The 57,671-nt window shown below is 39.6% G+C and carries 65 protein-coding genes, 1 pseudogene and 1 riboswitch (2 of these 67 cut by a window edge); of the genes and pseudogenes, 29 read left to right on the top strand and 37 right to left on the bottom strand.

All coding sequences use genetic code 11. The features are described 5' to 3' along the window. From trpB to FC85_RS05030, 3 genes are all read left to right on the top strand, one after another. Window positions 1-778, top strand: the 3' portion of a protein-coding gene (gene trpB, locus FC85_RS05040) for a tryptophan synthase subunit beta (protein WP_057864458.1). Its footprint begins 443 nt before the window's first position; 778 of the gene's 1,221 nt are visible here — the last part of the coding sequence; the start codon falls outside the window, past its left edge; the stop codon is at window positions 776-778. Further along, window positions 771-1,559, top strand: coding sequence for a tryptophan synthase subunit alpha (trpA, locus tag FC85_RS05035; protein WP_057864457.1), 789 nt, complete (start codon window positions 771-773; stop codon window positions 1,557-1,559). The genes trpB and trpA overlap by 8 nt, the downstream gene beginning before the upstream one ends. Window positions 1,560-2,203: 644 nt before the next feature. Continuing rightward, the gene (locus tag FC85_RS05030; protein WP_057864456.1) at window positions 2,204-2,485 is read left to right on the top strand and encodes a hypothetical protein; all 282 of its coding nucleotides are present in this window, start codon (window positions 2,204-2,206) and stop codon (window positions 2,483-2,485) included. Window positions 2,486-2,685: 200 nt separating this feature from the next. Here FC85_RS05030 and FC85_RS05025 read toward each other — a convergent pair whose 3' ends face one another. Then, a complete protein-coding gene (locus FC85_RS05025) occupies window positions 2,686-4,290 on the bottom strand; it encodes a putative polysaccharide biosynthesis protein (protein ID WP_057864455.1) in 1,605 nt (534 codons plus the stop codon). 283 nt (window positions 4,291-4,573) lie between these two features. Between FC85_RS05025 and FC85_RS05020 the strand changes: the two genes are divergently transcribed. The 4 genes from FC85_RS05020 to FC85_RS05005 all read left to right on the top strand — a co-directional run bounded on the left by FC85_RS05020 (window position 4,574) and on the right by FC85_RS05005 (window position 8,874). Next, window positions 4,574-5,143, top strand: coding sequence for a helix-turn-helix domain-containing protein (locus FC85_RS05020; protein ID WP_057864454.1), 570 nt, complete (start codon window positions 4,574-4,576; stop codon window positions 5,141-5,143). A 77-nt stretch (window positions 5,144-5,220) separates the two neighbouring features. Beyond that, entirely contained in the window at window positions 5,221-6,462 is a 1,242-nt protein-coding gene (locus FC85_RS05015) for a CPBP family intramembrane glutamic endopeptidase (protein ID WP_057864453.1), read from the top strand. 235 nt (window positions 6,463-6,697) lie between these two features. After that, window positions 6,698-7,978, top strand: a complete 1,281-nt coding sequence (locus FC85_RS05010; protein WP_057864452.1) for a CPBP family intramembrane glutamic endopeptidase — start codon at window positions 6,698-6,700, stop codon at window positions 7,976-7,978. Further along, window positions 7,975-8,874, top strand: coding sequence for a hypothetical protein (locus FC85_RS05005; protein ID WP_057864451.1), 900 nt, complete (start codon window positions 7,975-7,977; stop codon window positions 8,872-8,874). The genes FC85_RS05010 and FC85_RS05005 overlap by 4 nt, the downstream gene beginning before the upstream one ends. A 292-nt stretch (window positions 8,875-9,166) precedes the next feature. On the opposite strand, the gene FC85_RS05000 is transcribed toward FC85_RS05005, so the two are convergent. The 6 genes from FC85_RS05000 to FC85_RS04975 form a co-directional block, all read right to left on the bottom strand. Next, window positions 9,167-10,369 (bottom strand): PTS transporter subunit EIIC, encoded by a 1,203-nt coding sequence (locus FC85_RS05000; protein WP_057864450.1) that lies wholly within the window; start codon window positions 10,367-10,369, stop codon window positions 9,167-9,169. Between the two features lie 314 nt (window positions 10,370-10,683). Further along, complete coding sequence (locus tag FC85_RS04995; RefSeq protein WP_157051274.1) at window positions 10,684-11,472, bottom strand: alpha/beta fold hydrolase; 789 nt, start codon at window positions 11,470-11,472, stop codon at window positions 10,684-10,686. A gap of 76 nt (window positions 11,473-11,548) precedes the next feature. Further along, on the bottom strand, window positions 11,549-12,517 hold the full coding sequence (locus FC85_RS04990) for a S66 family peptidase (protein WP_057864448.1): 969 nt from the start codon (window positions 12,515-12,517) through the stop codon (window positions 11,549-11,551). A gap of 424 nt (window positions 12,518-12,941) precedes the next feature. Then, a complete protein-coding gene (locus FC85_RS04985; protein WP_057864447.1) occupies window positions 12,942-13,802 on the bottom strand; it encodes a hypothetical protein in 861 nt (286 codons plus the stop codon). 144 nt (window positions 13,803-13,946) lie between these two features. Continuing rightward, complete coding sequence (locus FC85_RS04980) at window positions 13,947-14,156, bottom strand: hypothetical protein (RefSeq protein ID WP_057864446.1); 210 nt, start codon at window positions 14,154-14,156, stop codon at window positions 13,947-13,949. A gap of 529 nt (window positions 14,157-14,685) precedes the next feature. Continuing rightward, complete coding sequence (locus FC85_RS04975; protein WP_057864445.1) at window positions 14,686-15,483, bottom strand: hypothetical protein; 798 nt, start codon at window positions 15,481-15,483, stop codon at window positions 14,686-14,688. 290 nt (window positions 15,484-15,773) lie between these two features. On the opposite strand from FC85_RS04975, the gene FC85_RS04970 reads away from it, so the two are divergent. From FC85_RS04970 to FC85_RS04960, 3 genes are all read left to right on the top strand, one after another. Next, window positions 15,774-16,037 carry a hypothetical protein gene (locus FC85_RS04970; RefSeq protein WP_057864444.1) on the top strand — a complete coding sequence of 88 codons (264 nt, stop codon included), beginning with the start codon at window positions 15,774-15,776 and terminating at the stop codon, window positions 16,035-16,037. Window positions 16,038-16,227: 190 nt separating this feature from the next. Continuing rightward, complete coding sequence (locus tag FC85_RS04965) at window positions 16,228-17,178, top strand: quinone oxidoreductase family protein (protein WP_057864443.1); 951 nt, start codon at window positions 16,228-16,230, stop codon at window positions 17,176-17,178. 99 nt (window positions 17,179-17,277) lie between these two features. After that, on the top strand, window positions 17,278-17,634 hold the full coding sequence (locus FC85_RS04960) for a DUF1516 family protein (RefSeq protein WP_057864442.1): 357 nt from the start codon (window positions 17,278-17,280) through the stop codon (window positions 17,632-17,634). A 239-nt stretch (window positions 17,635-17,873) separates the two neighbouring features. On the opposite strand, the gene FC85_RS04955 is transcribed toward FC85_RS04960, so the two are convergent. The 3 genes from FC85_RS04955 to FC85_RS04940 form a co-directional block, all read right to left on the bottom strand. Further along, window positions 17,874-18,647 (bottom strand): (S)-acetoin forming diacetyl reductase, encoded by a 774-nt coding sequence (locus FC85_RS04955; RefSeq protein WP_057864441.1) that lies wholly within the window; start codon window positions 18,645-18,647, stop codon window positions 17,874-17,876. A gap of 614 nt (window positions 18,648-19,261) precedes the next feature. Continuing rightward, on the bottom strand, window positions 19,262-19,621 hold the full coding sequence (locus tag FC85_RS04945) for a DUF1648 domain-containing protein (RefSeq protein WP_057864439.1): 360 nt from the start codon (window positions 19,619-19,621) through the stop codon (window positions 19,262-19,264). A gap of 200 nt (window positions 19,622-19,821) precedes the next feature. Next, window positions 19,822-20,178, bottom strand: coding sequence for a winged helix-turn-helix transcriptional regulator (locus FC85_RS04940; RefSeq protein ID WP_057864438.1), 357 nt, complete (start codon window positions 20,176-20,178; stop codon window positions 19,822-19,824). Window positions 20,179-20,326: 148 nt separating this feature from the next. On the opposite strand from FC85_RS04940, the gene FC85_RS04935 reads away from it, so the two are divergent. From FC85_RS04935 to folP, 6 genes and pseudogenes are all read left to right on the top strand, one after another. Beyond that, window positions 20,327-21,520, top strand: a complete 1,194-nt coding sequence (locus FC85_RS04935) for an MFS transporter (RefSeq protein WP_225427559.1) — start codon at window positions 20,327-20,329, stop codon at window positions 21,518-21,520. A gap of 485 nt (window positions 21,521-22,005) precedes the next feature. Beyond that, window positions 22,006-22,368 (top strand): dihydroneopterin aldolase, encoded by a 363-nt coding sequence (folB, locus tag FC85_RS04930; RefSeq protein ID WP_057864437.1) that lies wholly within the window; start codon window positions 22,006-22,008, stop codon window positions 22,366-22,368. Further along, window positions 22,365-23,440, top strand: a pseudogene (gene folE / locus FC85_RS16270) (GTP cyclohydrolase I FolE). The gene folB and the pseudogene folE overlap by 4 nt, the downstream one beginning before the upstream one ends. Window positions 23,441-23,453: 13 nt before the next feature. Next, window positions 23,454-24,791 carry a bifunctional folylpolyglutamate synthase/dihydrofolate synthase gene (locus tag FC85_RS04915; RefSeq protein ID WP_057864434.1) on the top strand — a complete coding sequence of 446 codons (1,338 nt, stop codon included), beginning with the start codon at window positions 23,454-23,456 and terminating at the stop codon, window positions 24,789-24,791. Continuing rightward, window positions 24,784-25,386, top strand: a complete 603-nt coding sequence (locus FC85_RS04910; RefSeq protein ID WP_057864433.1) for a non-canonical purine NTP pyrophosphatase — start codon at window positions 24,784-24,786, stop codon at window positions 25,384-25,386. The genes FC85_RS04915 and FC85_RS04910 overlap by 8 nt, the downstream gene beginning before the upstream one ends. Beyond that, the gene (folP, locus tag FC85_RS04905) at window positions 25,383-26,528 is read left to right on the top strand and encodes a dihydropteroate synthase (protein WP_057864432.1); all 1,146 of its coding nucleotides are present in this window, start codon (window positions 25,383-25,385) and stop codon (window positions 26,526-26,528) included. Before FC85_RS04910 ends, folP begins: the two co-directional genes overlap by 4 nt. Before the next feature lie 248 nt (window positions 26,529-26,776). On the opposite strand, the gene FC85_RS15685 is transcribed toward folP, so the two are convergent. Together FC85_RS15685 and FC85_RS04900 are read right to left on the bottom strand one after the other, a co-directional pair. Next, window positions 26,777-26,926, bottom strand: coding sequence for a hypothetical protein (locus FC85_RS15685; protein ID WP_157051273.1), 150 nt, complete (start codon window positions 26,924-26,926; stop codon window positions 26,777-26,779). Window positions 26,927-26,966: 40 nt separating this feature from the next. Further along, window positions 26,967-27,701, bottom strand: coding sequence for a CPBP family glutamic-type intramembrane protease (locus FC85_RS04900; protein ID WP_057864431.1), 735 nt, complete (start codon window positions 27,699-27,701; stop codon window positions 26,967-26,969). 415 nt (window positions 27,702-28,116) lie between these two features. Between FC85_RS04900 and FC85_RS15680 the strand changes: the two genes are divergently transcribed. From FC85_RS15680 to FC85_RS15880, 6 genes are all read left to right on the top strand, one after another. Further along, window positions 28,117-28,254, top strand: a complete 138-nt coding sequence (locus tag FC85_RS15680; RefSeq protein ID WP_157051272.1) for a hypothetical protein — start codon at window positions 28,117-28,119, stop codon at window positions 28,252-28,254. A 164-nt stretch (window positions 28,255-28,418) separates the two neighbouring features. Beyond that, window positions 28,419-29,174, top strand: coding sequence for a CPBP family intramembrane glutamic endopeptidase (locus tag FC85_RS04895; protein WP_057864430.1), 756 nt, complete (start codon window positions 28,419-28,421; stop codon window positions 29,172-29,174). A 115-nt stretch (window positions 29,175-29,289) separates the two neighbouring features. Then, entirely contained in the window at window positions 29,290-29,520 is a 231-nt protein-coding gene (locus FC85_RS04890) for a hypothetical protein (protein ID WP_057864429.1), read from the top strand. Window positions 29,521-29,683: 163 nt separating this feature from the next. Next, complete coding sequence (locus tag FC85_RS04885) at window positions 29,684-29,986, top strand: helix-turn-helix domain-containing protein (protein ID WP_057864428.1); 303 nt, start codon at window positions 29,684-29,686, stop codon at window positions 29,984-29,986. A gap of 17 nt (window positions 29,987-30,003) precedes the next feature. Next, window positions 30,004-30,435: a helix-turn-helix domain-containing protein gene (locus FC85_RS15885; protein ID WP_225427560.1), complete on the top strand. Its 432-nt coding sequence runs from the start codon at window positions 30,004-30,006 to the stop codon at window positions 30,433-30,435. A 28-nt stretch (window positions 30,436-30,463) separates the two neighbouring features. Continuing rightward, window positions 30,464-30,679: a hypothetical protein gene (locus tag FC85_RS15880; protein WP_057864427.1), complete on the top strand. Its 216-nt coding sequence runs from the start codon at window positions 30,464-30,466 to the stop codon at window positions 30,677-30,679. A gap of 268 nt (window positions 30,680-30,947) precedes the next feature. Here the strand turns inward: FC85_RS15880 and FC85_RS04870 are convergent, their stop codons facing one another. The 3 genes from FC85_RS04870 to FC85_RS04860 form a co-directional block, all read right to left on the bottom strand. Further along, window positions 30,948-31,412 carry a hypothetical protein gene (locus tag FC85_RS04870; protein WP_057864426.1) on the bottom strand — a complete coding sequence of 155 codons (465 nt, stop codon included), beginning with the start codon at window positions 31,410-31,412 and terminating at the stop codon, window positions 30,948-30,950. A gap of 348 nt (window positions 31,413-31,760) precedes the next feature. Further along, window positions 31,761-32,639, bottom strand: a complete 879-nt coding sequence (locus FC85_RS04865) for a hypothetical protein (RefSeq protein WP_057864425.1) — start codon at window positions 32,637-32,639, stop codon at window positions 31,761-31,763. Window positions 32,640-32,936: 297 nt separating this feature from the next. Further along, on the bottom strand, window positions 32,937-33,716 hold the full coding sequence (locus FC85_RS04860; RefSeq protein WP_057864424.1) for a CPBP family intramembrane glutamic endopeptidase: 780 nt from the start codon (window positions 33,714-33,716) through the stop codon (window positions 32,937-32,939). Between the two features lie 246 nt (window positions 33,717-33,962). Between FC85_RS04860 and FC85_RS04855 the strand changes: the two genes are divergently transcribed. Together FC85_RS04855 and FC85_RS04850 are read left to right on the top strand one after the other, a co-directional pair. Continuing rightward, complete coding sequence (locus FC85_RS04855; RefSeq protein WP_057864423.1) at window positions 33,963-34,475, top strand: NUDIX hydrolase; 513 nt, start codon at window positions 33,963-33,965, stop codon at window positions 34,473-34,475. Between the two features lie 470 nt (window positions 34,476-34,945). Further along, a complete protein-coding gene (locus FC85_RS04850; protein WP_057864422.1) occupies window positions 34,946-35,713 on the top strand; it encodes a CPBP family intramembrane glutamic endopeptidase in 768 nt (255 codons plus the stop codon). Between the two features lie 743 nt (window positions 35,714-36,456). Here FC85_RS04850 and FC85_RS04845 read toward each other — a convergent pair. From FC85_RS04845 to FC85_RS04835, 3 genes are read right to left on the bottom strand one after another with little or no spacing between them, the layout of a single operon-like run. Next, entirely contained in the window at window positions 36,457-37,224 is a 768-nt protein-coding gene (locus FC85_RS04845) for an ABC transporter permease (RefSeq protein WP_057864421.1), read from the bottom strand. 35 nt (window positions 37,225-37,259) lie between these two features. Further along, window positions 37,260-38,018: an ABC transporter permease gene (locus tag FC85_RS04840; RefSeq protein WP_057864420.1), complete on the bottom strand. Its 759-nt coding sequence runs from the start codon at window positions 38,016-38,018 to the stop codon at window positions 37,260-37,262. Further along, on the bottom strand, window positions 38,008-38,895 hold the full coding sequence (locus tag FC85_RS04835) for an ABC transporter ATP-binding protein (protein ID WP_057864419.1): 888 nt from the start codon (window positions 38,893-38,895) through the stop codon (window positions 38,008-38,010). The genes FC85_RS04840 and FC85_RS04835 overlap by 11 nt, the downstream gene beginning before the upstream one ends. 228 nt (window positions 38,896-39,123) lie before the next feature. Here FC85_RS04835 and FC85_RS04830 point away from each other — a divergent pair, with 228 nt between their 5' ends. Beyond that, window positions 39,124-39,720 (top strand): helix-turn-helix transcriptional regulator, encoded by a 597-nt coding sequence (locus FC85_RS04830; RefSeq protein ID WP_057864418.1) that lies wholly within the window; start codon window positions 39,124-39,126, stop codon window positions 39,718-39,720. Between the two features lie 143 nt (window positions 39,721-39,863). Here FC85_RS04830 and FC85_RS04825 read toward each other — a convergent pair whose 3' ends face one another. From FC85_RS04825 to FC85_RS04790, 8 genes are all read right to left on the bottom strand, one after another. Next, window positions 39,864-41,288 carry an ABC transporter permease family protein gene (locus FC85_RS04825; RefSeq protein ID WP_057864417.1) on the bottom strand — a complete coding sequence of 475 codons (1,425 nt, stop codon included), beginning with the start codon at window positions 41,286-41,288 and terminating at the stop codon, window positions 39,864-39,866. 4 nt (window positions 41,289-41,292) lie between these two features. Continuing rightward, complete coding sequence (locus FC85_RS04820; RefSeq protein WP_057864416.1) at window positions 41,293-42,021, bottom strand: ABC transporter ATP-binding protein; 729 nt, start codon at window positions 42,019-42,021, stop codon at window positions 41,293-41,295. A 94-nt stretch (window positions 42,022-42,115) separates the two neighbouring features. Then, window positions 42,116-42,820, bottom strand: a complete 705-nt coding sequence (locus tag FC85_RS04815) for a CPBP family intramembrane glutamic endopeptidase (RefSeq protein WP_057864415.1) — start codon at window positions 42,818-42,820, stop codon at window positions 42,116-42,118. 104 nt (window positions 42,821-42,924) lie between these two features. Beyond that, window positions 42,925-43,821: a DUF4097 family beta strand repeat-containing protein gene (locus FC85_RS04810; protein ID WP_057864414.1), complete on the bottom strand. Its 897-nt coding sequence runs from the start codon at window positions 43,819-43,821 to the stop codon at window positions 42,925-42,927. A 2-nt stretch (window positions 43,822-43,823) separates the two neighbouring features. Beyond that, a complete protein-coding gene (locus tag FC85_RS04805) occupies window positions 43,824-44,450 on the bottom strand; it encodes a DUF1700 domain-containing protein (protein WP_057864413.1) in 627 nt (208 codons plus the stop codon). Between the two features lie 326 nt (window positions 44,451-44,776). After that, window positions 44,777-45,469 carry a TenA family protein gene (locus FC85_RS04800; RefSeq protein WP_186825070.1) on the bottom strand — a complete coding sequence of 231 codons (693 nt, stop codon included), beginning with the start codon at window positions 45,467-45,469 and terminating at the stop codon, window positions 44,777-44,779. 13 nt (window positions 45,470-45,482) lie between these two features. Then, a complete protein-coding gene (locus FC85_RS04795) occupies window positions 45,483-46,055 on the bottom strand; it encodes an ECF transporter S component (protein ID WP_057864411.1) in 573 nt (190 codons plus the stop codon). Beyond that, window positions 46,052-46,753, bottom strand: coding sequence for a TenA family protein (locus tag FC85_RS04790; RefSeq protein ID WP_057864410.1), 702 nt, complete (start codon window positions 46,751-46,753; stop codon window positions 46,052-46,054). Before FC85_RS04790 ends, FC85_RS04795 begins: the two co-directional genes overlap by 4 nt. Window positions 46,754-46,878: 125 nt before the next feature. Then, window positions 46,879-46,973: riboswitch (TPP riboswitch) on the bottom strand. A gap of 178 nt (window positions 46,974-47,151) precedes the next feature. Here FC85_RS04790 and FC85_RS04785 point away from each other — a divergent pair. The 3 genes from FC85_RS04785 (at window position 47,152) to FC85_RS04770 (ending at window position 49,124) form a co-directional block, all read left to right on the top strand. Further along, window positions 47,152-47,484, top strand: a complete 333-nt coding sequence (locus FC85_RS04785; RefSeq protein ID WP_157051271.1) for a hypothetical protein — start codon at window positions 47,152-47,154, stop codon at window positions 47,482-47,484. Between the two features lie 238 nt (window positions 47,485-47,722). Then, window positions 47,723-47,962 carry a helix-turn-helix transcriptional regulator gene (locus tag FC85_RS04780; RefSeq protein ID WP_057864408.1) on the top strand — a complete coding sequence of 80 codons (240 nt, stop codon included), beginning with the start codon at window positions 47,723-47,725 and terminating at the stop codon, window positions 47,960-47,962. Window positions 47,963-48,344: 382 nt separating this feature from the next. Further along, window positions 48,345-49,124, top strand: a complete 780-nt coding sequence (locus FC85_RS04770) for an ABC transporter permease subunit (RefSeq protein WP_057864406.1) — start codon at window positions 48,345-48,347, stop codon at window positions 49,122-49,124. A 212-nt stretch (window positions 49,125-49,336) separates the two neighbouring features. Here the strand turns inward: FC85_RS04770 and FC85_RS04765 are convergent, their stop codons facing one another. The 5 genes from FC85_RS04765 to abc-f form a co-directional block, all read right to left on the bottom strand. After that, window positions 49,337-50,077, bottom strand: a complete 741-nt coding sequence (locus tag FC85_RS04765; protein ID WP_083484968.1) for an ABC transporter permease — start codon at window positions 50,075-50,077, stop codon at window positions 49,337-49,339. Continuing rightward, window positions 50,058-50,921, bottom strand: coding sequence for an ABC transporter ATP-binding protein (locus FC85_RS04760; protein WP_057864405.1), 864 nt, complete (start codon window positions 50,919-50,921; stop codon window positions 50,058-50,060). Before FC85_RS04760 ends, FC85_RS04765 begins: the two co-directional genes overlap by 20 nt. Window positions 50,922-50,933: 12 nt before the next feature. After that, on the bottom strand, window positions 50,934-51,125 hold the full coding sequence (locus tag FC85_RS04755; RefSeq protein WP_057864404.1) for a helix-turn-helix transcriptional regulator: 192 nt from the start codon (window positions 51,123-51,125) through the stop codon (window positions 50,934-50,936). A gap of 186 nt (window positions 51,126-51,311) precedes the next feature. Continuing rightward, on the bottom strand, window positions 51,312-51,560 hold the full coding sequence (locus tag FC85_RS04750; RefSeq protein ID WP_225427561.1) for a hypothetical protein: 249 nt from the start codon (window positions 51,558-51,560) through the stop codon (window positions 51,312-51,314). 280 nt (window positions 51,561-51,840) lie between these two features. Beyond that, a complete protein-coding gene (gene abc-f / locus FC85_RS04745; protein WP_057864403.1) occupies window positions 51,841-53,421 on the bottom strand; it encodes a ribosomal protection-like ABC-F family protein in 1,581 nt (526 codons plus the stop codon). 1,384 nt (window positions 53,422-54,805) lie between these two features. Between abc-f and FC85_RS15675 the strand changes: the two genes are divergently transcribed. Beyond that, entirely contained in the window at window positions 54,806-54,976 is a 171-nt protein-coding gene (locus tag FC85_RS15675) for a hypothetical protein (protein WP_157051270.1), read from the top strand. Window positions 54,977-55,112: 136 nt separating this feature from the next. On the opposite strand, the gene FC85_RS04740 is transcribed toward FC85_RS15675, so the two are convergent. From FC85_RS04740 to FC85_RS04715, 6 genes are all read right to left on the bottom strand, one after another. Further along, window positions 55,113-55,490, bottom strand: a complete 378-nt coding sequence (locus tag FC85_RS04740) for a hypothetical protein (protein ID WP_057864402.1) — start codon at window positions 55,488-55,490, stop codon at window positions 55,113-55,115. A gap of 177 nt (window positions 55,491-55,667) precedes the next feature. Beyond that, window positions 55,668-55,946, bottom strand: a complete 279-nt coding sequence (locus tag FC85_RS04735; RefSeq protein WP_057864401.1) for a hypothetical protein — start codon at window positions 55,944-55,946, stop codon at window positions 55,668-55,670. 71 nt (window positions 55,947-56,017) lie between these two features. Continuing rightward, on the bottom strand, window positions 56,018-56,272 hold the full coding sequence (locus FC85_RS04730; protein WP_057864400.1) for a hypothetical protein: 255 nt from the start codon (window positions 56,270-56,272) through the stop codon (window positions 56,018-56,020). Between the two features lie 224 nt (window positions 56,273-56,496). Next, the gene (locus FC85_RS04725; RefSeq protein WP_057864399.1) at window positions 56,497-56,808 is read right to left on the bottom strand and encodes a hypothetical protein; all 312 of its coding nucleotides are present in this window, start codon (window positions 56,806-56,808) and stop codon (window positions 56,497-56,499) included. A gap of 273 nt (window positions 56,809-57,081) precedes the next feature. Continuing rightward, the gene (locus FC85_RS04720; protein ID WP_057864398.1) at window positions 57,082-57,570 is read right to left on the bottom strand and encodes a GNAT family N-acetyltransferase; all 489 of its coding nucleotides are present in this window, start codon (window positions 57,568-57,570) and stop codon (window positions 57,082-57,084) included. Between the two features lie 81 nt (window positions 57,571-57,651). Then, on the bottom strand, window positions 57,652-57,671 hold the final stretch of the coding sequence (locus tag FC85_RS04715) for a DUF2178 domain-containing protein (protein WP_057864397.1). The gene runs 286 nt beyond the window's last position; only the last 20 of its 306 coding nucleotides appear in the window; the start codon falls outside the window, past its right edge — the gene reads right to left on this strand; its stop codon occupies window positions 57,652-57,654.

The following is a 57,671-nucleotide window of genomic DNA, read 5'->3' as shown; positions in this document are numbered from 1 at the left end:
TACCGATCGCCAAAAATTAAATGTTTACCGAATGGAACTTCTTGGTGCCAAAGTTCACCCGGTAACTACTGGGTCAATGGTTCTAAAAGACGCCGTTAACGCAACTTTACAAGAGTGGGCCAGCCGAAGTGAAGACACCTTCTATGTGATGGGATCGGCAGTTGGACCCTATCCATTCCCAGCAATGGTCAAATACTTCCAAAGTGTCATTAGCAAGGAATCCAAAGAACAACTTGCCGCTAAAGAAAACACGCTTCCAGATATGGTCGTTGCCTGTGTCGGCGGCGGCAGTAACGCAATTGGCAGTTTCGCCAACTATATCGATGACCCAAGTGTCAAACTGGTCGGTGTGGAAGCTGCAGGTAAGGGTGTTGACACTGATCGGACGGCCGCAACGATTGAACGCGGCACTACCGGTATTTTCCATGGTATGAAGTCACTATTCCTACAAAACGACGACGGCCAGATCAACCCGGTTTATTCAATCTCCGCCGGCTTGGATTACCCAGGAGTTGGACCAGAACATGCCGCATTGGCTGAAATGCACCGGGCCCAATACGTCGGGATTACCGATGATGAAGCGGTTGAAGCATTTGAATACATTGCACGACAAGAAGGGATTGTCGCCGCAATTGAAAGTTGCCACGCGGTTGCCTACGTTCAAAAAATTGCCCCAACGATGTCAAAGGATCAAATCATTGTCTGCACCCTTTCCGGCCGCGGCGACAAAGACGTAGCCAGCATCGCTAAATACAAAGGAGTCGATATTGATGAGTAATTTGACAAAGATTTTTGAAAACCATAAGGCATTTATTCCATTTGTTGTTGCCGACGACCCGGATTTTGATACGACGGTTGCCAACATCGTTGCTTTAGCCAACAACGGTGCCGACATTGTTGAAGTTGGCATTCCTTTCTCTGACCCGGTTGCCGACGGTCCGGTGATTCAAGCTGGTGATTTACGGGCATTTGCAGCGGGAGTCTCTACCAAAACGGTCTTTCAAATCGTTGAGCAAGCCCGCAAACAAACTGATGTGCCAATTGTTTTTCTAACCTACTTAAATATCGTCTTCAAATATGGCTACAAGGCTTTCTGCCAGAAATGCCAATCATTAAATATTTCTGGGTTGGTGATTCCGGATTTGCCATATGAAAGTAAGGCCGAAATCATGCCAGCAGCCAATCAATACGGCATTGATATTATCCCGTTAATTACCCCAACGTCAGGTCACCGAATTGAAAAAATTGCCAAGGCGGCCACTGGCTTTATCTATGTGGTTTCATCCATGGGAATTACCGGCGAACGGGATGCTTTCTTTGATGGGTTAAAGGACTTGGTTGCCGAGATTAAAAAATACACAGATGTGCCAACTGCAATTGGTTTTGGCGTTCACACGCCTGAGCAAGCTCAAGAAATGGCCACGATTGCGGATGGTGTGATCGTCGGCAGTGCTATCGTTGACATTGTCGCCAAGGAAAAACAACAAGCACCTGCAAAAATCGCTGCATTCACCAAATCAATGCGGACAGCAGTCGATCGAAGTGAAGTTAAAGCTTAATGATTTTAAATCAAATATAATTGTCCAAATGGGGCTGGAACAAAAGTAATTTTGTCCAGTCCCGTTTTGTGTCATCACGATTATTACCGAGTGGAAGTTAACCGCCTTTCGCTCCACTCTCAATTTAATGATAGTGTCTACAAATTTGTTATCGCAGCGAGATATTTTTCATATGTTATCATAAGAAAATCACAGACAACTTATTTAGGAAATACACTTACGGATATGAAAGGATGATAGTGCTTAATGATCAGAAAGATATTATGGTGGTTCCAATTCATCATTAATTGTTGTTTTATGATTTACTTAGCAAGTTTTCCCTCGAATGCATTTTACGCCAAATCAGGCGGGTCATTTCTGATTAGTCTGTTACTGCTGATAGTAGCGGTTATCTTGGCCTATGTTTTAACAATGGTAGTCACCGATAAAAATAACTAGTGTCATAAAAGCAAACAAACGCCCACAATTACTTTCTAAGCTCCTCAAAAGTTCTAATCGATAATGATAATCGTTAAAAAAGCTTTTTAAAATTATAAATGGATCCGCTGATTTTAAAAAATTAAAAATAATCGAAACAATTTTGATTATCTTAAACTATTATTTTCATTTAGCCTTATCATGGACATAGAAGGAGGAATCATAAAATGGACCTACGAGATTTAATGCTCCAACTTCAGATGGCCTTTATCGATTATAATCAAGTTGCCAAGAAACAGGATAAAGACGTGTACTATATCGAAGACCTAAATGGAATTGCGACAATTTATACGTCATCATCAAAGCTTTACTTTGAAGTGCCACATGATCTTCCAAGATTGATGAAACATCTTAAAGCCAATGCCCAGTCAAATGAATGCACGATGGGCACCCTGTCAGATTTGGAAAAACTTGAAAAGAGATTTGTTGCCGGACAATCCAGTCACTAAATATTTATCGGAATACAGCATTTATATATTATATAGAAGAAACGAGTAAAATTTTCGAAAACGGATCGAAAATTTTACTCGTTTCTATTTGTCTATACTTGATTGCATTTTACGGCTTTTTCCTACACCACCGGCTGTTATTTGCAACCGAGCCGGCAAAAGGGCGACGACAATCAGCCATCCAACTAACAATCACCTAATTACTCAAAATGTTTATATCTAAAATACTTATAGCCAATTTTTTTGTTAAAGACCCGTTGAGATAGCCCGGTCTCGTTGACAAAGAATAAATAAAGTACCAGCCCGATTAAGCCGAAGATCATCCCGGCAATCAAAGCTTCAATTTTAGAGGTCGGCAGATAAATCCGATTTAAGCCCGTTGAGGCCAACACCATAACCGCAAAGAACACAATATTGAGACCGAGGGTTAAGCCAAGATTTCGAAGCTTGACGTGAAAATCCCTGCAGATTTGCCAAATACTTAAAAAACTGACCAAACCAAATGCCACCGTGGTTGCTAAGATTGCGCCAAACCCTTGAAGCCAGTAAACAAGCGGTACTTGCAAAACAAGCTTAATTAGGATTCCCGAAATGAGGTAATACATCGCCTTTTTACTGTAATGTAACGCCTGTAACAAGGTTAACCCATTAATTGCCATCCCTAAAGCTAAACTTTGGATGATATTCCAGAATAAATAATCGCCACCGAGTAAATCAAAGTTAAAGATCACCCCATTAATTTCATACGATAAAGCGCTCAAAATTGTAATTGCTGGTAGTAACGCAAACAACAGCAGATTCAGATTTTGAACAACCAGTTCACCGATGTTATTCTTGTGGGCACTTTTACTCTGTGCCAACAATGGCAAAGTCGTTTCAGCTACTGAGATAGCCAGTGAAACAACAACTGTAGTTACTTTAGTTGGATTAGCGGAGAATAATGTATAAATGTACTGAGTGAATTCAGCCGACTTATGCAGCATATTTTGCATGACCTGTTTAAAGAATAATTGGTCAATCAGTTGGGTAATCGTAATTCCCGAGCCAACGATAACAAACGGAATCGATTCATACACAATCGTCAACAAAGTTTTCTTAACTCCGGATAAGTCATCCGGTAAGCTTTTAGCGGCCATTGCTGCATACTGGGAAGATTGTTTTTTATAATACAGCCCAAGATAAATGTAGCTGGCAATGGCACCGACAACCGCACCAAACACGCTATAATAAACAGCAATCACAAAGCTTTTATGAAAAACGTTGATAGTAATGTAGGTAGAAACCAAAATAAAAATCACACGGATAAACTGTTCCCAAAGTTGTGACACCCCGTATGGTTTAAGATCCTGATTACCTTGAAACCAACCACGAGTGATACTCATTGAAGGAATAATCACAATTGCCGGTACTAGTACCCGAATTGAGGTCGTGGCAGCTTTAACTGAAACAACTGGGCTGTTCTTGGCGATAATCGGCGCAATTAAGTAGAGGACAATTCCACTAACGACCCCGGAAGCCAGCATGACCCAGAAGCCCAATTTGGTGAATCGCTTCGCATTTAAAAATTTATTTTGACCATTATACATCGCAATTCGTCGCGCCACGGCGGACGGAAAACCGGCTGTTGCCAATGAAATAAATAACGCATATGGTTGATATGAGGAGTTGTTAAGGGCCTGAGCGCCACTTTGATGATCAACGCCAATCATATACAACCATGGAATCAGGTATAAAACTCCCAACATCCGGGAGAAAATACTACCAAAGGACAGCCAGAACGAACCGGACATGATTTTCTTGTTCATTGGATAATGCACACTTTCTAGATTATGTATTGGGAATATTGTAACCAATTTCAGATCGTTGGTGCAAATCTATTTGAAAAAATTATAAGTAACTTTATTTAAAAGTAATCGGTAACCGCAAACATGGTTACTGGTTTTATTATCCAGAATGATAAAAGAAATGGTATATTAGAAGGTGATTACTAATATCAAACCTTACTGGCATCACATATTTCACAATATGCCAGTATACATAGCTTGATCGAAAAATAATTAGCCATTAACTTTAAGGAGTGAATCAGAAATGAATCCAACCAACTTTGGCGAACAATTAAAAATCCACCGCCAAGCTTTAGGCCTCACTCAAAGTGATGTGGCGGAAAAAATGCATGTCTCTCGGCAAACCATTTCAAGCTGGGAGACCGGCCGGAATACCCCTGACATCATTACCCTTAAACAGCTTGCCCTCCTCTATGGTGTCTCAACGGATAATTTACTACAGGTGCTTGGTGCTAAAAAGCTTAGTCCACTCCCGAAGAGCAGGCAAAACTCAGCCATTTTTTTATTTTGGCTGACGTTAGGTATTTTGATTGCCGGTCGTCTATTGGTCATAACAACTTTTGAAGCGTTGCATTGGATGACCAGTCTAATCTTTATTATGATCGGTATTCATCTGTTATTGCGTCTTAAACCAAGCAAGTGGAAAAAGCCGACTTTGGTATCAACTCACATTATCCTTGGGGTGCTGTCATTTATGAGCGCAATTCTCAAATTATGGGATATGAGCTTCGGCGTCCAAACCGTTTGCGTTATGGCTGGGGTTATTTTAGTCGTTCAGGGTATTCTCTATTTACGCAATGATTTTAGTAGATAGCCAAAAGCACCGATTCATTTCTATGATTCTTACTATTTTTGGAACACCAAAATAATAATGGAGAGGCCAAATTAATCATGGAAATCTCGGCAGCCAACAACGATCACTCGTTGTCACTTATCTTCAAGCTTCAATGCACACTAATTGTAATCGTCTTTGGTGGCTCATTGTTAGTTAATTTTCAAAACACATTAGATCAATTTGGTAGTCTGACAAGTGTCATGATAATCGCGTTAGTTCCTTTAATCGGCATCCTGACACCCAACGTTGGGCAGCCAGCAGTGCAATTACCACTACTTCAAAAAGCCATCAAGAATACGATTCGGTTGGTCATAACCGCACTGTATCCATTTGTGTTATTCTTTGGCATTTGCTTGTTATTTCTACCACTGGTAACGCAAGCTCACATCTCAAAAATGCCAATCATCTATCTCGCATTCTTACTGGGCGCTGGTGGTTTGATCCCATATCTAAAACTATTTCTGATAAACGAGACTGGCTCAATTACGAGAATGATCTTTATTTTTGCTTATTTGTTTTTTTCACCATACATCCTCAATCAGCTTGGCATATTAGGGTTCAATACCTCTTATTCATTTGGCATTTGGATAACTTTCAATAGCACATCTCTACTCACAATTTTGAGTTATCTATTTCTCTTTATTACTACCGGCTATGTCATGCATCGTTGGGGATTTAGTCTACCCAGACTTAAAATTAATTCGACCGTTAATTATGGGTGGTTAAGCCTCATCGTTGCCCTTGTGTTACTGGAATTAAACAGTTCGGCCGGAAGCTGGCATAATGTCTTTTATCACTTTGATTGGCAGCTTGTCAGCGGTCCGCTCGCCTACTTTATTATGACTATTGTCACGGTTTGCTGCTATGAAGAGATCATCTTTCGTTACTCGTTCTTCTGGCAGCTGTTACACTTCAAACATACATCGCCCAGAGCCCAACAATTTTGGGCAATTCTAATCAGTTCATTACTATTCGGTCTGTGGCACGCACAAAACATTTTCGACCAAAGTTTACCGGCCACCCTGCTTCAAATGGTCAGTGCCATTGGAACCGGCTTTATCCTAGCCACCATCAGCCTGTATACCGGCACAATTTGGATTGCCATCATTCTTCACAGTTTAACCGATCTGGCCGGTGCCCCTGAGGTTACCAGTGCTTTTTCCCAAACCCCGAGTGCTTTCGAAATTGAATATATGCTACTGGCTGCCCTCCTTGAAATTGGTGTTTCTCTAATTCTACTTTTGGGAAAGAAACGCCAAGCAGCTTTTAAGCAAACAATGGCCCGTATTCGAATTTAATTATTTAAGATAACCACGTAATAAACAATCGGTAACCGGAAACTTTCCAGGTTACCGATTGTTTTTTCATGACTTTCAAAAACAAACTCCTCAGTTAAACCGCATTCCACTGGCCTAATAGTCACATGCTATGATTCATTGCTTGAACGACCAATTGCCACCGGTTACTTTAGAGACGTTATCCAATTCATAACTAAACTCGGTTTTTAAACCAGACTAAAGGGGAGATCAACTCATGTTTATCAAAGATAAATCACAATTACTGATTTTCAGAATTCAGTGTGCCATTATTTTAGCCGTTACCTGTATCATTTCACTAACCAATCCAGATGCCGCCATCGCCAAGGCTGGTCTACCATCAATCCTAATTACGATTGTCGTAACGCTTTTGGGATTACTAACTCCACATTTGGAAGTCGCCTCGCAGCATCGTTCACTTCTCAAAAGCGCAATTAAAGGGATTATCAAAGCCATTTTGATTTTCGCCTATCCCACCAGTCTAATTTTTGGCTTTTCCCTACTTTCACTATCCTTGATTGATAAGTTACATCTTTCAGCCACCATTTCTGCTTACTTAATTCTATTAGGATTTCTAGTTAGCATCCCACCTTATTTCAAAGGTTTGTTAATTAATGAGACTGGCCCAATTATCAGAATGTTCTTTTCCTTTATTTATCTATATAGTTTTCCAACATCCGTAAATCAGTTACGATTAATCGGTTTCAACGTTGACAACAGTTTCTCGATGATCATTATCTTTTACTTCGTTACATTTGCCGCATTATTCTATGTCATGCACTGTTGGGGATTTGGTCTCCCCAAAATTAAAATCAATTCAAAAGTCAACTATGGTTGGTTATTGGTTGCCATTCTCCCGGCATTAGCCTATTTGTGTACGACTGCTGGGAGCTGGTCAAATTTGTTCCACCACTTTGCGTTGAAACCGGTAAGCGGCCCGATCACGTATTTGATTGTAACGGTTCTTTCGATTTGCTGTTACGAAGAAATCATCTTTCGTTATGCTCTGTTTTGGCAATTACTACACGTTAACCAGCGATCACAAAAGACCCAAATGATCTTTGGCGTGGTGGTCAGCTCTCTTCTGTTTGGCCTGTGGCACGCGCAAAATATGTTCTATCAGAGTGTCCCAGCTACCCTACTTCAAATTTTAAGTGCCATTGGAATCGGTTTTATTTACAGCACGATTTGTTTATACACCGGGACAATCTGGATCAGCATCATCCTGCATAGTTTGGCAGATCTAGTTGGTTTTCCAAACGGCAGCAGTCCATTCTCGCAGGGGCCAACTCCCTTTTTGATTACGTTTTTACTACTCATCAGTGTAATCGCTATTGTGGTTTCTTTATTCCTACTTTTAGGTCACAATCAGCAGGCCGCTTTTGAACAAACGATGGCCCGCATCCAAATCAAACAACCACAATCCCATTACCACTTGAATTTTGACAAAATACTTGGTTCAAGGGATACTAATGTGAGAAAGAAGGAAATCAGATGAAGAAACTTCGCAATCTATTAATCTTTGCCGCAGTCTTATTGGGGCTCGCCGCCTCAGTCCACGTGCAGGCTTCTTTAAACGACGATCCTGATGCGGTTACCGTCCAGCCCGTTTCTAAAAAGCAACTGGCAAGTATCAAAAAACATTATGGCAGTATTTGGTATCATATCAAGTTTTACCGCACTTTGAAACCCGTTAACGTGACAATCAAGTTTGGTGATCGACAAAACACAAAGCTTACCCATCCTAAAGTCTTACAAATCCCTAAAAATACCATTGTCTCCGGGAACAAATTTAATGACTCGGAGAAAGGACTTGTTCGATATAGCTTTAATCTTGATTTTGATTCATTAAGTTATCACCTATTGAAACCCAAAATTACCAAACAATTTGCAGAACCAAATTTTGCGATTAGCGTGACGGCTAAATCTAAGCAATCACTTAATCGCCGGTTTAAACGAATTACACCGCCAAAATACCTGCCAACCTATTCGCGGGGAATCCTCAACAAATATCCATATACCCCCAAAATTGATCCGTTTACTCCGACAACTGATCAGTTAAAAATAACACCGGATGGTAACGTCGAATTCTACCCAATTATTTCCGGACAGACGAAGAACAATCAATTATTTAGTTTGATTCCACAATCATTCGCCAAAATAAACAAAACAATTGTTAAGGGCAATACCCGTTATTTGTACTATTCACACCATATCTCCGGTGTGCATGATCAGCGGGTTGCCAAATCCGGCCGCTACCAATATCGCCTAACAGTGACTAACCTTCACCAACCATTTTCGTTGTTTGACGGTGACCAAGGTGCCGTTATGATGAGTCAGTATAAGATCGGTAGTACAACCTATTACACTCGAAGTGGCTCTTATGGCGCGTAAACTAACGCTTAGTTAATCGGACAAACCCATCAGAATTTAGCTAAAAGCTACTCCAAAAATTACCAATACAAATGAAGCTGGACAAAAGTGATTTTGTCCAGCTCCATTTTTGTAATCACGACTATTACCATGCAAAAACGTGAGACAAAAGGCAACTTTCTGCCGTACAACCGAATTATCCAAATATTCAAGACCAGAATATTCGGATAATCCAATTGTACTCTGGAAGTTAACCGCCTTTTGTCTCACTCTCCATTTTTGTAATAATGATCGTTTTTCTTTTTAAATAAAACTAGTTGGCAGCCACAGCTTCTTTTGGCTGTTCATCAGCCGTCCGCAGAACTTCAGTTACTTCTTGACGCCGACCATAAACATAAGTGGCTGAGAAGCTAACCGCAAAACTAATCACACAACTGATTAGAAAAGCCGGAATGGACTGCGTAGCAATGCTAATAAAACCCAATACACTGTTGGATCCTAGTGAAACGGCCAATACGTGGGTTAGGCCAAGATAAATGCCTGCCGCGCCTGAACCAAGCATGGAAGCCACAAACGGGAACTTCAACTTCAGATTAATACCAAACATCGCTGGTTCGGTTACCCCTAAAAGCGCTGACATACTGGCAGAAGAAGCCAATCCCCGTTGCTTTTTATCCTTAGTCAGGAAAAAGACAGCCAACGCTGCAGCACCCTGAGCGATGTTGGACACCGAAGCAATCGGAAAGATAAAGCTGCCACCGGTTTGTTTCACGTTGGCAATTAATTGCGTTTCGATAGCTGGAAAGCTTTGGTGTAGGCCGGTAATGACCAATGGCGCGTATAACAAGCCCAACACACCGGTACCTACCGCGCCTGACGTCTGATAAAGCCATAGGAGGCCGTTTGTTAACCCATCACTGACATCCCGCATCACGGGACCAACAATCACAAAGGTCAGTAGTCCCGTTACCAGAATCGTAATTAACGGGGTAAAGGTATAATCAAGTGCTTCAGGAATTCGCCGATGACACCATTTTTCAATCTTTGAAAGTAACCAGGCAACCGCCAGCATTGGGATGACGGAACCTTGATAACCGGCTTGGGCAACCGGCATCCCTAAAATATGCCAATAAGCCAATTGATGGCTTGCCAGGGCTGTACTGACATCATAGCCACTGACCAAGGCGGGTGAAACCATCATCATCCCCATCGCTGCTCCCAAAAATGGGTTGCCGCCAAATCGCTTGGTTGCCGAAAAACCGATTAGCACCGGTAAAAATGCAAACGGTGCGTTGGCTAACACATTAATGAAAGCCGCAAATCCTTTCATATTCGGATAGGCGGCGACCAAGGACGAGGCCATAAATAAATGTGGGGCCGTTAACACGTTATGAAGCGCCATTAATAACCCAGCCGCAACAATGGCCGGAATAATCGGCACAAAAATATCCGCCAACATATTCACAAAGCCGACAAATCCCTGTTTACTTTTCTTTAAAATAATTGATTGAAACACAGCATATCCTCCTAAAATTAGTCACTTCGGAATAGTTTACTGATTTTCATTCAATATGCAAGGATCCTTGTCCCACTTTCTATCACATGAATTAATGGTAATCGGTTTCTTTGTTAATCTGGTAGGTATGATATCGATTAATACTTTTTCATGACATTTTCACAAATTTGATGTAAAAAATGTAAAATAAGTCAATTTGACCATTTTTTCGGCTTATCAATTTCAAAAAGATCAAAGAAAATCTTGGCAACTTTAATATTGCCCAAGCTTCTCTCTGACCTTCTCTTAATTAGCAATCCTCATTCTTTTTTACATTATCCAAGACTATCAATGAATTGATCAGTCGTTTTAGCAATCAGTTTAGGGTACTTCCAGTGTAGGTAATGAGTCCCCTCCAAGGCAACCAACCGTGACTTGGGATGTTGGGTTAAATATCCCGACTGCTTGAACTCAGCCTGCCGCTTGGTGGTGGAAAAAAGCAGAGTTGGTAAGTGATTCGGCAACTTTTGCTCGGCAACCGGCTTTAACATCGCATTCCAATTTTGCGTTTGCGCGACCAAGTTCCGATTATACATTTTTCCAGCTAAGATTTTCGTATTGGCGGCTGCGTCTTCAGCACTCAATAACGGGTTGATGTCTCCCTGAATGGCTAAATCTTTTTGCCGAGCGGCTTTTTGATCGGGTGTGAGTTGATTGAACGCATCAGCCGCTTTGGCAAACGATTCGGCTCCCTTGGGATGAGCATGAACGACTTCGTAGGTTGTGGGTTCAATTGAGATAAAAGCAACAACGTGATTTGAAAAATTCAGATAATCATAAAGGCCGAAAACCCCACCGATACTATGGGCAAAGATAACCGTCGGGCCTAATTTCAAACTGTCAAATAGCTGCCGAAATTCGTTAACTGTGTTGGGTAAGGTTTGCGGTTTATCAGTCAGATCACTCAATCCATAGCCAAGGTAATCAAACGTTAAAATCCCATCGTCCTGTGATAAGTTGTCAATTACCGTTTTAAAATTGTAGTAATCCGAATCACCACCAAATGCTTGGAAAAAGAGTATTGTCGCACGATTGTTTTTGGGCGGCCGATAGTAATAGCTCATCGTTCCGCCTGCCGTTTCAAAATTTTGAAATAATTGGTTTTGCTGCAAAATAATCACCTGGTTTTTATTTATCGTGTTAAAACCGTGAAAAAGTTATTGTCCCATCATCTGCATTAATCGTTGTCTGAGCACCTAATGGCGTGGTGATCATCGGCACTGTGTGGCATGAATCATAATCGTAAATAATGGGAATCTGCTGACCATTCAGTACCTCTAATAAGATGTCAATTGGTTTGCGACTGGTTCCCGAATCGTCAAACAAAGCGTGTTTGCCGAGAATAATTCCGGAAACCTGATCAAATGCACCGGCATCCCGCATCATCGCAAAATTCTTCTCAACAGTCGAAGCATCCTTTTCGGCATCTTCAATAAACAGCAGGTCATTCGGCGATAATTTCGGGAAATAGTTAGACCCTAAAATACCATAGATCGTATTGAGGTTACCGCCCATAATTCGACCGGTTAATTTCGAGGCGCCAATTGAATGCCATTGGTTAGGGCGTTGCTGCTTAGGACGCTCAAAGTCATTCCAGTTAATCGCTTCATCATCCCAATACGTTGGCGCCTTAATCGTCACCGAATGCCCATGCCGCGTATTAATGATTTTTTCAAACGCAGTCCAGGTTTCATTCACAAACGGCGGCCATTCGCCAAACGAAGCCACTAGGGCTGGTCCATACAAGGTTCGGCAATTCGGAGCCTGGGTTTGAACCGCCAGCAACAAGGCCGTTGCGTCGGAATAACCCACAACTGTTTTCGGATGCTGATTGAGATAATCATAGTCCAAGTAAGGCAAAATTGAATTCGTATTTGTCCCACCAATGGTTGCCATAATAATCCCAACCTCATCGTTGTAAATCAGCTGGTTCACTTCGGCCGCCCGGTCAAGAATACTCCCCGAACGATAGTGATCTTGCTTGCCGGTTAAAGAACCCGCAATTAATTTAACTCCCTTACCTTCCAAAAATGCTTTTGCCCGTGCAAACCGCTTCGGTGAAATAGCCGTAATCGGTGTCGATGTCGAGCAGAATCCAATGGTTGTCATCCAATCGCCTCAGTCAATATATTTTGATTTAATTGTAGCACGTCACAATGCCGCCGCATGTTATAGAAATAATTAATTCTTAACGCTTTAGTTGAATCAATTAGTTAACTCATAGTTTCTTTCTAAATCAACCAATAGTGGCATAACAAAATCTAAAGGCAAGTAACCGATTCCCCTGATATGCATTCTTTTATCTTTGTGGCTCACCTCCAGCTCCATCTTGGTGCAACAAAAAAGATCCAGTCAGAAGCCAACTTTCGTCAGTTTCTACCTGGATCTAATATTTAAATTGTTTAATGTAAAATTAATCCCGAGAAATTCCAACACACACTTATTAAAAAAATAACTCCAACTTGTCATATCTAACCTAAAGTGAGTTTCTTATCCACATGTGTCAGTCAGCTTCTCTTTTAAACCTTGATTATTAGTCACCGTCACCGCCATCTCCCCAAGGAACTGTGAAGTATCGCGATCCACCAACCGAATAAAAGCTTGCATAAGTGTTAGCACCCTGATTACTGGTATAGCGATAAGGCGTGTGCAGATTATTAATCCTCAATCGGTAACGATACTTGCCGTGATAAAGGCGAGTTGCCCGGACCTCCGGCAATTTTTTTTGATAATATAAGTATTTTTTAGAACCCTTGTTAATTGCATGGGCAATCTTAACGTAAGCTGTCGGTTTTTGAGCATATTGCCAATTAAATAGGGGATCACTCAGTGGCTTACGACCACGTACGTAAAGTTCCAGATAACCGTCCGAAGTAATTCTCAAAGCCTTACTGGTAGATTTAGGGTGAACAAAACTACTATCAGCTTCCCTTTTAAGGGCTGACAGGCCACCGAAATAAAGGACATTATCACTATACGGCAACACGTAAGCCGGCCGCTTTACCCGTGTAAACAAATGTGGATAATATGAGAATAATAAATAAGCTGACCGATAAGCAGGCTTGAACCCCAGCTTTTTTTTAAAGACGTAACTCATCTCAACCAGGTCACTGATAAGGGCTTTGCCTTCTTTTTGATGACTGCCGCTGTCGATCGTATAGTCTAAATTAAGAATCGTTCCTTTGGGCACAGCTGTTTTTTTGCTGAGGTTGGAAGATGCTGGTCGGATATTTTTATTTAGTCGATAGTATTGCATCTTCTTACTAACCTTTTCCATATAGCTACTGCTGACTCGTTGTGGACTGTTAGCCGATGCCGATTTATTCAGCGTCGTGACTGTCATAATAGATAATCCCATGACGAATAATCCAATAAAACTACTTAACCTTCTCATAATAATATCTCCTCAATTAATCTTCAGGATATGGTGTATCCCTTTATTGTTAAACTAAATCAGCAACCGCACTGATCAACCAATTGTTAATTTTCCTAAACCTCAATCAAATCAACGATGCATCTGCATCCAAAAATATTACAGCTAGTGTGGCGAATGCCGCTTCCTTTCAATAAAATAAATTAACCCAAATGATACGCCTGTATAGGCAACCATAAATGACCCAACCATAATGGATAACAGTTGCCCTTGAATGCTGCCCAAGACAATCCAATCAAGCATAAGATAGATCAGAATCATTGTCACAATTATTCCAATGGATATTTTCCCAAATACGGTCAACGTTTTACTCATTTTCTATCTCCTAATCCACTAAGAATAAAATTAAGATTTAGGGAAAATATGGTCAGCTTTTCAAGCAAATCCGTTAAGTCACCAATAGTATGACACACGAATTAAAACATAGCACAAGTTCTAACTTCCCTGTTTAGTATTAACTAAATATCACTATCACTCATCCACCATCTATTGCGTTCATCAAAAAACAATTGTATCCTAACTTAACCGCCAACCAAGTTTCCAACATTGACTGAAATAATGTGACTCTTATTGGCATTAATTTTACTGATATTAAAGATAACAATAAGGAAAAATGTTTATCGCGTAGTTCAAAATATTTTCCGCAGTTCTCAAATTAGTTTTGATCAGTGTATGTTTGATCAAAATGAATCCAACAGTGGGCATTAGCTTGATTTGGATGGTTCGAATAATATTAACGTAAGTCATTCGACCTTTGTTGTAGTTGGTGGGAATACTAGTGCCTTGAGTGCATGGAACGAAGTCAATGTTTGAGATGCATTTATGCCCTTCTCCGATACATACTTTATTTTACCAAACCGATGTGAATTGAAACAATCTGACCCCCAAAAGAGTCCTCGCTTAAATCATAAACAACGAGTCCCAACTTGTATCCGTGCAATGAATTAATTTTTTCTTGAGTATAACCAATTTTATTTAGTTTACTTTGAAATTTATTTAATTTACTTTGGGTAGTCCCCCATTGGCTAACAGTAGTTTGATATGCAACTTTACTGAAATTAATAACTTCTTTATAAGTTGTCTGATCAGCCGGATTATTAGCAGCTCGTGATGCGATAAACTTAGAAGCCTCAAGACTTAGTGGGGCATTAGGGAACATTTTCATGATCCCGCGGGCTAATTTCTGAGACTGGGCAGTTTTAATATAGTTTAGATAGTTGCTGTCATCAGCGAAGGAGGTTATGGGTTCGGTGGTTGAAATTGTTAAATACTTGCTGTACACCATCCCAACAATCGAGCGATTATAATTAGTGACCTTGTAATACTTATAAGTATGGCCGTCCTTCTTTTTGTTGTAGAAACTATAGACATACCAATCAGTGCTTTTATAGTTGTTTAAATTGTGCTGACGCTTGGTATGCTTAAGATTCCAAATGTAGGCATTGTGTGACTTAACCGTTCTTTTATTATAAAAATAGTGAGTCCAAGTGTCGCTATCGTTTAAATAATACGAATCAGCAGAACGGTCAGTCGCTGCCTGGGTTGTGCTGGACTGATTCAGGATAAAACCAATGATCAGGCTTGGAAGTAGTAACATCAAGAATTTTATTTGTTTTTTTATATCGACCATTCCCCTATTCATTATTAAATCTCCCTTCAATAACCATATTATCTAATAGCCATGAGTCGTTTGCAAAATTATTAAATGTTATATTAACAAACGCTTCAGACAAAAAGATTGCCCATTATATCCGTTAAATACGATTCTGAGGTAATACCACCCCTTCCCAAAATAAATTTGACATTATTGTCAAAATTTGGTGAAATGGGAGACAAATAATTGGTATGATATAGGTAGGTATATTACCCAGGAAGAATCACGCGGTAATATTTCTTCGTCAAATAAAACCGATAGATTGTGAGGAATTTATTATGAACAAAATTTCTATTCGTGGCAGTTTGCAAACGAAACAAATCGTAGGTAATGAGTCAAATGTTGAGAAGAAAATTATTGAAGATCTAAATTCAATTCAGGAAAAAGATGGCAAAAAGCCATTTTCCAAAATTGCCGATCAAGTGGTCATTGAGCCTTATAAAGAAGGTTCGTATGCGTATCATGCCCTGTTAACCGAAGCTGCTAAGATGTATGATCTATCACCAGAAATTCAAAAGAACGCGCAAATGGATGAAGAATAATAAGAATAATTGATTTTTAGCTCGCTAATTGTTTAAAAAGCTAGTCAGACGTAATTGTCCGACTAGCTTTTTTGTATCTGGATCGTTAACCACTTATTTAGAGTTCAACAATAAAAGTGCCCTTTCATTGAGCCTAACGTCCAAACGTGATACGGTTGGTCAAAATAAAATTAAACGAGGTGCTCAGATCATGAAAGCAGCAGTCCTAAACGCTTACGGCAAAGTTCCAGAATACCAGGATTTTCCAGATCCTAAAGTGACCAATGACAATCAATTATTGGTTTCGCCGAAAGCTTCATCAATTAAACAGTTAGACATTAGTAAAGCGGCTGGTAAGCACTATACGAATTTTGATCCACTACCTGCCGTAATGGGCATGGACGGCGTGTCCGAGCTTGATGACGGAACCCGGGTTTACGCAATGGGGATTACCGGAATGATGGCCGAAAAAGCTCTGATTGATAGTCGAAAAATGGTTAAACTGCCAGCCGGCTTGGATAATGTTCGAGCAGCGGCGTTACCCAACGCTCTGATGGGCTCCGACGTGGCGCTTATTGAACGGGGTCATATCAAACAAGGCGATATTGTTCTTGTCAACGGTGCTACCGGAGCCACTGGCATGATGGCCGTTCAGCTTGCTAAATTCCATGGTGCCGCTAAAGTTATCGCAACCGGAAGAAATGCCCAATCCCTTGATAAATTGAAAACTGTGGGTGCCGACATCACAATTCAAATTAATGGTACCGATGATCAAATTGTGAAACAAATTATCGCGGCTTACGATGAAGCCCCGTTCAATCTGGTTGTCGATTACCTTTGGGGACATCCCGCTGAACTCATTTTTAAGGCACTCAGAAAGATTAAGCTTCAAAAACATCTTAAATATATTTCGGTGGGCGGCATGGCCGGTAGTGATATAACATTGCCGTCCCAAGTTCTCAGGAGCAAAGATGTTGAACTCATCGGCTCAGGCATTGGCAGTTTTGCACCGGACGTTTTTCCAACTTACCTGAAGACTCAGCTTCCGAGCATTTTTGACTACGCCGCTGACGGTCACCTATATATCAATCTACAAGTGTTCCCGTTAGACCAAGTTGCAAAAGCTTGGGAAGCATCCGGTCGTTCGGTGATTACAATGTAATCCACTCAGAACAACACACCATATCTTCAAAATTGCAATGCCCCTTTCAGAAAGCTATGATGAAAGAGATCGATTCTAATTCATAGGGGGAAATTAAAAATGATTTGGTTATGGATTCACATCATTTCTTGGGTTATCTTAGCAATCGCCGTTATCTTAGCATTTGTCGGCCCGACAAGCCAAGCAAAAATTTGTCAAATGATTGCCCGGGTTGTTTACCTGTTTGCCATTGTTAGCGGAGTTTTCCTACTGCCATATGCCTGGGGTGACAATCCGATTCTAACGGTGATCAAAGTCTTGATTGCCCTTGGCCTAATCGCTGCCATTGAAATCGGCTTTGCCAAATACAATCAGAAGGCCGTCTCAAAATCAGTTGTTTGGTGGCTGCTCTGCTTTGTTATCCTGGTTGGTGTCTTGGGATTGTTCCTATCACACGGCTATCCTTTTATTCAGTAAATAAAAAAAAGACGATAACAAGTTGCCAAATTCAAAATGGGACTGGACAAAATTACTTTTGTCCAGTCCCGTTTTGTGTCGTCACGATTATTACCGAGTGAAAACGTGAGGAAAAAACAGCTTCCGGCCGTGTAGAGGGCTTATCCAAATATTCAGGATCAGAATATTCGGATAAGCCCTCTACACTCTGGAAGCTAAGCGTTTTTTGCCTCACTCTTTATTAATCGTCATCCAAAATTTTAGCTAAATACCATCCCACCATCAATCAATAGTGATTGGCCAGTCATATAATCGGAATCAGGACCAGCTAAGTAGGAAACACAAGCGGCAACATCTTCAGGTTCTGAAAGTCGACCTAAAGCAATGTCTTTAGAGAATTGCTTCATGCCCCATTCGAATGGCTTGCCGGCATTGTCAGCAACCTTCTTGGCAATATCATTCATCATTGGTGTCTTAACAATTCCTGGGCAATAAGCGTTAACCGTGATGTTATCTTTGGCTAATTCACGAGCAGTCGTTTGAGTAACGCCGCGGATAGCAAACTTACTTGCACCATAAACCGTTAAGTTAGGGTTACCAACTTGACCAGCTTGTGAAGAAGCGTTGATGATCTTACCACCGTGGTTTAATTCATGGAACTTATCGGAAGCGGCTTGAATGCCCCAGATAACGCCACCTAAATTAATGGCCAAAGTGTTGTTCAAAACATCAGGTGTAACAGTACTAATTGGTGTTGTTGGTGCAACTCCCGCGTTATTAACGATAACGTTAAAATCACCAAAATGTTTAGTTGCTTCATCAACAGCGGCGAATACTTCGTCACGATCGGCAACATCAGCTTCAATAGCATAAGCATCCCCACCGTTATCATTAATTTCTTTAGCAACGTTCTCAACTTTGCTCTTAGTCCGTCCAACTAACGCAACTGAAAAACCATCCTTGGTAAGACGTTTAGCGATCGCTTCACCAATTCCTTGACCGGCACCAGTAATTAAAGCAACTTTCTTTGACATAATATAAGCCTCCATGTTTTGTATAACTTGTGAAATTTCAATCAATCATGAGGTTAATTATAAATGGAAGGATTGTGAAAATCAACACAAAATTATTTGGAAGCAATTTTCATAATTGCTCAAACTTTGCTTAAGCGCAACACTGAAGATGGCCGATCTTTCTGGTTCTATTTGGCGTTTATCGGAACTAAATCGCTGTTCATCCTAAAGATATCCTTTTAAGCATGTGAAAAAGGCGAAAAAATAAATTTAGAATAAAACATCAGAGTTTCAAAATGAGAGAATCATTGTGAAAAATCATGAAAATCTCAATCCCATATTCGATCAATTTCCAGTAAAATAAAAAAGCCGGCCATCTCGACTCATCGATCCGGCTGGCAAGGGAGGTAATTAAACTAGCTTGTATATTATAATAGGCATCGTTGTCAGCATTTTTAATACGCTTTTTTCGAGTTGGTATCACCATTCCCAACATCGATAAGGTTTTTCAGATGTCTGTAAGAAAAGGGAGCCCATCCGGGGGCTCCCTTTTCTTGTTCTAGTTTGTATATTTAACACAACTTCATAATACTCAAGGTATCCGTATCCGTCAAGTAGTCCCGAGAAGTCGCCAACTACTTGGTCAGTTGATAATACGTCAGGAAAAAGATCCCAGCCCCATACCAAAGCAGGATCATAATTACCAACATCAGCGTTTTCGTCAACGTATTCTGAATGGTCAGGTCCGCATATCGGTTATCAATCCATTTACTAGAAACCAGCAGACCAATCATCGCTAATGCAAAAGGTAATATAAACACCGTTAACTTACCACCATAACTGTCAGCGGCACCAAAAGCATTAATATGATCAGGGACCTCTTTAGGCAATTGCGGATATAAAACAATTGCCATAATAAATGATAAAATCGTCACGCCCCAATTGAACATTGCAAATTTGCTAAAAATCTTTGAGATAATAATTGAGTAACTCACCAAGCTCACTTCCCAGATAGATAATGCGATTAATCATTTTAAATCCTAATCAATATATTAGCACAAGCTTTTGATAAAACAAGGACGAGTTATCAACTTCTTAAATCCGAAGTTTAACTACTTTTTGTTAATTAATCATTATACGATCCCCGACCCGATTCAACAAAATAAGCCTTGCCGGTGGGAAGTAATTTCCTAACTCACTTCGCTTCAACCGGAATCAAACGCTCTAAATACGTCGCTCCCCATTTATTCATCGCTAAAACAATCGGCACCAACGATCGCCCAGCCGGCGTCAATCGGTAACTTGTTTTTACCGGAACGTAACTGGTATCAGTCTGCTTAACAATAATGCGATCATTTTCCAATTGTGAAAGCTGCAATGACAGCATTCGCCGCGTACATCCCGGCAGTGTCCGCAATAATTCAGTATATCGAAACTCATGCTTCATTAACCGACAAAGAATAATGGATTTCCACTTGCCATCTAAAATTTTTAACGTGGTATCAAGTGGACAAAGCTCACCATGCCGGCGGCTCATTTCAGACGCTTTCATTCCAATCAACGCTTCCTTTCAAAAGTCAGCTTAACGACTTTGCGACTATTCTACCACATGTTTTTGTCTAGGAATGGGTATCAAAAAATTCCCTTATTGGCATTTCCACCCTTTGGTTTTATATTTTAATGCAGAGAGGGTGGTTAGCTTGGCAATAACAGATCAAATGACTTCTAAAGATGTTTTGATGGTGACAGGTTTATTTTTAATCGTTTTTATTATGGGCGCTGATTCATTTATCATTTCGCCTTTGCTTCCTGCAATTGAGCGGGACTACGGCGTTAACTTAAGTTCCGCTGCGTTGGCCGTTACAATCTACGCGCTGTGTTACGCCATTGGCTCTCCGTTTTTCGGACCGCTCGGCGATAAATTTGACAAGAAATGGATTTTGACAATCGGAATTGGGATCTTCCTGATTGGCAGCCTTCTTTGCGCGATTGCGACAACGATTGGTCAATTTTATGTCTATCGAGCCATTGCCGGAATTGGGGCAGCTTTGACAATGCCAAATATCTGGGCAATTATCGGTGACCATTTTCGTGGACACTTGTTAAATACGATCATGGGAATCACCATGTCGGCGCTTTCCTTATCAATTGCAATTGGCGTCCCACTGGGAACTGAATTAGCCCAACTTTCAAACTGGCACATGGCCTTTTGGGGCTCCGCAGGATTAACCTTGATCGCCTACTTTGTCCTGTTAGTCGTCATTCCCAATATGAGCTCCCTGCCAAATCAACGGATAAGTTACCTTGATTCTTTTCGAACATTACTAACGACCCATCACGCGACTTGGGCGCTCAGCATTAACCTGGTCTGGATGTTTGGTTTCTATACTATTTATACATTCTTAGGCACTTATATCGAACAAACTTTTCACGATAATACCGCCCAAACCGGCTTGGTTTTTACCGCTTATGGTATTAGCAACTTTATCGCCAGTTTTTTTGGCGGGATTGTCACAACCAAATTGGGCGCAATGCGCAGTGTCATCATCAATGGTCTTCTATCGGTAATTTTTATTTTCGGGATGACCTTTATGGCCAACACAATTCCCCTTTTAATCACATTTCTCATCCTGCTTGCCTTGGCACAAGGATTAGGCGTCACAGCATTAACAACCTATATTGTTAATGTTGTCCCTAAAAATCGTTCAACCGTCATGTCTTTCAACAGTTCTTTTCTGTACCTCGGCCTAACATTGGGTTCATTGATTGGCGGCATTGTCTACCCCCACTGGGCATTTAAAGGCGTGGGCTTATCTGCAATAGCCGGCTTACTCATCGCAGTAATAATTACGAAATGGCTTAGTTCCGACAGGTCACAATCCGTAACCCATTAAATCTAAAATTACCACCGTCAAATATCGTTTTCAAAGATGAACAGAGTGGGAAAAAAGGCGCTTAACTTCCAGAGTGTAGTCAGATTATCCGAATATTCCGAACTTGAATATTTGGATAATTTGATTACACGGCCGGAAGTTGCCTTTTTTCCCGCGTTTTTGCTCGGTAACAATCATGTTTACACTAACAGAGCTGGAAAACAACTATTTTCCAGCTCTCTTTATTTTTTTATTTCAATAATGGCAAAGCAGCCGAATTCACCGAAATCCTACTATTTCTAATTGACAAACCGGCCAAACTCAATCAATAATAGATAGGTAGGTAATCACGAACAAACAGCCTTATAATAATGAAAAAGTTCGTTAATCAAGCCAACCAAGTAATTTATATCGATCAACCTGGCAAAGCGCGCTACAATACATATTAAGAACTTTCGTTAATTCCAACGATCATTGGAAATCATTTATAAGGAGCATTAGGCATTATGCTAACCATTAAACTCAATCAAATGCAGTTTCACTCGCACATTGGTTTCTACAAAGAAGAGCGGGTGATCGGCCAAGATATTGTCATTAATATTACCCTTAATCTAAAAGATGTCAGCCTGGACACGCTGGCCAAAGATGACTTGAATAATACGATCAACTACGGCCAAGTTTATCAAATCGCCAGCGAAGTCGTTGCCAAGAAAGATACAAAATTAGTTGAAACGGTTGCCTCGCTAATTTGCAAACACGTTTGGGATCAATTTGAGGATAAACTTGAACACGTGACGGTCGCGATTCAGAAAAAAGGCTTACCAATCGATGGCGTCCTCGACAATGCTGAAGTGGAGGTGTCAATTTGACGCAACCAAATACTGCCTACATCGGCATTGGGAGTAATTTAGGTGATTCAAAAGCAATCGTTAAGGGTGCCCTGGCAGACTTAAACGATCATGCAGACATCCAAGTTGAGAAAGTTTCTTCCTATTATATAACCGATCCGGTTGGTGGCGTCGAACAGGATCAATTCATTAACGCAGTGTTTAAGCTAACCACTAGTTTGGATGCCCACCGGTTGCTTAACGTATTGCATCAACTTGAGCAAAAATACAAGCGCGTCCGGACCATTCATTGGGGACCCCGCACATTGGATCTGGACATCGAACTTTTCAACACTGACCACATTCAAACGACCGAATTAATCGTTCCCCATAAAGAGATATTTAACCGCCTATTCGTCCTCGTGCCATTATTAGAGATTATCGATCCTGATGACCAGCGCGTTCCCCAAATCAAAGCCGCCATTGCCAAGTTGTCTGGCAGTCAATATATCAAGAAACTTGATCAGAAAAGAGAGACATTATGAGTCCGGAAAACAAGCAAATTATTGAAACCAGTATTCGACATATTTTAACAGCTGTCGGTGAGAATCCCGACCGTGCCGGATTAAAAGAAACCCCTGCCCGAGTTGCCCGAATGTATGAAGAAATCTTCAGCTCGCTGGAAAAGAAATCTTTTGATGACGGCAAAGTCTTTGATGCCGATAAGTCAGTTGACGATGAAATTGTGACCGTCAAACACGTGCCGTTCTATTCAATGTGTGAACACCACTTGTTACCATTTTTCGGCACCGTGTCCGTCGGTTACGTTCCCCAAAACGGTAAAATTATCGGGTTAAGTAAAATTCCCCGGTTAATTGAATACGTGGCGGCCAAACCAAGTGTTCAAGAGGAAATCACCAGCCAAATCGGTAAAGAAATGACCAAGATTTTAGCTCCCCAAGGTGTTGCCGTTGTCATTACCGCTCGTCATATGTGTGTGGAAATGCGCGGAATCAAGAAGCTAAACAGTCAAACGACCACTTCATATTACGATGGTATTTTAAAAAAAGATCGCGACAAAAAAGCTGAATTTTTACAAGAAATCAACAGGTAAGAAGGAACTCCGGATGACATTAAAAGATCAATATGACACGATTATTTCTCAAATCCCCCATGTCATGAAGTATGGCAAAAACGAATCCCGAATACCATTGTTACGGCGAATTCTCGATGTTTTGGGATCACCCGACAAACAATTCAAAACTATTCACGTTGCCGGCACCAATGGTAAGGGCTCTATTTCAACACTGACGGCAGCTTTACTGCAACGATCCGGGTATCAAGTCGGCCTATTTACTAGTCCCACCCTATATGACGATCGCGAAATGATTCGGCTAAATGGCCAATTGATTATGTACGACGAATTTATCAAGTGTTATCAAACGTTCACTGATGCCCTTAAACAACTCAGCCTGATCCAGCAGGACATCTCGATATTTGAAACCTGGTATTTAATCTCCACCATTTATTTTGCGGACCGCCGAGCTGATTATGTGGTTTACGAAACCGGCTTGGGCGGCGAACTTGATGCGACCAATGCTACCCGAAACGTTAAAACCGTTATTTTTGCTAAGTTTGCTTTGGATCATTTAAATATTCTCGGATCAACGCTTGAAGATATCGTAACCACAACTGCCAAAATTATTAAACCCGGAGTGCAGGCTATCTGTTACGCGCATCAAGACCCGGTAGCGGTTAAAATAATCGAAAATCGCTGTCTTCAGGTAAATGCCAAATTATATTTAAGCAGCTTTGATCATGTTCATCTTAATCAGCCATTTCTTGACCACTCCCAAATTGACTTGATTTTAAATGGGGAGATTCTTCCCAACGTTCATTTTAATCTGGCTGGTCAATACCAGATCCGTAACTTGCAAACCGTTTTAACCTGGGTTGCCCTGTTCAACCGAACTGCAACATTCAAAATTACCCGAACGACCATTCTCTCGGTCTTACAAACCATCACATTTCCCGGTCGAATGGCACTTATTCAAGCTGAACCACCAGTCTTAATTGACGGCGCTCATAATCTCAACGGGATCAACGGCTTAGTAACATCACTCTTATCGCTAAAGGACTTGGGAACCATTACCTTTGTCGTGGGCTTTCTAAAAGACAAGCAGGTAACGGAATGCGTCAACCGACTACTTGATGTTAACGCAACGTTTATCATCTCATCTCCGGATAACCCCGACCGTGCTCTGGCTGCTGACCAATTAGCCCAAATTTTTCATGCGAATCCCAAATCAGTAGCTGCCAAAATCATCCTGGCCGATTCGATTGCCAATGCCGCCCAACAGGCCAAGCAACTGCAAGGCACCAACCAGGGGCTTGTGATTGGCACCGGTTCTTTTTACTTCATTAATAAATTCAAATTGGCTTGGGATGGTGAAACCAATGAGTGACTGGCTAATTGCATCCAACAATCCGTTCAAGGCAGCTGACCTGCAAAAAGATCTGGCATTCTTCGGTTTAAGGGCAATCCCCTACACCGATTGCTTGGCGCCGCTAACCTTTCCAGCAGAAACAACGACCAGTTACGTGACCAACGCCATCACCAAGGCCCAGTTTTTAAGCCAGCAGACCGGCCAGACGGCAATTGCCGATGACAGTGGGATTGAGATTCCGATCCTAGCTTCCCATCTTGGCGTTACGACCAAACGTGAGTTACATGAGAAAGCCAACGGTAGCGATAACCAAACACTTTTAGCGTGGTTAGCCGACTATTCAGGAGCCGACAGAAGCGCAACCATGCGGTCAACATTAGCGGTTGTTATCCCGAATGGCCCAACGATCACTGCCACCGGATCGGTTACTGGTCAAATTGCCCGTCACGATCTGGGAAGCTTTTCCACCGGTTTTGATAAGATTTTTTGGCTGCCGGAATTAGGGAAAGCCTTGGCCGAACTGCCAGACAGCCAGCGAATCCCGCTTACCCACCGCGGTCGAGCCGCCCAACAATTAATCAATATGCTTCGGAGAAAGGAATTAATCCCATGAGAATTCAAGATACCACTCAAGCCCTAGGTAACCACTCTGATTTTGAAAGCCAGGCATTATTCGCACTGGCAACCAAACAGAACCGCTTAAACCTGCAATTTACCGACGTTGATGCTGGTCAAGCGGGTCGTTTGCAACACGTCATTCATCAACTGGATGGTGCCAGTCAAGTACTCGATCGGACAGTAGTCGGCTTGCTAACGCTTGAAGCAGCGAAACGTCTGAACCAGGAATGGCCGAAATTATTTCATGATCAGGCAGCCGCTCAAGGCCAATTACGTCAAATCTTGAAACAGTACGATATTATTTGGCAGGCTGGTGATCACCGGTTTAACCTGACTGAGAAAGCCATGATCTATGCCGTGATGAACATCACCCCGGATTCATTTTATGATGGCGGCCGCTACCAAAGTATGGACGCCGTGTTGAAGCATGTGGAACAGATGCTGGCTGATGGTGCCGATATTATTGAGGTCAACGGTCAAACAACCCGCCCCGGCTTTAAAGAAGTGACGCCAGAAGTTGAAATTGAACGAACGATTCCTTATATGAAAGCAATCCGTCAGGCCTTCCCAAAGGTTGTCTTTGCGATTGACACCTATAAGCTCCCCGTTATGAAGGCCGCAATTGACGAAGGCGTTTCAATCATTAATGATGTCAATGCCTTTACTGATAATCCTGATAAATTAGCTCTATTGGCGCAAAATAACGTTGGTCTGCTGACAATGCACAGTAGCCGCGGCCACGAGTATGATGATCTAACCACGGGGATGCACCGATTTTTCGAACAAAATCTCGCTGACATTACCAGCGCCGGTATCGATATCGAACGGATTGCTTTGGATCAAGGAATCGGCTACTCCAAAGTTCCTGACGGTGCCCAAGACTATGTCATGATGCGTAACCTCGATCAATTCAATGATTTCCGTCGACCAATCATGACCGCCATTTCTCGAAAAGGATATCTCGGTTTACTATTAGGTCTGAAAAAGGACGAACGCCTGCCGATGACCCTGGTAACCGAAGCGGAAATGTACCTGAAAGGCGGCCGAATTTTACGGGTTCACGATGTTAAAGAAACCAAACAACTAGTCACCCTGTTGGATGAAATTCGAAATGGATACTGGCTGCCAACTGAATAACATGACCCAATAGATTTTTAACCAGCCTTAGCAGCTTCCTTTTATACTTGGAAATTGTTTTAATTTTAATTAATTTTAAATAGAATAAACAATCACTTTTCAAAAAGTCCCGTAAAACCAGTGAACCCACTGGTTTTACGGGATTTTACTTTCTAAGTTGAGATACGGTAATCCAGATTTTTGTTTATCATCTCATCTTCAACGGTCATATATTTTGTGAATGATATAAATATTATTGCTAAGAAAAACTAATTTGGACTGTTTTGCTTTTTCTTCCGAATTGCAACAGTGCTTGAAAGTTTGTCCATTTCAGCCCTGACCCCATCTGCAAACTCAGGATTTTGAAGGTCGTGGAAAAACGTTTGATCGACATCTGTTAAATATGGCTCTTCTTTCATTGTGTGCCGCCTTCCTTTCTGAATACAGCAACATGATTCATTACGCATTTTCTGCTGGAATTTTCAGATACCGCTGATCGGCGGACACTAAGAAAATCAGACTGGCGATAAAGATTGGGCCAAACACCGCAATCAATTCCCACCAACTTGTTCCACTTTGTCTAATGGGGCCGGAAATACTCGGAACCCAGTCCAAAAGAGAATGCAGGAGAATCCCCCAGACAAGTGTGTTAGTCGCAACCCGCAGAGCCGCCAAAAAGACACCGAGTACAAAAGCCCAAAACATCTGTTGAAATACAACTGCCGGATTACCACCCAGAAAGTTGACGAAATGGAACCCCCCGAATAAAAATGCCGAATAAATCGCCGATCGCGTGAAACGAAAGGAACTGCCATTATATAAGGTATGGTCCAAGAAACCCGAGAAAAACAAACCTCGGCAAAGGGTTTCTTCAAATATCCCAGTAGCTAACGCGATGACGGTTATTAACCAGAAATCATTCGAACCAAACAGTAATGGCAAATTTTGAAAGAATCCGTTAAGAATCATCATGATCATAACCGTGACCAACGCAATTAATCCCCAAATCTTCATGGACCTGCTAAACTTCGGCCGCTGAGAAAAGAGCTTAAACGATTTCAATGTCCACCACGTAATTCCCAGCGAAATAAGGGCAATTACCGCGTCAATACTGGCAACCAGCCATTCTGAAGCATCGTAAAGATACAGCATCACTGCATTATAAACTAAAAACAGGCCAACCCCCGCTGCCAACAAACGCCCCCACGACCAACGATTCTCAATGATCAACTTGAATCAAACCCTTCATTTAGAAAAAATTGCATTTCATTAAAGTTGCCCACATTATACACTTATAAGTTCTTGGTAACCATAGGTGCATGGGCATGATCTCCCACTTTTTATCAGAATGTGACTCGGTATCAATATAAATTGAATCACCCTGTCAAGGATAGGAAGCCATTTTTATAATTCCCTTCCCGCACGATTTTCTTTATCCAAGTTAAGGTCGCTTTCTCTAGCAGATTTAAAATTAATGCTGGCATAATCCCCATTAGTCCAAGGATTGTCGTCCAATCGGCTAGGCCGATAAACTAAAATCCCGTCTGAATAATAAGCCGCTGTATAAGGTAAAGACAACGGCAATGAAAAAGAATGCGTCATCTCACAAGTGATGGATACAGTTGAGAAGCAGCTTCGTAAATCTTTGGAAGCCATCCCATTATCACAAATATTAACGAAGATTAAGCGAATTTATGATATTGACCAACTTGATCAGTGGATTAATGACACGATAGCCGCTAAATAAGAATGGTTGCGCTTCAGCATATTGGTCTTCATGCTCTCATCAGAACGCGACACATCAAAATCAATGTATTTCTATGCATGCCGGCATTAATACATCATTTTATCTTGTATAAATCAAACTCAAGTGGTAATTTAAGGATAGTTCATATGAGAAGATGATTAGAATTGATTAAGACTCGTTGGAATTGGCGCTTACAATTAATTATCGCCATCGCTGTATTTATACCGATAATACCGATAGACAACTCATTAAGATTATCAGTTAGTCCAACACTATATGCGATTGTTCGATTAGCATATGTTTTGTTGGTTGCCGCTTTTATCTATTATGGACTGGGTAGTCTGAAGGTTCGCAATCAAAAGTTTAGACGCACCCCACTTCTAATTACGACACTGACTATTTGCTGCTTACCAGTGTTCCTTTTTGTTTCTCCTCTTCAAATTTTTGGCGTATTGCGTTCTCCAAAAGCTGTTTCGGCTATCTGCCTGGCGTTCTCAGGCGGCATATTGGAAGAATTTGTTTTTCGTGGATTAGTCTTTTCACTATTTCAAAAAATATTTGTTAATTCCCGGTGGCCACTAACCTTTGCTGGTATCCTATCATCAGTTTGTTTTGGCCTCTTCCATTCTGTAAATCTATTGAATGGTCAAACGATAGAAGCTACTTTGCAACAAATCTTTTACGCGACTTGTATAGGGCTTTTCTTTGTAGTCGTTCGTGTCTCAACCAACACTTTGATGTGGTCAGCCTTACTTCACTCCCTATTTGACACTCAACTATCAATTGGCTCCTCTGCAGGAAGCAGTCCTTGGATTTGGCTATTCTTAGCTTACGTTCCAATTCTTCTAGTCGGACTGGTTGGCCTGATTGCAATGGATTCTAATTTAAAGCGCAATCAGCCGATAGTAAAGCTGACTTAATTTCACTCAAAACCACCACACCTAAACAACTTCCAAATTATTTTTGTTTCAGGAAAAATACTAATAAGAAACGGTTCAATGTATTTTCTATTGACCTTTCAAGGGGGAATCTATTATGGATATCAGAAAATTATTATTATCAATATCAGGTATCTTTCTAGTGATCACGATTGGCATTGTCATCTATGATTGTGTGACTCACAATTATGTCGCTTTACTGCCAATGTATACTCATAACCTGCCTCATGGTTTAATCTCATGGTCAATTTTTCTAACACTGGTTCCATTTGGCGTTTCGAGGATGTTTCATCAACCTTATACGTCAGATAAAAAAATCAAACACTAGTAATTTGCAACATGAAAGCTAAGAAATACGCTAACTCGGCGTGGTTCTTAGCTTTCATATTTCCGTGGATTCAGCAAAAAACAAATCCAACGCCACGAAAAGAAATTGATCATGCAATTGATTTGCGCGCCGAGTTTTATAAAAACTATATGGAGGGAAAATAATGAAAGATTTAAAAAAATATGCCGAAGGAGTAACAGACGATTTAGATGACTTTTTTGCCGAAATGATGAAAGACTCCAATTATCGCAATGGGGTCAACGCTGAAAAAGCCAAGTTGGCCAGTGCAGCAGCCATCTTAGAAGCTCGTGAAGCAGCCGGACTAAGCCAGCAGAGTTTGGCTGATAAGTCTGGTGTCCCCAAGAGTACAATTTCTCGCATTGAGAAGGGAAATAACACTAGTATTGATACTCTCACAAAAATTGCTAATGCTCTTGGCAAAAAAGTAACAGTAGTATTATCCTAAAATCTGGAAGGGACAAAGTGCTAGACCAGCAAATTAAAAGGTCCGGTTTATTAGCTTTCACATATCAAATTACTTTAGGAAGGCAAATTGTTGATATGACTAATACGTATATAAAAGATTATACTAATACGTTCATCATTCATGGCCATGAATATACAGTTACGGCACCTGCCAGGTTTGATAGTGATACAAACAAACTGGTTGACGATCTGATATTAGACGATCAAGCCGTTGAAATTGCCAATTCAATGTATCGCAATGATATGAACTTGGTTTCACCTGAAGATGTTAAAAAATATCGGGCAAAAATCGGCCTTTCTCAAAGAGAGTTCGCAAAATTGCTTGGCTGGAGCTCTAATACAGTTGCTTTATATGAAGCAGGTGCTTTCCCCTCAAAGTCAAACAATAAATTATTAAAGGCACTAATGTCTGATAATCATCATATTTAATGGAAAAAGAGATATCGTTTCTGAGGGATTGAGCAAACAGGCTTTTAATGATTTTAATCTTATTCAGCAGGATCCTGAAATTTCTAATTTACTCACCGATATTTTAAACGATTATGGTGATAAAACAGCATTTGGGTTAAGCAAGATCACTCATCAAGCTGGTTCTCCGTGGTCCCTCACTGGTAGAGGCGTTATTAACCCGACGCTTATTGCTGAAACCTTTATTCGTGGCGCAGAGCAATAAAGAATTTATGACAAAGGTCTGCTGAACTTAAAAACTAAATTTCAAAAAATGGCCTCACTTCAGATAAAGGCTGGAATGAGGCCATTTAAATGTCCAAGAACGAAAATTTGAAAGTTAACATTATAAATGTAAGCCGAACATTGCGTCGTTACATGATAAGGTAAATTATTCCGATTAATTAGCTTAACTGTTTAACCGCATTGACTATTATTTACCCACGAAACTGATGGAAATCATCGTGCTTTCATAAAATATATTCTGCTAATCCCTAATATCCTGGATAACTTTCAAATCGATAATGAACCGTCGCCGAAACTGCTTTGCCAGGGAGCTTGGCATAGGCTGCAACCGACCGATTGATGTTGAACGGTTTCTTAGGATCGGTTGTTAAAAAGGCCACGCCATTTTTAACAACCTTATCGTAATAGACTTGCTTTCCCTGCTTAACAACCACTCGACTACCGGCCGGTGCCTTGATGAATGCGGTATAGGGAAGTGGCACTAATGCCATTTCGATGCCCTGCTTTTTCAATGTTTTCATTTTTTTAATAGCCTTTTGTGATTGATGATAAATTTTCAGATCAAAATACTGCTTAAGTTGCGGTGACTTGGTTTTATTTGATTGCTTCTCAGCGGCCCAAGCGTTCTCCGGTAAAAGATGCCCTACTCCTGTTGATCCGACACCAACTGAAACAATCCCAACGGCCACTAATAATACATGTCTCAGTTTCATTAAGTTGCTCCTCGTCAAACCCATATTCTTTAATTACAATAGCTACATAGTCAACTTCGATTCTTAAAGAATTACCTATTTAAAATTGGTTATCCTTTCATAAATTAAGTATAAGATTATGCAGTTAATCGTCAATAGGCTATTTCAAAATTTAAATATGAATCAAAAAAATAAAGCTACGTGGCATTTTTTCAATTCCGCGCAGCTTCTTTGAATAAGATCGACCCAATTAAACTTGAGTCTTCTAGAACCAATGGCAATTCCAATCAAAATAATCCGATATACAGGTATGACCAGCAAACAAATCCTTTTGAAGTTGCTTTCTCTATGATTGGTTAAATAACTGAATTATTGATATTGAGGTGCCAGCAACGCAATTATGTAAATACCGTTGCCGCTTAAAAAATTGTTTTTCTTATAAATAGGATTACTATACATTCCAATCTGCCAACCCTTATATTGATTTAAACCAATACCTTGTTTTTTTAAATCACTAAGGACGAAGTTTTCAAAAGTTAATTTTCCATCGACAAGTTCTTGAATTTGCTGCTGGGTTGGTCTGGTAGACACAGTTAGGTATTTTATTTGTTGTAATTTATCTCCCCATTCATGTCGGGTTACTGAGCCAAAATCATTATCCAACTTCCCCTGCGCAGCATCATTTAATTTGCGATTGTAACTGGTCCCTGTAAAAGAACGCATAATTGGTAAGTCCTGATAATAGGTAACAGTTGAGTCATATTGGTCATCATCAGCACCTTTTAAATTATTAAGTTCTTCTTTAGTTGGGTGTGGAATACCATCCGGATTATCTTTAGTAGTCCAATTAGTATTGCTATTTGTAGTCGTCTCATTGCGACTACTACTTTCTGAAGCAGATCCCTTGGTTAAATAACCTTGCCAGACATACCCATATGTATTTCCGGATTGGTTGGTTACGTAGTAAAAAATTCCGGTTTTGGTACCATTGGTCATTTTTAAGACTCTGTTTGCGTACCAGGTGGTTTTAGGATAATTAGTTAAGTGATGTTTCTTTTGAGTTAAATTATAGCTCCAGAGATAGGCTTCGGTACTGGTACCGTTCCAATGAAAAGCTGTGTTGTTAGCGGTTTGGGATTTGACAGTCCGATAGACACCAGCTGCTTTAATAGGTTGTGGTGTACTTGTTAAGACCAGCCCGGTTAAACCGGCAGCTAATACAGTTAGTAATAAGCTTTTTTTCTTCAACGATCTCGCCTCCAAAGTTAGTATAGCACCGAAACTAAATTTGTTTGGCAGTTTTTTTACTAAAAGTCCAATGACAATTTAGCTGCGGGTAATTCTTATTAGTTGGGTCAATGTCCAAAAACCTCAGGCGACAACAAATCGACGGAGATTAAATTCCCCGCCGATTTTGTTTGTTAATTAAATAATAGGATTCATTTTCTTTAATTTAGAAACCTTCTCTGGTTATCAGCATATTAGTAACCCTTATCTAATAATCAATTCTCCTCACACCTTTGGAAAGTTCCAGATAATTGATCATTATGCTAACAATTTAGTGAGATCAATCGAATTAAGCTTTTTTTGACGCAAACAACAGGCACAAATGAGTAAAACAATTAAAAATAGAACGACATTAATAATAACCTCAGCAAGTGTTACCGTAGCAGTTTCATTAATAGAGCCCTTAGCAATTCCGATGGAGAAATCCCAAGTGCCATGGAATAACATTGGTAGAATAATTGTCCCCGAACGCAAATAAAGCACACTCAGTATTAGTCCGAACCATACGGCAAACAACATCTGTAAAGCTGTGTCACCAATTGGTTGGCGTAAAACATTGACGGAGTGGATTAAACCAAATAAGACGCTCGAAATAACAACAGCCGACCATACCTGTCGTTTTTTAGTCATATGCCTGAATGCCTTCAAAAGGATTCCTAAAATTAATCCTCGAAACAAAAATTCTTCAAATATCCCAGCACATAAGCCAGCTGAGATTGCTAACACCCAGTACAAGTTCCTGTCGATGACGATTTCCAAAACTGATATTGCAACCGCGAAATACAACGGCCAACTTACCACTAGTAATTGGCCCCAAGAAATAGTCGGCTTGATCCCAATTTGTTGCTTGGTAAATCGTCGGTTAATGAAATAAAAAATAGCAAATAAAGGGACATCTTGAGCCCAAATCATTAAGGACTGAGAAATTGTGACCGACCTTTTTACGGTAAACAAAATAACAGCTAAAAAAGCCATCGCAATAATCAGCGTTGCAAACAAACCGGCTACCTGCCAAATGTAGCGAGATGATTTTTCCATTTGATTATCTTCTTTCTAAACTGGCTTTTATGAGATTATTATAGTCTCACTTTTTTCTCGGTGATTGAATTTGCGTTTTGAGCCAAATGAATAAGTTTTTGTTCTTGAGCAATCGTATGAAAAGATGTTTTCCCAACTGATATCGTTCTTAACTGGAAATATTGCGAATGATATAATGAAAAATACCACATTGATCTACATGAACTAACCCGAAAATTTAACGATCAACATTTAGGAGGTCTCCCAATGTCAAAGAAATTTCATCGTGCATTCGGCGTTTACGGTATCATTAGTCATCACGATCGCGTGGTCGTTATTAAGAAGAATGGCGGTCCGTACATTAACCGATATGATTTGCCGGGCGGTAGTTTGGAAGATGGCGAACCACTTCAAAACGCAATTGTTCGCGAAATAAAAGAAGAAACCGGACTGGTTCCCACCCAACTTGACCAGTTAGGCGTTACCAGTTTCCGGTTTCCGTGGCAATACAAACGCTGGAATTACAATCAACACATCTGTGTCTTTTACGAAATCACTAATCTTAATGGCAAGCTGACCAGCCAAGTGACGCAATTCATCGGTCAAGATTCACTGGGCGCACTTGAAATTCCCTTAGCAGAACTAAACATCAATAACGTATCGCCGTTGGTCTTGAAAGCCAAGGACTTTTTGGAACATGACAAAGTCTTTGATAGCCGTGATTGGGCTTATGATGAATGGAATGTGTTGGATCAGTCAGTGTTTGGAAAGAAAAGTTAACGAAAAAAATCAGGGTGCTTTAATGTGTCAAAGCAAACTAAAGATGAACCATTTTTAAAGAAATTTCGGTGACCGAACTATTAAATCATGCACTGTATGAGAAAGATTCAGCTAAAAAAGCTGTTTTTAAAGCTCTGTGTGACTACGTTGTTAATGAGCAACAAACTAAGAGCAAGATTACAATTGGATGAAATATAGATTACAAAACAGTTGCAAAGTAAATATTATGGGTTTACCATAATGCTGTTTAAAAAAGGTAAGGCATAAACACCTCAATATCGAATTTACAATCACAGTCAACTTCCGATGTAGACACAATTCAGAACAAAGGTAAAGAATTGCGCACTATCAGTATCTTATGCTCAAAAATATTATTTTCTCGTTTGCTGCCCAACAACAGCAATAAATTTTTTCAAAAAATGGAATCGACTTTTCGCGGTTCCGTTTTATTGAAAGGGAGGTTATCCTTGATGACTTATCGAAATAATAGCAAGATTGTGGCATTATATATCTTTATATACTTAACTTTAAGTATGTTTATGGAACCAATTTTGTCTGCAAAACATAGTGAACTAAATTTGTTGAGCACCAGCAATCTAATTATAAACTTAGCATTACTACCAGTTCTGCCGTTTATGTTTTCTCATTTTAAAAAAGTAAATCTTAAACCTTTAAATTTTGATTCAAAATTTAAATACTTTATGTTACCCGTTGTCATTTTTTATATCCTTTATGAGCTTGATGGTGTGGTTGGACATTTTATTGGTGTGTATGAAACCCTTACTATTAAAGAAACGATAGCTATTATTATTTTAGCGATCTGTGGTGGAATTAACGAAGAAATTATATTTAGAGGCTTCTTACTTACAGCATTGCTTAAGTATTTTCGTGGAAAAAGGTTTCGAATAACTTATTCAGTTTTATTGCAAGCATTATTGTTTGGGCTAGCACATATACCTAATTATTTAAGTGGGACTCAATCTTTATCCGCTACATTTCAGCAGGCTTTATCTGCTAGTATAACCGGTGTTATTTTGGGATTCATTTATGTAATTACAAATAGACTTTATCCTGTAATTATTATTCATATTTTAAAGGATGTTCAACCTTCTATGGCTTCTGGTTTTGTGACAGCAAACCCGTGGGGTGTTATCCTTACATTTGCTATAGTTACATTAATAATTTTTGGAGTTCTGTTAGTAAATATTGATATAAGACAAAAAGCGAAAGTTAGTTAAACTCAATGTCAGGAGAAAACGATGCCCATAGAAACATGTCTCAGGCACTAGTTACCGCGATGGGCTCAACACCGAGAAGACCAAGTTGGCTAGTCAGCCGTCTTAGAAACCCGCGAAACAGCCGGATTAAATTAGCAGAATCTGGCTGATAAGTCTGGTGTTCCCAAAAGTACAATTTTTCGCATTGAGAAGGGGAACATACCAATATAGATACACTCACTAAAACTGCTAACGCTCTCGGCAATAATAGTATTATCCTAAAAGCTAAAAGCAAATCGGCACTCGGTCAATATTAACTAAATTAATCTATTCCTCCAATGAATTAAACTCCAATCTTTACTTAATGATGACTCATGGATAGAATCTGTTGGATAATCTTATGGCCGCTTGGAGTTAGTGTTATCAAAATAATTCAGGTATCGTGGATAGAACCTTATTTAAGTCGTAAGTATCCAATGGCAGAAGATCCAAGATTGGCTTATAAGAAGCAAAATTCAAATAACTCGGAAATTCAACAAAAGAGTCATTCGTGGGCATGGATAGTTGGCATCGTTTTATTAGTGATTGGCATTGGCTGCGTTCTTGTCTTCCTGCCTTTGCTCAAGATCATTTTTTAAATGAACATTTCTGGCCTTTTATCTAAATAATCTCCTTATCATCTATGGTGCGATGATAGGGAGATTATTTTGCCGATTTTTTGAATCAGGCGGTGTTTGGAAAATAGACGACCCCACTACTTTTTTCTAAAAGCGTTTCTTTCTAAAGATCAGATATCCAACAACGAGAAAGAATAATGAATATCCAGCAGCTCCAATAAGAAGTTGCAGGTTGCTTAACATCGTAAATCCACGAGTTACTGCATAACTATAGTATTGCGTTGTAAGGTTAATCATGTTGAGAGGATTCCATTTAACTAAGGACGCCAGCTTAGAACTATTATTGAGGAGATCAGAGGAAGCATATGATCCCATAAAAATAATTGCAATATTAAGCGTAATAACCAGAGAATTAGAATTAATCAAGCATGACATAAAAAATATCAAACTAATAATCAATAATGATGTAATTAGATCAACTCCCGTTGTTGCAAACATATTGACTACCAATGGCTGATGATATTGATAAGTTGCCATCCAAGAAACCGGTTTATTAATTGGCGTTAGAATTAACAGCGCAGTGAAAATCATGGACAAGACATGCAAAATAACGTTGTAAGCAAACATAACAATTAGTTTAGAAAGGTAAACATAAAGCTTGTTTGGCGCTTTATATACTAATGTCAAAATTGTATTATTTTGAAATTCCATTGAGAAAAGAGTAGAACTGGTAATCACTAAAATAATTAGAATCCAATCACTAGTATTATAACTGGTCATAACCATTAGATTTCCATATTGCGAAGGATATACTAATCCCATAAATACCATCAGTACTAATAATAGCAATGGCATGATCCACGGTATCTTCTTATGACTGAGCTTATAAAATTCTTGGTACAAGCTAAAACTCATTAAGCTCCCCTTACTTTCATTTATTTTTTACCTTATTAAACCCGTCGTTTCTTAAATAAAAGATATCCTAAAACAACAAACAGAAACGTATAGGCAATATTACCGATAATCAGTTGTGAACTAGTTAAGTATGTAAATTTCATATAAGTACTATTTGACAGCTGATTGATAACAAATATCATGTTAAACGGATTCCATGCTGTAATCGCCTTTAAACTGGGAACAGTGGTTAACAGAAGCGTCGAAAAGTATGACCCAAAGAAGACAATAACAAGGCCGATACCTACGACGGCTGCATTCGCCTTAACTAACGAAATTAATAAGAACGCCAGCGTCACAATAAAAAACATGTAAATCAACGACCCCAACATATTCAACGAAAAATCATTGATTAAGCTACGCTGATCATAAATCGATCCCCAACTGTATTGGCTCCCTACTAAGAGAACTTTAAAAACCATTGTAAAAATCATGCTAAAAGCTAACAACGCAACACCATATAAATTAATTACCATAAGTTTAGCGATATAAATTCTTACTTTATTCGAGTTTTTATAAAGCAAAGTAACAATCGTCCCGTTCTGATATTCCATATCAACAAACGTCGAACCAACCGTAATCAAAATTAAGATGATCCATTGCCCGGCCCCAAAGCCTTGGGAAATTGTTAATCGACTAACTTTTGTTCCATCAAAGGCTGAATACAGCATCAAAAGCAGGAGGGCGATTACCCCATATAGCGGAATTCGTTGATGCCGAAACTTATAAAACTCTCGTACCAGATTACTTTTCATGTTGTTGCCTTCTTTGTTTCTCAAGTATGCCAACAATAATTTGTTCAAAGCTCATGCCTCTCGGTGATAATTCCAACAAGCGAACGTGATTAGCATAGAGTAAGTCTTGAACTTGAAAGAGAAGATCATGCTTAATCAGCAAATAGTCATCTGATTTAATAATTGGAATTCGATTATCTTTAAATATTTGCGTCGTCTGATCCATATTCTCAGTTAATATTTTGTACTGCTGATGACTTAACTGATTAAATTCACTAATTGGCTTATCAACAATAATCTTGCCTTCAGTGATTAGAATTGCTTTCGTCATTACCTTTTGCAGTTCACCGAGAACGTGGCTTGAAATTAAGAACGAAGCCCCTTGAGCTGCATATTGCTTAATAATTTTACGAATTGAAATTGTCGCCTCAATATCAAGACCATTCATCGGCTCATCCAGAATAATCAATTGGGGGCGATTTAGAAACGCAATTGCAATTCCCAGTTTCTGTTTCATCCCTAATGAATAGTCCTTTGATTTGGTATCAATGTAAGTTTGCATTTGCAATAAATTAATAACGTGATCCATATCATCGCTATCACGAGAATATAACTTTAAATTTTCAAGACCTGACAGGAACGGATAGATAGCGGGATGTTCAATTAACGCGCCAACCCCAGATAAAGCCGCATGGTTATTTTCCGTAACCGGTTGATCGTCCACCGCAACAGTTCCCGTAAACTTGGTTAAGCCTAAAATTGTCTTCATAATTGTTGTTTTTCCAGCTCCATTGGGTCCAATCAAGCCAACGATCGCTCCCGGTTTAACTTGAAACGAAACGTCCTTAATAATCCGTTTCCGACCAATAAAGGTGTCCATATGACTAACTTTTAGCATTCAACTTACCTCGAATCGATTGTATTTCCGCTTGGATTAACTCCATCCAGTTGCTTAAATATTTAACTTCACGGCGAGCATACATCATTGAAATCCCGCTGTATCAACGAATGCTGACTTTTTTATTAATGCAAGAGAATGTGTCTTGTAACTTTCTCAACAAATAGCTATGCTAAAGATAGTAGTCAAAAGATTTAGTTATTTTGACATGAAAGGCAACTGATTTTTATGAATAATAAACTAATCGCAAACCTAAAACTGTTAAGAAAGAAAAACCATCTCAATCAATCTGAACTGGCCACTAGGTTAAATGTCTCTCGCCAAGCTATTTCGAATTGGGAAACTGGGAGAAATACACCAGATATCGATACAATAATTAAATTGGCCCATTTATATCACGTTCCACTCGACCAATTAGTTACCCATAAAAATCATTCAGCTCCGATAGTTGGCAAACCCAAGAAAACCATCCTCGGAGTTCTATTCGCCATTCTGGTAGTCGAAAGATCGACTCAAAATGCTCCGTTGGCGGCTAGAATTTGGATTGATTATCTTTTATTAGTTCCAATCGTCCTTTATTTCGTTCTTTTACTCATCGACAAAAAAATTGTTAATCCAAGAATCGGATTAGCAATTTATAACTTTGGCTTATTCTTGTTTGGCGTTGCGGGAATCGGCAGTAGCTTCGTTAACTTGTTTTCGATGGGGTTTGGTCTCCGAATTACCTGCTTTGCCTGTGGTGTCATGGCAATTGGATATATCGCAATTCCCGGAATTAAACATTTGATTGGAAAAGTAAAAAGTGCCACTTCTCTTAGGGTCTAAAAACTCATTTTGTATACAATTAGTGCCATTCAGGCTTTCATGATTAACAAATAACCGTTACACTTTTGTCCATCTCATCTAAATAAAAGTCTAGCGGTTATTTGTTTTACGATTCGCAGCGTTTGTACTGATAGGCTGTCACCTCACTGCTTTGATATCGGCAAGATAAGGTTACCCACCTGATTTTTCAAGCCATATCCGACCTGCAAACCATCAACAGATGCAATAAAAATCATAATGATAACCCACAGCCAAACCGGCCACATAAAGTTAGCCAGCCAGGATAACGTCATTGTTTTGTGGGTCATCACAACAATATGCTTAATAAGCAGGTATAATGGCAAGTTTGCCAGGACACCACAGATCAGAAAAGTCCCTGAATAAATGATTGCTTCTTGAAATTTTTCACCCAGTAAGTCTTTCGGTGTAAATCCCAGGATAGACAGTTGAGTTAAGCCATCCCTCTTTTGAGTACTTGTCATAATTGTGATCGTTAAGACATTTGCTAAGATAATTAATAATGGTGTCCCAACGAAAATAACCAACGACTCCTTGATATTAGTTGCCGCTTCCTGATTAGTTCCACCATTTGTTATTTCTGAAGCAATCAAGGTAATGCCAGTCAACATGAGCGAACCGGCCACTAACGGAGAAATTAAAGAAGATAGATAATCTTGATCAAAAATGGTATTCCAAAATGCAGTGTTTACCGTTGGCGATGTTTTTCTTGGTAACAGCCAAGTCCACCCCTTTATCAACCACGGTAAAATGATTTGAGAAACCAGCGAGAAAAAGATAATCGACAACAGAATAATTAACATCAAGTTTGTAATATAGGTCTTCGCCGCTTCGTGAAACTGCCCAACTCTCAGAAAATGTTGAGCCTGAGGTGTTAAAATTAAAGAATCCACATAACAAAATATTAAGCCTGCAGCACTGACGATCATCAAAAAGCCACGAATAATCAGCTGCAGTTTGGCTGGTTTCTTTTTGAATGCTAAAATATCGCTTTGCGTGCTGGCAAATAGTTGATGGGCGTGAAGATAACCCGCCAATCCAGAAACCACGGCGATAAATCCAACAGTTAATCCACATGCGGATAGTGAAAATTCTAACGGCAATGCCGGAACCCTTTGTGCAAAATAACTTCCTTCATAGACAACAATGAACCACCTATCTAGTGAAACCATCGGTGGCACCGCCAGAACAAATCCGATGAAACTCCCCAACGCCCCGGTTAATGCCAGCTGACCACCAATTAATAGTGACAATTGATGGGGATTGGCACCCAAAATAACCCAAAGTATATATTCCTTACTTAAACGATTAATGACCAATTTAACGACACCACTCGAAACAATAAAGATCGTAAGGATACCGAAAAGTAGTGGAAAGTAAAATCCGTTAGTTGGGTTAATGTTTTTAGATAAATGTGGGTAATGATCAGCAATTGTCTGAATGGCGTTCAAACAAGCCCCCGTTAGAAAGCCGGTCACAATAAATAGAAATAAAGTTAATCCCCAGACCTTTAGAGAATGTCTAAATTGCAACCAAATGATCCGAAACATCTCATCACACCCTTTCTTCACTAAGTGCCTGAAAGAGTTCGGTGGCTGTTGGCTTTTTGATGATTTTTTCTAAACGGCCATCTCGCAAAGTAATGGCCACATCAGTAGCTGCTGCCATTTCAATATCATGGGTAACCATGACGATACAAGCGCCTTGATTGGCCAACTTACGTAATAATCCAAAAATAATTCTGCGGGAAACTGTATCCAACGCACCTGTGGGTTCATCCGCAAAAATAATCCGGCTATTGGCAACCAAGACTCGGGCAATTGCTACTTTTTGCTGTTCCCCACCAGAAAGTGCTGAAACAAAATGACTAGGATCAGCTTCAAAATTGATTTCTTTTAGTAATTTGTATATCTTTTCTCTGTTGATTTTCTTATGGGCTAGTCGTAACGGCAGCACAATATTGTCAAAAGCGGGTAATGCCGGAATCAAATTATAGCTCTGGAAAATAAACCCAATTTGATCACGCCGAAATGCAGCCGCTTTAGCCGCCCGCAAATGATACGGATCGGTTCCCAGCAAAATAACTTGTCCGCTGGTGGGGCGGGAAAGTCCCGACATCACATTGAGTAAGGTGGATTTTCCAGCTCCAGAAGGGCCGATAATACTCAAAAATTCACCAGCGTTTACCGTAAGTGAAACGTCATGCAAAATTTCTAAATCTTGTTTATGATTACCGATAGAAACCTGCTTTTTTACATGATTGATGTTAATAACCTGTTTCATAATTCAAATGACTTCTTTCTACATCAATTTCCGTAAAATCAATAATCTACCTACTTAAAACAGCTCCAAGCATTAAAGACGCTCAATCAATTACTTAAATACCTAAAACCGCTGCTGCCAAATTAAACACAATATGAACAAAAATACTGTACTGCAAATTTCTCGTAACAAGATAAATACCACCCAAAAATAATCCGGAAGCTAAGTAATACAGAGCAGCTGGTCCAATAAATGAACCATGAAGCAGCATGAACAAAACGCTACTGAGAATTAAAACGATAATCTGATTCAGTCGCGTATTCGACTTCAAGAAATACGCGAAAAATAACCCACGGATTGTCAGTTCTTCACCAACTGGGCCAAAAAAGTTTAATAGGAAAAAGAAGGCCACCGGATAACTGTTATAAATCGTATTAGTCATTTGACCATTGGGGTTGCTAATCGAAATTTTCGATTCAATGATTGCCCGCCCAACAATATAAATGACGGCAATACTAATCACGATGATCCAAGTTAATGCATTCTTTGTCGTTATCGAAACATCAGTTTGAAACCGACCGGGATTGCTGGCGGCCAGGTTTCGCTGATAACTTCTTGAAAGCACCCAAAGACTAAATACCCCCAGTAGAATACTGACGGTTGCCACACTAATTTGAACAACCGGACCGGGATGTTTGCTAACTAGATAGCTAATGAAGACCGGTAGTGCCATTAACCGGTTAAAGATAATCCACCCCACCAGCTTCAAGCCATTAATTATGGACTTATGATACGTAGGCCGTACGGTTACTTTTTCCATGATTCTTTCCTTTCATCAATCGAATTTCTTATTAATAACGATGACGTTAAAATCTTCAAAGAATGCTTGAAAAGTCGCAATCCAGTGAATTTATGGCAGACAATTTATTGAATCTTAACGTGCCCAACCTCAGTCGTAAAATGATAATTAACCGGATTCTTAATATTCTGACGGCCATAATGGCTAACTGAACGGCCAAATATGGATTTGTGACCAACTGAGGTGGAAACAGAGATTTGAGTTCGCCGATTTCGTTTAACCCGACCATTGATGGATCCAGTCTCACTGTCAGCCGAAAATCGTTTTGAAACATTTTGTGTATTAAACGAGATATGGCCTGCATCGGTCTCGGCCGCTAATCGCGCGAATTGATTCGAACGTAAATTGATATTACCAACGTCGTTATGAAGCAATCCATCGTTGAACACACTATTAGAAAGCGACAGATGACCCATACTGCTGATTTTTAACTTATCTGCCACGTGGATCTCATTGAGCGACAAATTAGATTCACCAGAGAAAGAAAGCCGCTTCGCTGAAATGCCGTTAATCCTAACGTGGCCGTTCAAATTATCACTGTTATATTCGTGAATGTGACAAGTCAGCAAATCTAATTTGAGATCTTTAGGAACGGTAATGACTGTATGGCCAAAGTTATCCTCGACAGTGTGGAAGCCAAATAGCGTAAATGCTTTTTTCCAATGTTTGGATCCCTGAACGGTCAATTTATTTCCCGACTGGGTGACCTTGGTTTTACTGGGATAGGTCACGCTGATCTTTGAAACGTTCCCTTTTCGAATCGTTACCTGATTTGACGTCGCAACCGTCAGTTGTTTCACATGACCGAAGTGAGATGTCCGTTCCTTGTTTCGGCCAGTTCCTTCAACGTTAAAACCATGATCCCAATAAACCGTTCGAAAACCATCATTACCCAATCCAACTGCTAGACAAATAATCCCCACAATTAGAATGATCAGCCCAATCCAAGTTGTCTTTTTCATGATTAGAAGCCACCTTTTTTCTTTTCAGCCCGATTTTTAGGCACAATTTTGTGATACATTGATTTGGCAAACAGCGTGCAACGATGAATCAGCCCGTCAGTTACTTTTCTAAAGGTCGGAATAAGCATTGTTAAAATACCAGCGACCGACAGCCCAATCCCAAGATAAAATAGCCCTGTAAATAAGTGCGCAAACAGCGTTCCAATCCCAACAATCAGCGATAGGAAACCGCTAAAGATGGCCGCAAGTAATATTGCGATCACCGAAACAACAATCGCGCCAGTGACAGCGATGCCCGCAAGCAATAAAGCAATTGGCACAATCGCGATTGGAATCATTAATGGCGACGAAAAAAGAGCTAATATAATCAACCAAATCGTTTTGACATCCCCCTTTGACCGTTGCCTCGTCGAAGTATTGGGATTGGGATTTTCTGATGCCTTAATGGAATAATCCGCTAAAACCTTTCTGGCAAGTTGTCGGGGTGCGCCAAGTTCGCGAACACAATCTTCATAGGACGTAAATCCACCGTCTTGTAAATATTCCTGATAGAAATTAATGACTTCACTTCTTTCGTCACTATGTAGTTGGCCTAAAAGCGCCTTAAATTCTGCGAGATAATTCGTCATGGTTCTACCCACCTTACTTTCGATTTGTCGTTTTTAAAATCCATAACTGTTAAACATACCAGCCTTAAACCCTATTTATATCGTTATACTATTAAATCAGTAATACTATATTCCGTATAATATACTACGAGTAAACAATACAACATTGCCTTTACTGTGTCAACATCACACGATAATTTTTTGTGAGCTATAGTTACCGATAAGAAATATTCCAGTCAAAAATGTAACCAATATAAAAAGAGAATTGCACATGATTCGTACAATTCTCCGGGAACTATAACATAAAAGAAGCCTCACAATGAGCTCCCTTGTAATCTCACCAAATACTATTGTGCCAGCAGATTGGATTTCTTTTGATCCAAGATCCACTGTTCATGCTCAACACACATCTTCCAATACTGCAATTCATATTCACTACTATACTGAAAGGCAAGCCGCATCTTCTCACGCACTTCAGGAGTTGCAGCATCTGCAAGTTCATCGGTTAGATCAAGCATTTTTTGATTAAGCGAACCGAATTCATCCCCTGAGCAAAATTCAATGAAGTCTTTGTACACCGGTTTGGTACTGTATCCTTTTTTGCGAATATTCTGAAACATTTCAGTATAGGTCCAGTAGCATGGTACCAAGCTTACCGTTCCGGCTTCAATTCCCTCTTCTTCAAACTGATAGTACATATTTGTAATGTATGCGTAAGCAGTCGGCGCCACGGGAACAGAATCAATTTCTGCCTGCGTCAGTTTGAGCTCATCATAGATTGGACTCCGTTCTGTAATTTCGTTACAAAGGTCTACCAAGTGGTTTAACAGATATGCCTGTTCTTTATTAGCCATCTTTTTAGCAATTTTTTGGTGAAGATCATAAAAGGCGACACAGTACTTGTTATCTTGGATAAAGTAGTAGCGAAAGGCATCCATCGAAAGGGTGCCGTCAGTCAAGCCAGAAATAAACGGGCAATTAAATATTTGCTGCCAAACCGGATCATTTTCTTGTCGTAATTGATCAGTAAATTTCATCATAATTCCTCCATTTTTATGCATCGTATTTGGCAAAGGCGCGATCAAAACTCAGTGTAATCACTTTTACCAAAACCCCATCAAATAATAGACTTGAGATTGTTGAAACAAGAAAGATCAAAATAATCATCCAAGCATGGTAATTGCCATACCCAGAAGTGAACAACATGTATAGAAATGCTAATAAGTTAGCGCCAAATGCACCAAGTAGGCAGCTGGTCCATGAAAACCGTTGATATCCGTGCGGAAAGAAACCAAATTCGTTTCCTAATCCTTGAATGAAACCGAAGAAGACCGTCATGGCACCCCACTGACCCCCGAAAAACATTTCAACAGTGGCAGCGATGGTTTCACCAACGATTCCCGCACCCATAACCGGTACAAAGTACATGCAAAGTGGCGCCGCGATATACCATAAGCCGGTGTAAAGGCTGTCAACCAGTGGGCTCAAACCAAGTGGGGTCAGCGCGATTTTAGTCACGTCATACAAGGTATTCAAACCGAAAAAGTAGATTGCCCCACAGATGACTCCAATTAGTGTGATCGTAATAATTTGTCTTAAATTCCAATGTGGTGACCGGACGTTCATAGCAGTTCCTCCCTTGACCCTTCGAGGGCATTGCGGCTCCAGTCACCCCATGTTATCTGTTTAAATGATGCGTCAAAGAAATACCATTCCAGTAAACAACTTCTCAAGAAATCCTGTTTGACCTTATCCAAATGGGCTTGCGACTGCTTAACTGCCAGCCGATCCAAAACCTTTAAAAAACCATCCGAAACATTTTGATAATCATCGCCTTTAAGCGAATCCAGCCACCCATAAAAAGGATTATCAGCAGCGACCTTTCCCGTATCATCGAGATATTTAATTAGCTCAACGTAAACCCACACACCAGCTTCAAAAGACGCCAAGATGTTTAATGGGTCGCCCGTTTTAATTGGATCCAGTAAATGGTGAGTATAAATATAAGTGACCGGCTCCATTTTAGCGGTCCGGATCGTATCCCAATTTTGGCTGGTCATCCCTTTAAAAACAGCCTCATCAATCCCAAGGTGGTTGCTTAACAGTTCCGCAAAGTTCCGCTGGTCGGCAAAGCGCTTACTATAAATGATGAGATAGGCTTGCACCTTGGTCTCAATATCCCCGTATTGAAGATCCTGCCCAACATAATAGTCCAATGCTTCCGAGCTTAAATTGTTGGCTAAGATTGCCTTCACAAAATCAGAATGTTTAACTGCCTCAAGGTACGGTTGTGCTTCAGTAATGAGTTCCTGTGAAAATGACATCTGTTCAACTCCTAACGTTGTTTGCAATGGCGACGGTAATCACAAATGATCTAAAATCTGAATTTTTCCACTAAAAAAAGGACCTCCTCCATAAAGAGCGGTCCTTAGCCATGCGAAAACAATACAAGTTGACTAAACGGTCTTCCTACGTCAGTACTAACTGAGTCAGGTTCCATGGGTATTTCTCAGCTGAATTGAATCAGCACCCCAGACCACTGTAAATTATTAGTTAAGCACCTTCAGTAAACACCTTGTAAGTTGTTGTGTCAATAAGAATTGATACCTTGGTTAGAATTGCTAATTTCTATCAAGTTCCAGTCGATCAATTGTTATTCACTCGAAGCCATTCAAAGGGAAATATTAATAAAAGCCAAAAACATATCTTGGGGATTTTGTTTATGATCTTAATAATCGAAAGATTCACTGTGGATGCGCCGCCTGCTGCTCGAGGTTGGATTGACATTCTTGTGTTAATACCCGCTTTACTCTATCTTCCATTATTATTAGTAAATCGGAACTGGTTGATTTCGAGAATCGGTTTACCCATTTACACTGCCGGCCTTTTCTTATTTGGCGTGTTGGGAATTGGCAGTAGCGTGATCAACCTATTTTCAATGGGCCCGGGTTTTCAAACATCTTGTTTTATTTGTGGCCTGATTGCACTTGGTTATCTTGGTAAAACTAAAATTAAGTATTTGGTTTGGAGAATCAGAAAAGCAGCGACTTCCTGAAGATTTCCTTTAATGTGAAACGAAAACCGCTAACCTGACATGGTTAGCGGTTTTTATTGTTTTAATTTCGCACAAAAAACTTTTATTAATTCAAAAGGCAGTTTCCAGATACTGCGCAACAAATCGATTAATCCCATCATGCAGTTTTAGTTTCCTGTCAAACAATTCTGTTATTTTATATAAGTTTACTTTACTTTTGTATAGAAATAGTTTATTATTCTGAGCAAGGGTGATGAATATGAAGAAAAATTTTGGTGATTCAATAGCTAATAAAGTATATGAATATCGAGTTCTTGCTAAACTGTCTCAAAAAGAATTAGCAAATGCAGTTGGCGTCTCCAAGCAAACAATCTTTGTCATGGAGAAGGGAAATTATGTTCCTTCTATGTTATTGGCATTTCGGATCGCAGATTTTTTCAATGTTGAAGTTACAGATATTTTTACTTATTTGAAGGGAAATGATCAGCATGATAATTAATTTACCTTTACTCACCTCAGAGAGATTTTTTCAACCATTTCATTCATGGGCAGAACAGTCAGTTGGTAATTATAATAAATTGATCGGTATTTTATTTGTTCTATTAGTGGCTAGCTTTATCTTCTGTGCTGTTGAAGTAATCAGAATGGGTTGGTCTGATGAACGTACGACCGTCATTTCTTTAAGAGCCTCGTATATTATGCTTGTAATAATCATCCTACTCGATATTCTTCTACCTAAAACATATATGTGGCACGTCTTCTTTATGTTCAAGTACTTTATGGCATTTTCAGCAGCCGGGATTTACTTAGCAATCAAACACCACAAAGACTTTTCTTGATGTAAGTTTTGACAGTTCAGCCACAAACTTGGGGTGATGATAATGGGTCACTTATATCGACAAGAAATATTCAAATTGTTTAAACGAACCAGTACATTCATTTGCATCATCGCATTGATTTTCCAAAACGTTGGCTTCGCAATAACGAGTAAATTATATTCAAAGTTTTTTATTCCTAAAGAACTGTTTGTCTCAAATTATGCCACCACTTACCTGATTACGCTGGTTATGATTGGCGTCACTGCTACCAACGTTGCTTCTGAATTTGGTTACCACACAATTAACAATATTATTTATCAAGGATATTCCAGACAATTCATTTTGATTAGCAAATGGTTGGCTGTTCTCACCTATTCCTTCTTGTTATATACGATCGCGTCCGTGGTAACGTTACTGAACAAATTTCTATTTTTCCGAACAACTTACTCACTAACCGACCAACTAAAGGACGGCTCGCAACAACTTTGGCAATACTGGGTTTCTACCCTCTTCGCGAACTTTGTCACACTGTGGCTGTTACTAAGTGTTGTCTTTTTACTTGCCGCCGCTTTGAAAAGTGGTGTCACAGCAGTCATTGTCGGTATAACCGGTTATTTTGCCTTGAGTATCATTGGTCGGATCATGTTTCAAACCATTCAAAAGTGGGAACCATTGAAATGGAATCCAATTAACTTTATGAACTATCCCACTCAGTTAGCGGCTCCGGATTCGCTGTCGCAATTAACAAGGCTGACAAACACGCAACTTTTAATTGGTAATCTTCTTTACATTTTGATATTCCTATTACTAGGCTTATATTTATTCTCAAAAAAGGAAATTTAACCGTCAGGAGCTGAAACCACTGCGAAACCTTATTTCTCAATTTTACTTACATATCATGTCGAGGATTTGCTTATTTCGGTAGGCATTTGTACTCAGCTAGGGGAAATGATTGTCTAATCTGAAACATTTAACGACTAAAAGCGGTCAACATCTTATCCAACTGATATCGATGCTGATCGCTTTTCCGATTGCTAACAACTAATTTCTAATTTTCAATTTTCAATTTTCCTTCGCCGACTAAACTGCCAAACGGCGGCCGAGCCGAGAATTACCATAACAATCACCGTAACACTCATTCCAACCGTGAGCGTTAAATTAGGATTCGCAAAGAAGTATGATTTACTCAAGGGGAGTAATCCCAATCGGTACGCAAAAACTGTTGGAATATAATAGCCAAATGGGGCTGCCATTAATATTGCGTTGATAACCATGCACACGATCCCAATTACCGCTGTTACAATCGCATTTCTAAAAACGTTAATCAAAATAGCACCAAGAGGCAGATTGATTAGTATTACCAACAAAGAATACAGAACAAATGAAACTGAAACTCGAAAGAATTCAAAATAGGTTCCATGAATGATCACAAACAGCCCAACGGTCATAACAATATAATTCACTAAACACATCCCAAGTAAAAGTAAAGCCGCAACCGACAACTTGGCCACAATTAGTTTCCATTTGGCATACCCATAAGTAATCCAGTCAACATAAGTCCCATTACTATATTCAAGATAAAAGATCGAGGTGGTTAGCAAAATAACCACAAGTGGAAAAAATAAGCTGTATTGATTATACATAGGAAAATAAAGGTCAAATAATGAATAATTTTGTTTAACCATGAGCGGCCGTGACATATTAATAACGATCGGAATAAGCGCCAATAAAAGCAGTAAAACCGTACTCAAACTGTGTTTCATCTTGATAAGCTCACTATTCATCAGCGTTAACATTGCCATCAACCTCCCCGGTAATTACGAAATCAAACAAATTTTCCAAACTGGTTATGTCGCCAATAAACTGCCAATCAAACTGTTGGATTAAGTCAGTCAACTGGTCTTCATTTAAGGTGGTTAAAATATAATTGCTACTCTTAATTCGACTGATTTGCCATTGTTGGTTGACCGGCACCGTAATTTTGCCGGTATGTGAGTAGACATAATATATCGAGTCTGTTTGATTATCAATTTGACCAATGATTTCACCATGGTTCACAAAGACAATCTTATCGACAATTCGGCTAATCTCATTCAAGTTATGGCTCGCCAGCAGCGTCACTTTGTCCTTTCTAATCGCCGGGGTATTGAGCAACTCCCGGACTGCCTTGATTCCCAGAGGATCCAATCCATTTTGCGGCTCATCAAGTAACAAAATCTGGTCATTGCCCATCAGCGCCCGAGCAATCCCCAGCCGCTGCTTCATTCCCAACGATAAATCGCGAAATTTCATATCAACCGCATGAATTAAGTTAACCTCTTTTAAGGCTTGGATAACTTTTGCTTCATCAGCACCGATATACTTAGCTGATAATTGTAGATTTTGTTTGACTGTTAGAGCTTGATAAAAATTAGGGTATTCAATCAACTTGCCAACTTGAGCATCATTTATCGGCTTCCCATCAATATTAATCTTTCCTTGGTAACGTGTAATGCCAAGAATTGATTTAAATAAAGTTGTTTTCCCCACACCGTTAGGTCCAACAATGCCATAAACATCTCCTGATTCAAAACTAACTGTCATATTTCGTAAAATTTGTTTTTGACCAATCTTTAAGTTTAAATCCTGAATTTTCAACACGGTGGATCGCCTCTAATCCTTTTGAAATAAATCGTTAACCGTAACATTTAATTGTTCAGAAAGTTCCAAGGCCAGCTTAAGTGTCGGATCGTAATGATCATTTTCAATCATGTTAATGGTCTGCCGACTAACATGACATAATTTAGCCAGTTGCGCTTGGGTCATTTTTTTCTCTTTTCGCAAAACTCGAATTCGATTTTTCATTGCATAACCATCCAGACTAAATAAAATATGATATACGCTATAAATGACACAATCACTACTCTTGCCATTACACCAGCTTTTCTTCCTGCGATTACACGTTCATATAAATAATAAATTGCCGTGAAGAAAGCGATTACCCCAGAAATGATACATAAAATTTGAACGATCATTAACGTACTAATTAATTTAGTCACCCTCTTTATCCGAATGACGGACCATATACTGATACCTAATGTAGAAGATCAGATACGTTCCAATGCTGATTACCAAATATTTAATATTAACCAGCAGACTTGCAACCTGAGCATTCTCAATCGTCACTCCCTTGGGTCGCATCAATAATCCAACGATGTCAAATACGACTGAGAATAAACTAACGATAATCGTAACAAAACCAACCTCCACTAATGCATGAGAGAGAAAGTACCTGCTCATCTCATCTTTCCTTTTGCCGCGCATCAAAAGTGCACATTCAATGACTAAAACAAAACAGATAATCAAAATAGTTAAAATAATCAACGGACATTCCCCGATTCTCTTTTTGTGAATGTATCAAAATGTCAAGACCTTTGGACACCCTTTATGACTCAGATCGTACGCTGATTATTTTTCAATGTCAATACTTCTTGACATTTTAACTGACTTTTCTTTTTTAAAAGTAAATAAAAAGTGTCTCAACGAAGACAAATTCTCCCGTTAAGACACCAAAATTTTATTAATGCGAACTTTTTATTTCCATGCTCGTAATCCGCTGATCCTCAATATGAAGTTCTCGATCACACAATTTACGCAAGAAATAGCGGTCATGAGAAACCACCAGCAGTGTACCTGTATATCCTGCCAATAAAGTTTCAATTTCTTCTCGCGCAGCAATATCCAAATGGTTGGTCGGCTCATCCAAAACCAGCAAGTTAATCTTTTTCTGAAAGAGTTGCATTAATGCGATGCGAACCCGTTCACCGCCGGAAAGATCTTGCAATCGCCGGGCAGCATCGTCACTGAAAAAGCCAAACTGAGCCATTTCTCGCCGGGCAACCTGCTCATTAGGCATGAATCTTTTAACAAAAGTTAGTAATCGGTCTTTAGGTTTACCCAATTGGGGATTCTGGGATAAATAACCAACTTGTAAACTTGCCCCTAACGATACGCGACCACTAGTCGGGGTTAACTTTCCCAAAATAAGTTTGATCAGCGTGCTCTTTCCAGTTCCATTAGCACCGGTAATCGCAATCCGCTCACCCCGATGAATTCGAAAATCAACGTGTTGGAACAAAACCCGTTGATCAAATTGTTCACTCAAATCTTTAACAGTAATTACTTCATTACCCGAACGACCCGCAACCTTTACATCTTGCAGGCGATGACTAGGCGATTGAGGAACTTGAATCACCTGGATTTTCGCTAACCGTTTTTCTAATTCCTTCGCTTTCCGAAAAAACTTTTCGTTTTGGCTCTCATTTCCCCATTGGCGATACTGACGAATCTGTAATTGCAATTTATGGATTGTCTTAGCTTGAAGGTCATGATCCTTCTGGATTTTAGCCAGCCGTTCTGCTTTAAGTTTCGCGTAACGGGAATAGTTTCCCGGGTAGGTAATCAATTCACCATCTTCAATTTCCCAAGTCTGATTCGCAATTCGATCAAGAAATAATCGATCATGGGAAATGACTAAATAACCGACCTTACCCTTTATTAGAAATTGCTCCAACCACTCAATTCCTTCAGTATCCAAATGATTAGTGGGTTCATCCAGCAAGTAAAAGTCGGCATCTGATAACAACAACTTTGCAAGTGCCACCCGCATCCGCTCACCGCCCGACAAATTGTTGACCGACTCATTTCGAAACGCCCAAATATCAAGGCCCTTCATCACCGTATCGATTCGGTCGGCAAAGGCATAGCCGTCCTGCTCTTCAAATGCCTGTTGTAAATCAGCGTACCGGGCTAACACGTTTTCCAAGTTAGCTGGTGACTGACTCATCTGATCCTCACACTGTCGCATAGCAATTTGTAATCGGTTCAAGTCGGGTTTGCTGGTGCTCAAAAAAGTTGCGACCGAATTAGCCGACTCAATGAGTTGTTGGTTGAGGTGCGCAATCTTCATATCCTTGGATCGGCTCACGACGCCACTATCCGGCTTATCGCTGCCAAATAGCATATTCATCAAAGTGGATTTTCCGGTTCCGTTGGCTCCAACTAAAGCAACGCGATCGTTATCAGCCAGTTGTAAAGAAATATTGGTCAAAATAGGTTCGTCATCATATTGCTTCGTCATTTTATTAGCTTGAATTAACATTTTTTTCTCCTTAAAAGCTACCGGAGAACACAAAAAGCTATGGCATCACGCACCATAGCTTTACTTAAAGGTTTTAGCATCCCGGTGGCCATTGTTTAAAACTATCAACTATTTTTGGACAGACTGATCCCGTTAATAGCCAAAATAAAAACAATGGCATGAAAAGATAAACTCGAACGCATATAATCTGTTTTTATGTTCATCTTTTCGTAACCGCACATAAGACGCTATTCCTTCTTTCGTTGTTTGTTATATTTAGGATACAGGTAATCTGGTTTAATTGCAATCTGTGAATAATTTATGTCGTTTCAATTAAGGCCAACGTCGTTAGATCGCAGCACCCATATTAAGCACGATAGTCATTGAATAACTGTTCAAATGTTAATTACCAAGTACAATCTGTCCGCTACAATCAGCCGATCTTTAACCTGCAATTATATTAAGTCGTGGTATAATTAAGCATAGAAAAAGGACTGTCTCTGTAAAGACAGTCCCAATTCGCTAAGTGAGTTTAACCGCTTTACAGACGGTGGCTCAGAAACGTGAAACGCTATACAAAAATCGTCCCAGGTTCGCTTGCCAAAGTTTCGATGGGGCTTTTTTTGTACTTTGAAGGTCAACTAATTGATTAAAATAAGACGATCACAGCATCCAGATTGAACAGGATACATTGTAGTAACCATTCAATTGTTAATTACCAAGTACAATCTGTTCACTACAATCAGCCAATCTCCAACCTGCAATTATATTAAGTCGTGGTATAATTAAACATAGAAAAAGGACTGTCTCTGTAAAGACAGTCCCAATTCGCTAAGTGAGTTTAACCGCTTTACAGACGGTAGCTCGGAGTCATGAAACGTTATACAAAAATCGTCCCAAGTCCGCTGTGCAAAAGTTTCGATGGGGCTTTTTTTGTACCTTGGAGGTCGACTAATCGATCAACGCGATAATCGCGACGATGACGCTTAGTAGCGTACACGTTGCAATGATCGTTTTGAGGATTAAGTCGAGCACATCTTTGGTACTCAACACCGCAACACCTTTCATGTAAGTATAGTGAACTTCCTATTACCCACATACGCATGCCCCCTTTCAGGGTTGACGGGTCACTTCCCATAAAACTTTAAACTCGCTTAGCTTTAAAAGTATATCATATTTTCGTGTTAACCAACAGGCTGCAATCGTTGCTATATCAGCGATTACAGCCTGTTGGTTATTTTTGAACGCTTGTTCGATTTTGAGATATTAATAACCGTCGTTTAACCAATAAACAGCTAAATTCATTTAATAAGTCATATTCTTTACTTTGATTCATCTTCCGTCTATTCTTAGAGCAAATTCGGCATCGATTATCAGAATTAATCATTCGAGGGAAGGCTTTAAAATGTCGAAAAGTCAACTCATCATTGGCATTATTTGCCTAATTGGGATCTTAGCTTCTGGAATTCTTTTTTTCAGTGGCAACACTCAGTTCGCGTATATCCTAGTCACCCTTTCAATCGCTGCTCTGGTAATAGTCAACTTCATTTTCGCGCTGATTAATCGACGAAAGTAATTTTTACACCAATAGCCGTATGCTTAAATCGCGTTTTTTAACGCAAGATCGTTTTGGCTTTTATTAATAAAAGAGGCGCTGAAATCTCAAAAATTGAGAATCTCAGCGTCTTTTTAAGTTCATTCAATATTGGTCACTAGTTGTCAGCATCCGGATTAACGCCAGCCTTTAAATAGCCGCGCCACACAATCCCACTTACTTTTCCGTTTGCACTCGTCACAAAGTAATAAACGGCCTTTTTCCCCTTTTTAGATGGCTGCATCAGCAAACTCTGAGAAACGCGCCAAGTAGTTTTAGGGTAATTTTTCAAATTATGGACTTTATGCATGTGATAAACGTCGTAGATATAAGCAGACCGCTTTGTTTTAGCGTGATATGGCAAATTAGATTTTGTAACGGCCTTGATAACCCGATACTTTTTAGCTGCTTGCGCCGGTTCTGTTAAAACAGTCGCACTAGTAATCCCGATTCCTAAAGTTGCCAGAACTGACAACATCAATGTTCTTGAAATCATTCTTTAGACCCTCCGTCTATGACACTATGATGGATAATAGTGCTGGTTTTAACTAAAATCTTTTCCAACTCCATTTTAACTGAAAATGGAACAGGTTCAAACAGTGACGGTGTCATTTGAATGTTACTGAGAACTGGACTAACAAATTTGGGAACTCTTTAAACACAAGCAGCGCACTCAACTAAGAAAATAATAGAACGCCAAATGCAAAGCCGTTTCCAAATTCAAATTATGCGTAAAACGTCGAATCACTATCAGAATGATCGTTGTAATTAAAATAAACAACAAACCGCCAAAATGCTCAAGTCCAAATTTATCCGGTAATAAAATCATATGGCCAATCAAAAAAATCAGCATGACCAAAACCATTGTGACATTTTCAGAAAAAGTAGTCATCAGTTTCTGATACAGGATGCCAAATGTAATGAAGTTTTGCCAAATTACCGAAGCTGCCATCCAAACAAAATAAACGCCAAGTGATCCAGACATATGATAATGAAAGGGCAACGAAATCGCAGAAATAACAATTAATGAAATCGCAAGCCATCGATTTGATCCCGAAAAAAAGATCGCGAATTAAATAAGTTCATGATTAAACAACCACCGACAATAATCAAAACTGCCAGACTGCTAATTACCAGCGCCCAGGAATCTGAATGCGTCACTAGTTGTCCCAGATTGTGGTTAGCAATTCCCGGCGTCAGACACCACAAGAAAAACCAACCAATAATCCAAGCACTATTAAAGATTACTTTTTGACTTAAACTTTTACTAAGCTGCAATATATCGCTCCAATCTGACTAGCCAACGTTATTAAATTAGCAATCCTTTATTCACGTTTACCTGGCTTATCTATGATTGTAGCTTAGGACAAATGAACTATTTGTTCAATGCCATTTACAGTTATTTTACATTAACCGTTATTTCGGTTAAGAAACACCAAGTGAAATATAAAAAAGGAAAATTTCCAACTAATTGTTAAGAAATTTTCCTTTTTAATTACTCACTATTTGTTCACCAAATCCGCTTTAGCCTTTTCATAACCAGCAATAAAATTTGATACTTCCGATAACTTATTATTAGTTATTTCATTGCCAATCTTAACGGCTTCTTTCGGGTAGCGATGAAATGCGCGATTATTTTTGAAATCTTGAGTTGCCTGCTCATAGCCCTTTTGATAATCACTTTGCTTTGATTGAGTTTGAGTCTTCTTATCATAGTAGTTGCGGTTGTCCCAATTTTTATATTGAGCTTCCGCATCTTTATAATTCCCTTGTTCATAGTTCTTCTTAACATAATCATGAAGCTCTTTTAACATGTGATCGCTTCCCTTTCTTAGTCCGTCCTGAATTATCAACTAACATTATCTCAAATAAAAAAATTCACTCCTCATATTGACTCTAGAACCATTATTCAAACTAACATTCCTCGATCATCGAGAAGTAAATTTAGATGAAGTATACCACCTGAACATTTCAGGATCAATATAAAATTAAATTTTAGTTATGCCACTATACGAAAACGCTATATTTGCTAAATGATTAATCTGGCTCGCCACAGCTATTATCGATCACCTCAATGTTGTTAGTGGCTAGGCAGTCTCAGAATTTAACTTTTCCAAGTGATAAAGGCCCTCACTATCAACTCTTCTGACGTTATTTTTAAATACATACCCCATCTTTTGATAAAATTTCAGCCCAGTGATTGATGCAGGAATTTCAATTCGCCTGGCTCGCTTGAAATAGACATCCTGTTCCAAAACTTCAATCAACTTTCTACCGATTCCTCGTCCTTGATAATTAGGCAGAACGAAAATGTTAAATAAACTACTCTCATCTTTTCGTCCCCAATAAGGCCCAATCGAGCCAACTGCAACAATCCGATTGGCTTTCTCATCTATAAAAACGTAGCAATGAAAGAATCGGGCTTTTTCGATAAAATCATCAGCAGTTAAACTTTTTAGATCGTTTTCTAAATACGTTCTGGAATAGTCCTTAATATTGGTTGTTAACATTGTAGTCGCTACCAGACTTGCGACTTCATCTGCATCGGTATTTTTAAATCGTCGACTTCTGATCATTCATTGTCATCCCATTTCCTTGCAAAGAAATCAATTCATTTAAACCCGTTTTAGTACATCATATCCAAAATATACCCCAAATCAGGACATTTTCTTTTCAA

Origin of the sequence: Lentilactobacillus diolivorans DSM 14421 (genome assembly GCF_001434255.1) — a bacterium.
Lineage (GTDB): Bacteria > Bacillota > Bacilli > Lactobacillales > Lactobacillaceae > Lentilactobacillus > Lentilactobacillus diolivorans.
Note: the sequence above shows the minus strand (reverse complement) of the source record. Positions and strands in the feature narration are given on the sequence as shown.

Bases quoted from the DNA above. Each gene is read 5' to 3' on its own strand.
- FC85_RS04805 (WP_057864413.1), bottom strand. From the start codon at position 44,450: ATGACGAATTATCTCGCAGAATTTAAGGCGCTTTTAGGCCAACTACAT.
- FC85_RS04970 (WP_057864444.1), top strand. From the start codon at position 15,774: ATGAACAAAATTTCTATTCGTGGCAGTTTGCAAACGAAACAAATCGTA.
- FC85_RS04790 (WP_057864410.1), bottom strand. From the start codon at position 46,753: ATGTCATTTTCACAGGAACTCATTACTGAAGCACAACCGTACCTTGAG.
- FC85_RS15685 (WP_157051273.1), bottom strand. From the start codon at position 26,926: ATGAAAGAAGAGCCATATTTAACAGATGTCGATCAAACGTTTTTCCAC.
- FC85_RS04980 (WP_057864446.1), bottom strand. From the start codon at position 14,156: ATGAGTAAAACGTTGACCGTATTTGGGAAAATATCCATTGGAATAATT.
- FC85_RS04755 (WP_057864404.1), bottom strand. From the start codon at position 51,125: ATGAAAAATCGAATTCGAGTTTTGCGAAAAGAGAAAAAAATGACCCAA.
- FC85_RS04960 (WP_057864442.1), top strand. From the start codon at position 17,278: ATGATTTGGTTATGGATTCACATCATTTCTTGGGTTATCTTAGCAATC.
- FC85_RS04990 (WP_057864448.1), bottom strand. From the start codon at position 12,517: ATGACAACCATTGGATTCTGCTCGACATCGACACCGATTACGGCTATT.
- FC85_RS04820 (WP_057864416.1), bottom strand. From the start codon at position 42,021: ATGAAACAGGTTATTAACATCAATCATGTAAAAAAGCAGGTTTCTATC.
- FC85_RS04955 (WP_057864441.1), bottom strand. From the start codon at position 18,647: ATGTCAAAGAAAGTTGCTTTAATTACTGGTGCCGGTCAAGGAATTGGT.
- FC85_RS04765 (WP_083484968.1), bottom strand. From the start codon at position 50,077: ATGTTAACGCTGATGAATAGTGAGCTTATCAAGATGAAACACAGTTTG.
- FC85_RS04770 (WP_057864406.1), top strand. From the start codon at position 48,345: ATGGGTCACTTATATCGACAAGAAATATTCAAATTGTTTAAACGAACC.
- FC85_RS04800 (WP_186825070.1), bottom strand. From the start codon at position 45,469: ATGATGAAATTTACTGATCAATTACGACAAGAAAATGATCCGGTTTGG.
- FC85_RS04830 (WP_057864418.1), top strand. From the start codon at position 39,124: ATGAATAATAAACTAATCGCAAACCTAAAACTGTTAAGAAAGAAAAAC.
- FC85_RS04780 (WP_057864408.1), top strand. From the start codon at position 47,723: ATGAAGAAAAATTTTGGTGATTCAATAGCTAATAAAGTATATGAATAT.
- folP (WP_057864432.1), top strand. From the start codon at position 25,383: ATGAGAATTCAAGATACCACTCAAGCCCTAGGTAACCACTCTGATTTT.
- FC85_RS04845 (WP_057864421.1), bottom strand. From the start codon at position 37,224: ATGAGTTTTAGCTTGTACCAAGAATTTTATAAGCTCAGTCATAAGAAG.
- FC85_RS04840 (WP_057864420.1), bottom strand. From the start codon at position 38,018: ATGAAAAGTAATCTGGTACGAGAGTTTTATAAGTTTCGGCATCAACGA.
- FC85_RS04890 (WP_057864429.1), top strand. From the start codon at position 29,290: ATGGATATCAGAAAATTATTATTATCAATATCAGGTATCTTTCTAGTG.
- trpA (WP_057864457.1), top strand. From the start codon at position 771: ATGAGTAATTTGACAAAGATTTTTGAAAACCATAAGGCATTTATTCCA.
- FC85_RS04885 (WP_057864428.1), top strand. From the start codon at position 29,684: ATGAAAGATTTAAAAAAATATGCCGAAGGAGTAACAGACGATTTAGAT.
- FC85_RS04810 (WP_057864414.1), bottom strand. From the start codon at position 43,821: ATGAAAAAGACAACTTGGATTGGGCTGATCATTCTAATTGTGGGGATT.
- FC85_RS04965 (WP_057864443.1), top strand. From the start codon at position 16,228: ATGAAAGCAGCAGTCCTAAACGCTTACGGCAAAGTTCCAGAATACCAG.
- abc-f (WP_057864403.1), bottom strand. From the start codon at position 53,421: ATGTTAATTCAAGCTAATAAAATGACGAAGCAATATGATGACGAACCT.
- FC85_RS04815 (WP_057864415.1), bottom strand. From the start codon at position 42,820: ATGGAAAAAGTAACCGTACGGCCTACGTATCATAAGTCCATAATTAAT.
- FC85_RS04785 (WP_157051271.1), top strand. From the start codon at position 47,152: ATGATCTTAATAATCGAAAGATTCACTGTGGATGCGCCGCCTGCTGCT.
- FC85_RS04860 (WP_057864424.1), bottom strand. From the start codon at position 33,716: ATGGAAAAATCATCTCGCTACATTTGGCAGGTAGCCGGTTTGTTTGCA.
- FC85_RS04725 (WP_057864399.1), bottom strand. From the start codon at position 56,808: ATGTTAAAAGAGCTTCATGATTATGTTAAGAAGAACTATGAACAAGGG.
- FC85_RS05030 (WP_057864456.1), top strand. From the start codon at position 2,204: ATGGACCTACGAGATTTAATGCTCCAACTTCAGATGGCCTTTATCGAT.
- FC85_RS04835 (WP_057864419.1), bottom strand. From the start codon at position 38,895: ATGCTAAAAGTTAGTCATATGGACACCTTTATTGGTCGGAAACGGATT.
- FC85_RS04915 (WP_057864434.1), top strand. From the start codon at position 23,454: ATGACATTAAAAGATCAATATGACACGATTATTTCTCAAATCCCCCAT.
- FC85_RS15675 (WP_157051270.1), top strand. From the start codon at position 54,806: ATGTCGAAAAGTCAACTCATCATTGGCATTATTTGCCTAATTGGGATC.
- FC85_RS05020 (WP_057864454.1), top strand. From the start codon at position 4,574: ATGAATCCAACCAACTTTGGCGAACAATTAAAAATCCACCGCCAAGCT.
- FC85_RS04750 (WP_225427561.1), bottom strand. From the start codon at position 51,560: ATGAGCAGGTACTTTCTCTCTCATGCATTAGTGGAGGTTGGTTTTGTT.
- FC85_RS04975 (WP_057864445.1), bottom strand. From the start codon at position 15,483: ATGAATAGGGGAATGGTCGATATAAAAAAACAAATAAAATTCTTGATG.
- FC85_RS04740 (WP_057864402.1), bottom strand. From the start codon at position 55,490: ATGATTTCAAGAACATTGATGTTGTCAGTTCTGGCAACTTTAGGAATC.
- FC85_RS04910 (WP_057864433.1), top strand. From the start codon at position 24,784: ATGAGTGACTGGCTAATTGCATCCAACAATCCGTTCAAGGCAGCTGAC.
- FC85_RS05025 (WP_057864455.1), bottom strand. From the start codon at position 4,290: ATGAACAAGAAAATCATGTCCGGTTCGTTCTGGCTGTCCTTTGGTAGT.
- FC85_RS04850 (WP_057864422.1), top strand. From the start codon at position 34,946: ATGACTTATCGAAATAATAGCAAGATTGTGGCATTATATATCTTTATA.
- FC85_RS04735 (WP_057864401.1), bottom strand. From the start codon at position 55,946: ATGGCAGCTTCGGTAATTTGGCAAAACTTCATTACATTTGGCATCCTG.
- FC85_RS05005 (WP_057864451.1), top strand. From the start codon at position 7,975: ATGAAGAAACTTCGCAATCTATTAATCTTTGCCGCAGTCTTATTGGGG.
- folB (WP_057864437.1), top strand. From the start codon at position 22,006: ATGCTAACCATTAAACTCAATCAAATGCAGTTTCACTCGCACATTGGT.
- FC85_RS04795 (WP_057864411.1), bottom strand. From the start codon at position 46,055: ATGAACGTCCGGTCACCACATTGGAATTTAAGACAAATTATTACGATC.
- FC85_RS04940 (WP_057864438.1), bottom strand. From the start codon at position 20,178: ATGAAAGCGTCTGAAATGAGCCGCCGGCATGGTGAGCTTTGTCCACTT.
- FC85_RS05010 (WP_057864452.1), top strand. From the start codon at position 6,698: ATGTTTATCAAAGATAAATCACAATTACTGATTTTCAGAATTCAGTGT.
- FC85_RS05015 (WP_057864453.1), top strand. From the start codon at position 5,221: ATGGAAATCTCGGCAGCCAACAACGATCACTCGTTGTCACTTATCTTC.
- FC85_RS04985 (WP_057864447.1), bottom strand. From the start codon at position 13,802: ATGAGAAGGTTAAGTAGTTTTATTGGATTATTCGTCATGGGATTATCT.
- FC85_RS04995 (WP_157051274.1), bottom strand. From the start codon at position 11,472: ATGAGCTATTACTATCGGCCGCCCAAAAACAATCGTGCGACAATACTC.
- FC85_RS04855 (WP_057864423.1), top strand. From the start codon at position 33,963: ATGTCAAAGAAATTTCATCGTGCATTCGGCGTTTACGGTATCATTAGT.
- FC85_RS04870 (WP_057864426.1), bottom strand. From the start codon at position 31,412: ATGAAACTGAGACATGTATTATTAGTGGCCGTTGGGATTGTTTCAGTT.
- FC85_RS04720 (WP_057864398.1), bottom strand. From the start codon at position 57,570: ATGATCAGAAGTCGACGATTTAAAAATACCGATGCAGATGAAGTCGCA.
- FC85_RS04825 (WP_057864417.1), bottom strand. From the start codon at position 41,288: ATGTTTCGGATCATTTGGTTGCAATTTAGACATTCTCTAAAGGTCTGG.